The sequence below is a fragment of the Anaerotignum propionicum genome, assembly GCF_024461735.1.
In the GTDB taxonomy this organism is placed as follows: Bacteria; Bacillota; Clostridia; order Lachnospirales; family Anaerotignaceae; genus Chakrabartyella.
In genome coordinates this window covers 57672-115342 of sequence record NZ_JANGAD010000009.1, presented here as the reverse complement: position 1 = coordinate 115342, position 57671 = coordinate 57672, and the positions used below count along the sequence as shown (strand labels likewise).

The 57671-nt window shown below is 37.9% G+C and carries 51 protein-coding genes and 1 riboswitch (2 of these 52 cut by a window edge); of the genes, 9 read left to right on the top strand and 42 right to left on the bottom strand.

All coding sequences use genetic code 11. The annotated features are described in order from the left end of the window. From NE558_RS12310 to abc-f, 3 genes are all read left to right on the top strand, one after another. Positions 1-755, top strand: the 3' portion of a protein-coding gene (locus NE558_RS12310) for an undecaprenyl-diphosphate phosphatase (protein WP_256150408.1). It extends 79 nt beyond the left edge of the window; only the last 755 of its 834 coding nucleotides appear in the window; its start codon lies off the left edge, out of view; the stop codon is at positions 753-755. Between the two features lie 145 nt (positions 756-900). Next, positions 901-1311: a GNAT family N-acetyltransferase gene (locus NE558_RS12305; RefSeq protein WP_256150407.1), complete on the top strand. Its 411-nt coding sequence runs from the start codon at positions 901-903 to the stop codon at positions 1309-1311. A 395-nt stretch (positions 1312-1706) separates the two neighbouring features. Beyond that, a complete protein-coding gene (abc-f, locus tag NE558_RS12300) occupies positions 1707-3173 on the top strand; it encodes a ribosomal protection-like ABC-F family protein (protein ID WP_256150406.1) in 1467 nt (488 codons plus the stop codon). 136 nt (positions 3174-3309) lie between these two features. On the opposite strand, the gene NE558_RS14635 is transcribed toward abc-f, so the two are convergent. The 16 genes from NE558_RS14635 to NE558_RS12220 form a co-directional block, all read right to left on the bottom strand. After that, positions 3310-4758, bottom strand: coding sequence for a sensor domain-containing diguanylate cyclase (locus NE558_RS14635; protein ID WP_256150405.1), 1449 nt, complete (start codon positions 4756-4758; stop codon positions 3310-3312). Between the two features lie 425 nt (positions 4759-5183). Further along, positions 5184-6281, bottom strand: coding sequence for a hypothetical protein (locus tag NE558_RS12290; protein ID WP_256150404.1), 1098 nt, complete (start codon positions 6279-6281; stop codon positions 5184-5186). 10 nt (positions 6282-6291) lie between these two features. Further along, positions 6292-6906, bottom strand: a complete 615-nt coding sequence (locus tag NE558_RS12285) for a TetR/AcrR family transcriptional regulator (RefSeq protein ID WP_256150403.1) — start codon at positions 6904-6906, stop codon at positions 6292-6294. A 244-nt stretch (positions 6907-7150) separates the two neighbouring features. Then, entirely contained in the window at positions 7151-7453 is a 303-nt protein-coding gene (locus NE558_RS12280) for a hypothetical protein (RefSeq protein ID WP_256150402.1), read from the bottom strand. Then, a complete protein-coding gene (locus NE558_RS12275; protein ID WP_256150401.1) occupies positions 7450-8544 on the bottom strand; it encodes an FAD:protein FMN transferase in 1095 nt (364 codons plus the stop codon). The genes NE558_RS12280 and NE558_RS12275 overlap by 4 nt, the downstream gene beginning before the upstream one ends. A 137-nt stretch (positions 8545-8681) precedes the next feature. Further along, positions 8682-10640 (bottom strand): complex I subunit 5 family protein, encoded by a 1959-nt coding sequence (locus tag NE558_RS12270; protein WP_256150400.1) that lies wholly within the window; start codon positions 10638-10640, stop codon positions 8682-8684. An 18-nt stretch (positions 10641-10658) separates the two neighbouring features. Next, positions 10659-12137, bottom strand: coding sequence for a complex I subunit 5 family protein (locus NE558_RS12265; protein ID WP_256150399.1), 1479 nt, complete (start codon positions 12135-12137; stop codon positions 10659-10661). 17 nt (positions 12138-12154) lie between these two features. After that, complete coding sequence (locus NE558_RS12260; protein ID WP_256150398.1) at positions 12155-13621, bottom strand: complex I subunit 5 family protein; 1467 nt, start codon at positions 13619-13621, stop codon at positions 12155-12157. A gap of 31 nt (positions 13622-13652) precedes the next feature. Next, entirely contained in the window at positions 13653-15161 is a 1509-nt protein-coding gene (locus NE558_RS12255) for a complex I subunit 5 family protein (protein WP_256150396.1), read from the bottom strand. Then, positions 15158-15532: a sodium:proton antiporter gene (locus NE558_RS12250; protein WP_256150395.1), complete on the bottom strand. Its 375-nt coding sequence runs from the start codon at positions 15530-15532 to the stop codon at positions 15158-15160. The genes NE558_RS12255 and NE558_RS12250 overlap by 4 nt, the downstream gene beginning before the upstream one ends. Positions 15533-15534: 2 nt before the next feature. Beyond that, positions 15535-16440 (bottom strand): hydrogen gas-evolving membrane-bound hydrogenase subunit E, encoded by a 906-nt coding sequence (gene mbhE / locus NE558_RS12245; RefSeq protein ID WP_256150394.1) that lies wholly within the window; start codon positions 16438-16440, stop codon positions 15535-15537. A gap of 1 nt (position 16441) precedes the next feature. Next, positions 16442-16696, bottom strand: coding sequence for a hydrogenase subunit MbhD domain-containing protein (locus tag NE558_RS12240; RefSeq protein WP_256150393.1), 255 nt, complete (start codon positions 16694-16696; stop codon positions 16442-16444). Further along, positions 16693-16998: a monovalent cation/H(+) antiporter subunit G gene (mnhG, locus tag NE558_RS12235; protein WP_256150392.1), complete on the bottom strand. Its 306-nt coding sequence runs from the start codon at positions 16996-16998 to the stop codon at positions 16693-16695. Before mnhG ends, NE558_RS12240 begins: the two co-directional genes overlap by 4 nt. After that, entirely contained in the window at positions 16995-17315 is a 321-nt protein-coding gene (locus NE558_RS12230; protein ID WP_256150390.1) for a monovalent cation/H+ antiporter complex subunit F, read from the bottom strand. Before NE558_RS12230 ends, mnhG begins: the two co-directional genes overlap by 4 nt. Further along, positions 17312-17776, bottom strand: a complete 465-nt coding sequence (locus NE558_RS12225; protein ID WP_256150389.1) for a Na+/H+ antiporter subunit E — start codon at positions 17774-17776, stop codon at positions 17312-17314. The genes NE558_RS12230 and NE558_RS12225 overlap by 4 nt, the downstream gene beginning before the upstream one ends. Positions 17777-18611: 835 nt before the next feature. After that, positions 18612-19940 carry an APC family permease gene (locus tag NE558_RS12220; RefSeq protein WP_256150388.1) on the bottom strand — a complete coding sequence of 443 codons (1329 nt, stop codon included), beginning with the start codon at positions 19938-19940 and terminating at the stop codon, positions 18612-18614. 163 nt (positions 19941-20103) lie between these two features. Further along, positions 20104-20208: riboswitch (glycine riboswitch) on the bottom strand. Positions 20209-20387: 179 nt separating this feature from the next. On the opposite strand from NE558_RS12220, the gene NE558_RS12215 reads away from it, so the two are divergent. Further along, positions 20388-21923, top strand: coding sequence for a putative polysaccharide biosynthesis protein (locus NE558_RS12215; RefSeq protein ID WP_256150387.1), 1536 nt, complete (start codon positions 20388-20390; stop codon positions 21921-21923). Between the two features lie 252 nt (positions 21924-22175). On the opposite strand, the gene NE558_RS12210 is transcribed toward NE558_RS12215, so the two are convergent. Next, positions 22176-23444, bottom strand: a complete 1269-nt coding sequence (locus tag NE558_RS12210; protein ID WP_420314599.1) for an aminotransferase class I/II-fold pyridoxal phosphate-dependent enzyme — start codon at positions 23442-23444, stop codon at positions 22176-22178. Positions 23445-23459: 15 nt separating this feature from the next. After that, positions 23460-25646: a DNA topoisomerase III gene (locus NE558_RS12205; protein ID WP_256150385.1), complete on the bottom strand. Its 2187-nt coding sequence runs from the start codon at positions 25644-25646 to the stop codon at positions 23460-23462. Positions 25647-25791: 145 nt separating this feature from the next. Between NE558_RS12205 and NE558_RS12200 the strand changes: the two genes are divergently transcribed. Continuing rightward, positions 25792-26676, top strand: coding sequence for a DegV family protein (locus NE558_RS12200; protein ID WP_256150384.1), 885 nt, complete (start codon positions 25792-25794; stop codon positions 26674-26676). Between the two features lie 161 nt (positions 26677-26837). On the opposite strand, the gene NE558_RS12195 is transcribed toward NE558_RS12200, so the two are convergent. From NE558_RS12195 to NE558_RS12160, 8 genes are all read right to left on the bottom strand, one after another. Beyond that, on the bottom strand, positions 26838-28379 hold the full coding sequence (locus NE558_RS12195) for a D-alanyl-D-alanine carboxypeptidase family protein (protein ID WP_256150383.1): 1542 nt from the start codon (positions 28377-28379) through the stop codon (positions 26838-26840). A gap of 16 nt (positions 28380-28395) precedes the next feature. Continuing rightward, positions 28396-29304 (bottom strand): putative ABC transporter permease, encoded by a 909-nt coding sequence (locus tag NE558_RS12190; RefSeq protein WP_256150382.1) that lies wholly within the window; start codon positions 29302-29304, stop codon positions 28396-28398. A gap of 19 nt (positions 29305-29323) precedes the next feature. Then, positions 29324-30268 carry a tRNA (adenosine(37)-N6)-dimethylallyltransferase MiaA gene (gene miaA, locus NE558_RS12185; RefSeq protein ID WP_256150381.1) on the bottom strand — a complete coding sequence of 315 codons (945 nt, stop codon included), beginning with the start codon at positions 30266-30268 and terminating at the stop codon, positions 29324-29326. 11 nt (positions 30269-30279) lie between these two features. Beyond that, entirely contained in the window at positions 30280-32205 is a 1926-nt protein-coding gene (mutL, locus tag NE558_RS12180) for a DNA mismatch repair endonuclease MutL (RefSeq protein ID WP_256150380.1), read from the bottom strand. A 17-nt stretch (positions 32206-32222) separates the two neighbouring features. Further along, entirely contained in the window at positions 32223-34844 is a 2622-nt protein-coding gene (mutS, locus tag NE558_RS12175) for a DNA mismatch repair protein MutS (protein ID WP_256150378.1), read from the bottom strand. A gap of 236 nt (positions 34845-35080) precedes the next feature. After that, the gene (locus tag NE558_RS12170; RefSeq protein ID WP_066049166.1) at positions 35081-35482 is read right to left on the bottom strand and encodes a YlbF family regulator; all 402 of its coding nucleotides are present in this window, start codon (positions 35480-35482) and stop codon (positions 35081-35083) included. A gap of 2 nt (positions 35483-35484) precedes the next feature. Next, complete coding sequence (gene miaB, locus NE558_RS12165; protein WP_256150377.1) at positions 35485-36924, bottom strand: tRNA (N6-isopentenyl adenosine(37)-C2)-methylthiotransferase MiaB; 1440 nt, start codon at positions 36922-36924, stop codon at positions 35485-35487. A gap of 236 nt (positions 36925-37160) precedes the next feature. Beyond that, positions 37161-37655, bottom strand: a complete 495-nt coding sequence (locus tag NE558_RS12160) for a prolyl-tRNA synthetase associated domain-containing protein (protein ID WP_256150376.1) — start codon at positions 37653-37655, stop codon at positions 37161-37163. A 430-nt stretch (positions 37656-38085) separates the two neighbouring features. Here NE558_RS12160 and NE558_RS12155 point away from each other — a divergent pair, with 430 nt between their 5' ends. Beyond that, complete coding sequence (locus NE558_RS12155; protein WP_256150375.1) at positions 38086-39333, top strand: glycerate kinase type-2 family protein; 1248 nt, start codon at positions 38086-38088, stop codon at positions 39331-39333. Positions 39334-39379: 46 nt separating this feature from the next. Here the strand turns inward: NE558_RS12155 and NE558_RS12150 are convergent, their stop codons facing one another. The 10 genes from NE558_RS12150 to NE558_RS12105 form a co-directional block, all read right to left on the bottom strand. After that, the gene (locus NE558_RS12150) at positions 39380-40885 is read right to left on the bottom strand and encodes a glutamate synthase-related protein (protein ID WP_256150374.1); all 1506 of its coding nucleotides are present in this window, start codon (positions 40883-40885) and stop codon (positions 39380-39382) included. Between the two features lie 405 nt (positions 40886-41290). Continuing rightward, positions 41291-42175: an SPL family radical SAM protein gene (locus NE558_RS12145; RefSeq protein ID WP_256150373.1), complete on the bottom strand. Its 885-nt coding sequence runs from the start codon at positions 42173-42175 to the stop codon at positions 41291-41293. Between the two features lie 219 nt (positions 42176-42394). After that, complete coding sequence (locus NE558_RS12140; RefSeq protein ID WP_256150372.1) at positions 42395-42853, bottom strand: GyrI-like domain-containing protein; 459 nt, start codon at positions 42851-42853, stop codon at positions 42395-42397. Between the two features lie 68 nt (positions 42854-42921). After that, positions 42922-43821, bottom strand: a complete 900-nt coding sequence (locus tag NE558_RS12135; protein ID WP_256150371.1) for a helix-turn-helix transcriptional regulator — start codon at positions 43819-43821, stop codon at positions 42922-42924. Positions 43822-43965: 144 nt separating this feature from the next. Continuing rightward, on the bottom strand, positions 43966-44397 hold the full coding sequence (locus NE558_RS12130; protein ID WP_256150370.1) for a hypothetical protein: 432 nt from the start codon (positions 44395-44397) through the stop codon (positions 43966-43968). Positions 44398-44475: 78 nt separating this feature from the next. After that, entirely contained in the window at positions 44476-44901 is a 426-nt protein-coding gene (locus NE558_RS12125) for a DUF2000 domain-containing protein (RefSeq protein WP_256150369.1), read from the bottom strand. Continuing rightward, positions 44888-45808, bottom strand: a complete 921-nt coding sequence (locus NE558_RS12120; RefSeq protein ID WP_256150367.1) for a DMT family transporter — start codon at positions 45806-45808, stop codon at positions 44888-44890. Before NE558_RS12120 ends, NE558_RS12125 begins: the two co-directional genes overlap by 14 nt. A gap of 26 nt (positions 45809-45834) precedes the next feature. Next, positions 45835-46653 carry an AraC family ligand binding domain-containing protein gene (locus tag NE558_RS12115; RefSeq protein WP_256150366.1) on the bottom strand — a complete coding sequence of 273 codons (819 nt, stop codon included), beginning with the start codon at positions 46651-46653 and terminating at the stop codon, positions 45835-45837. 188 nt (positions 46654-46841) lie between these two features. Continuing rightward, positions 46842-47462 carry a VOC family protein gene (locus tag NE558_RS12110; protein WP_256150365.1) on the bottom strand — a complete coding sequence of 207 codons (621 nt, stop codon included), beginning with the start codon at positions 47460-47462 and terminating at the stop codon, positions 46842-46844. A gap of 289 nt (positions 47463-47751) precedes the next feature. Beyond that, positions 47752-48405, bottom strand: a complete 654-nt coding sequence (locus NE558_RS12105) for a YigZ family protein (RefSeq protein ID WP_256150364.1) — start codon at positions 48403-48405, stop codon at positions 47752-47754. A 205-nt stretch (positions 48406-48610) separates the two neighbouring features. On the opposite strand from NE558_RS12105, the gene NE558_RS12100 reads away from it, so the two are divergent. Next, positions 48611-48787, top strand: coding sequence for a hypothetical protein (locus NE558_RS12100; RefSeq protein WP_256150363.1), 177 nt, complete (start codon positions 48611-48613; stop codon positions 48785-48787). Between the two features lies 1 nt (position 48788). Next, the gene (locus NE558_RS12095) at positions 48789-48968 is read left to right on the top strand and encodes a hypothetical protein (protein ID WP_256150362.1); all 180 of its coding nucleotides are present in this window, start codon (positions 48789-48791) and stop codon (positions 48966-48968) included. A gap of 107 nt (positions 48969-49075) precedes the next feature. On the opposite strand, the gene NE558_RS12090 is transcribed toward NE558_RS12095, so the two are convergent. Together NE558_RS12090 and clpB are read right to left on the bottom strand one after the other, a co-directional pair. Next, positions 49076-50170, bottom strand: a complete 1095-nt coding sequence (locus NE558_RS12090; RefSeq protein WP_256150361.1) for a GGDEF domain-containing protein — start codon at positions 50168-50170, stop codon at positions 49076-49078. 329 nt (positions 50171-50499) lie between these two features. Further along, on the bottom strand, positions 50500-53082 hold the full coding sequence (gene clpB, locus NE558_RS12085) for an ATP-dependent chaperone ClpB (RefSeq protein ID WP_256150360.1): 2583 nt from the start codon (positions 53080-53082) through the stop codon (positions 50500-50502). Positions 53083-54165: 1083 nt separating this feature from the next. Here clpB and NE558_RS12080 point away from each other — a divergent pair. Further along, positions 54166-54687: a hydrolase gene (locus tag NE558_RS12080; protein WP_200777668.1), complete on the top strand. Its 522-nt coding sequence runs from the start codon at positions 54166-54168 to the stop codon at positions 54685-54687. Positions 54688-55155: 468 nt separating this feature from the next. On the opposite strand, the gene NE558_RS12075 is transcribed toward NE558_RS12080, so the two are convergent. From NE558_RS12075 to NE558_RS12060, 4 genes are all read right to left on the bottom strand, one after another. Then, entirely contained in the window at positions 55156-55356 is a 201-nt protein-coding gene (locus NE558_RS12075; RefSeq protein ID WP_066049121.1) for a cold-shock protein, read from the bottom strand. A gap of 106 nt (positions 55357-55462) precedes the next feature. Then, positions 55463-55930 carry a ribonuclease HI gene (gene rnhA, locus NE558_RS12070; protein WP_256150358.1) on the bottom strand — a complete coding sequence of 156 codons (468 nt, stop codon included), beginning with the start codon at positions 55928-55930 and terminating at the stop codon, positions 55463-55465. Further along, a complete protein-coding gene (gene ispD, locus NE558_RS12065) occupies positions 55927-56628 on the bottom strand; it encodes a 2-C-methyl-D-erythritol 4-phosphate cytidylyltransferase (protein WP_256150357.1) in 702 nt (233 codons plus the stop codon). The genes rnhA and ispD overlap by 4 nt, the downstream gene beginning before the upstream one ends. 85 nt (positions 56629-56713) lie before the next feature. Beyond that, a protein-coding gene (locus NE558_RS12060; RefSeq protein ID WP_256150356.1) for a PIN/TRAM domain-containing protein crosses the window boundary here: on the bottom strand, positions 56714-57671 show its 3' portion. 122 nt of this gene lie beyond the right edge of the window; only the last 958 of its 1080 coding nucleotides appear in the window; its start codon lies off the right edge, out of view; the stop codon is at positions 56714-56716.

Genomic DNA, 57671 nt, shown 5'->3' with positions numbered 1-57671 from the left:
GCAGCACAGGGCATATGCTTCTGGTAGACCAATTTGTTGCCCTGAATATGAGCACTGCCTTTAAAGAAATGTTTTTTGTTGTAATACAGCTTGGAGCAATCCTTGCAGTGGTGGTTATATTCTGGAAAAAAATGTTTCCCTTTCAGTTTGGGAAAAATGCCCAGTCAATTATAAAAAAGGATACCTTTTCTCTTTGGTTTAAAGTAGTTGTGGCATGTATTCCTGGAGCTATTGTTACTATCCTTTTTGATGATTATATTGAAGCCAATTTACACACTCCTTTGGTAATTGCTCTAGCCCTGATTTTTTATGGCATAGCATTTATTTTAATTGAACAATGGAACAAAAAACGCTTGCCAACTACCACAAGATTAGATGATATTACCTATAGAACAGCTTTTATCATTGGTCTATTCCAAGTACTTTCCATTATTCCCGGCACTTCTCGTTCAGGAGCTACCATAATTGGTGCTTTGCTAATTGGTATATCAAGAGTAGTTGCCGCAGAATTCACTTTTTTTCTAGCGGTTCCAGTTATGTTTGGCTTAAGTGCCCTTAAAATACTAAAATTTGGATTTTCATTTACAAGTGCTGAATTACTTATCTTAGGGATCGGTATGGCAGTAGCCTTTGTGGTTTCTGTTTTAGTCATAAAATTTCTTCTTGGATACATTAAAAAGCATGATTTTAAGGCCTTTGGCTGGTATCGGATTGCCCTAGGTATCATTGTGATAGTGTACTTTTCTATCGTTTAGATTTGAGTAAATCTATTCATAAAGCTTTATGCCTTTATGGCTAAATCGGCGGTAAAAATCTGCTGAAAACAATAGATTCTGCTATGGGTATGTGGTATGCTAAAGCATAAATAAAACATAGGTAAATTATTTTGGAGGACAACGGATGAAAATACAACTTGTTTATGAAGTGCCATCAGCACAGGATTATGTGAGCCTACGGATTCGTTCCGGAATGGGAAACAAAGATATCAACAGAAGCCATATTGCCCTTAAAAATTCTTTATTTACTGTGTCCCTTTATGATGAAGAACAACTGATTGGCTTTGGCAGAATTGTTGGCGATGGCGGTATTACCTACGTAGTCAGTGATATTATGGTGGACACCGCATATCAAGGCAAGGGGTACGGCAAGGACATTATGAAAGCCATCAACACGTATTTTGAGGAGAATACCTATGAAGATAGTTACGTTTGTTTAATAGCAAATTATCCCGCAGACCTTTTATATCATAAGTATAAATTCGAATACTTACCAGATAACAGATGTGGCATGTTGCGCAATCAAAAAAAGTAGTTCACTTTTGAAAAGCGTCTCATGGCTTATATTTTGTTAATCTAACTTGTAGTTGTCTGTTTCTATGAGGCAAACCGATTTTTTTATAGGCAGGAGTTTTCAAGCTTCATCTCTATAAACTGAAATTAATTCACTTGTAATTCTATTGAAATCGTAGTAAAATGAAACCATATTATGAAGATTGGAGTTGAAAAAATGATTAACTTTTCTTGCTAATAATTTAGGCATTTAAACATTTATAATGGTTTACCATTGTTTTTGTTGTGCCAATTTGCAAGAAAGTGATTCATTTTTAAAGCTCTTATATAATTTACGGACATTTTTTGTATTGTCACGTTTTATTTAGGCTGTAAGAATAACTTTCTTGCAGTCTATTTTTTTAAGGAGGACAATGCATGTCACAAATAAACATTAAAAACCTAACCTTTTCATATGATGGAAGTTATGATAACGTATTTGAAAATGTAAGCTTTCAAATAGATACTGATTGGAAACTAGGTTTTACCGGTAGAAACGGCAGAGGTAAAACTACGTTTTTAAACCTTTTACTAGGTAAATATGAATATGAAGGCAGCATATCAAAATCAGTAGAGATGGCATATTTTCCCTATCCCGTTGAAGATTCATCTCAACTCACCATAACTGTGATAGGAGACATTTACCCAAATTACCTACAATGGGAATTATTAAAAGAATTAAACCTATTAAACCTCTCTGATGAAGTTTTATATCGCCCCTTTGATACCCTTTCAAAAGGAGAGCAAACCAAGATTTTACTTGCTGTTTTATTTCTAAAAGAAAACACATTTTTGCTGATTGACGAACCCACCAATCATCTTGATGCTGAGGGCAGGCAAATTGTAAGTAAATATCTTAATCAAAAGAAAGGATTTATTTTAGTTTCCCATGATAGAGATTTTTTGGATTCCAGTATTGATCACATTCTTTCTATTAATAAAACCAACATTGAAATACAGAAAGGAAACTTCTCTTCTTGGTACCAAAACAAACAGTTACAAGATTCATATGAAATTGCGAAAAATGAAAATCTGAAAAATGAAATAACCAGATTAAATAAAACTGCAAAAGAGAAACGGTCGTGGTCGGATAAGACAGAAGCGAGTAAGTTTGGAGAAGGCCCCTGCGACAGAGGCTACATTGGCCATAAGGCAGCCAAAACCATGAAAAGAGCTAAATCTATTCAAAAACGTATGGAAAGCAACATTGAAGAGAAACAGAAATTACTGAAAAATATTGAAATCACGGAAGAACTAAAAATAGAACAATCCATGCATCATAGCAAGACATTAATTACATTTGATAATGTTTCTGCTTGTTATGACGGTAATATTGTGTTTCAAAATATTTCTTTTTCCATTAATACAGGTGATATTATTTCTTTGCGAGGCAAAAACGGTTCTGGCAAATCAACCATTTTGAAATTGATTTGTGGGGAGGATATTTCCCATACAGGTTCCATTTATATTGCACCGGAACTTAAAATCTCTTATATCTCACAAGATACCTCTACCCTTTACGGCAATTTATCGGAGTTTGCAAAGCAATGTGATATTGACGAAAGCTTGTTCAAATCAATTTTACGAAAACTGGATTTTTCTAGGGTACAGTTTGAAAAAGATATATCTGTTTTCAGCGGCGGTCAAAAAAAGAAAGTACTCATAGCTAAAAGCCTTTGTCAAAAGGCCCATATTCATATTTGGGACGAACCCCTCAACTTTGTTGATGTACTTTCACGTATTCAATTAGAAAGAGTAATCCTGGACTTTAAACCCACCCTCTTGTTTGTTGAACATGACAAGGCTTTTTGCGAAAATGTTGCAACAAAAACAATCTCTCTCTAAATTTCTACCTCATTGGGATAAACGGTTATGATAAATTAAATGCTATCTATTTCACAAAAAAGACCCTTTTATGATTTGAATATCATAGAGGGTCTTTTTTTATTGACTCCATTTTCTAATAAGATTGAAATGGAGCTTATTTATAAAGTGTGATTTGATTCCTGCCATTTTGCTTGGAGATATAAACAGCTTCATCCACCTTTTGTATCAATTGTTCCTCATTGAAGGGTTTATGAATCTCCGTAATACCTACGCTGACAGTCACAATATATCCCATCTCTTTCTCCAGTTTACGCAAATCCTCCATAAACCCCTTCAATATGCCTTCTGCCTCTTGAGGGCTAGCATCAAGAGCACCAACGAATTCATCTCCACCCCATCGGGCGGCTATTCCATGACCCTCAACTGTCTTTTTCAGAATATTTCCCACCTTAGCAAGGATTTCATTGCCATATAAATGTCCCTGAGTATCATTTATATGTTTAAAATTATCTATATCAAACATAAAAATGGTTTTTCTACGCTCATGATGCCTTCTCATAAAAGAGTAATACTGCCTGTAAAAAAGCTTGCTATTGGGCAATCCCGTTAATTCATCTGTATTCTCCATTTCAATGGTACGGTGATTAAAATTCAGAAAAACAGCAGTTGTTACCATAATGCATGCGGCTAGGGAAATAAGCATAAAAATGACGTTATCCATAATTCCTTTTTGGAAGGAACGGTTGATTGAAATAGTATCTTTCTCTAAAATCAAATACCACCCAAGGGTTTCATCATATTTCGTTATAATACATTTCCTTTCATTTGGAGATGTAAACCATCTCATAAAAGGCTCAGTTGAGAAATCAGTTAATATCTTCTTCTGTATTCCTGTTCGTCTTGCCAATTCCTCTTCGCCCACAAAAACATCCGTATCTTTTCCAAAGGAGTTTTCGGAGCCTCTCACATTCACAATATAAACGGATAAGTTATAATTGTCCTCATAAGAACGCACAATGCCCTCTATGTCAGAAATTTCAAGGCCCACTCCAATGACGCCAAGAAGCTCTCCGTCTTCACTCTCCATACGAAAATTTACAAAGGATGTAATGATGTTAGCATCCGCTTCATTGGTATCAATTTGAAGATCGTATTCGTTACCTGATTCGATAAAATTATAATACCAAACATCATGTTCATCATTTTTTGATAGCTTCTTATTCAAGCCATCTTGATAATAATAATTACCCGTTTGTGCTGATACACAAAAAACCGTTGTGTAGCCATACTTTTCTTTATATGCATTGAGATAGCTGTATAATTCATTCATATACCCATCCCTATTTTGATTGTTCTGTTCATTGGCAAACCATTTTTTCAAAAACTCATCATTTGCCATTGTCTTTGAAACCATAACAGGTTTTGTCATAGCATTTTCAATTTGCTTTGTAATATCTACCTCTGCAATACTGAGGATATTTGCCAAATACTCTTCAGCCAATTCTTGATAAGATTTGGTCTGTTTATACACCACCCCAATAAAACCGGCTATTAAAGAGAAAATAATAATTAAGTTACTAATCAGCAAGATATGTTTTTTCACATTCGGCTCCCCAATTTTAGTTATTAAAGCTCGCTACAGCTTTTATATTCGTCAAAAATTAAAATCAAATCATAATTTCCATACCGGACTCATTAAGTAAATATTTGTATGAAATTCTTAAGTACAAAAAGTTTGAATATCACAGCTTATCTATCATGATATATCCTTGTATATAGATTCTCAGTTATTTTACTATAAAAATTGTCGAAAATCTATATATTTTTATGTCCCACGCTTATATTCAAATCAAGCTAAAACACAATTCTATTAAAAAATAAATCCAGTAAATTTCATATTTTTATTGATGAAATCCATTTTAATTTAACCATTCAAACATAATTATTTTTCTAAAAATCTATCCTTAACCTCCATAAAAAAAGAGCAAACCTTATGTTTGCCCTAATCTCTTGTCTTATAAATAATGATTATTTCATGATGATGTCCATAACTTGGTGCCGCACAGAATCGTGATAGCCTGTTCCTCTTTCGGTAAAGCCAATGATTAGCATGACCTCCCCTTGAATACCAAGCGTTTCTTTCATTTCATTACAAATCTCATTCATCCCTTCTAATGGTTCTATCAGCTGAACCGCCGGCTTTATGGTGAACCCTTCTGCATGAAGTCCTAGCACAGAAAGGGCTTCACCTACTCTAATGTAGTCAGATGGTTTGGGGTTCTCAAGGGAAATAATCATATAGGCCTTTTCATTTTCTAATCTTTGTACAAATGTAGTGATTGAATTTTTTCCAAAAGAATCCCATTGTTGGCTTGCTCCCACCAGAGGTTCCACAAACATTCGTAATGGGGGTGACATGGTATTTAGTGATAAACCGTATCTATAGTGATTTTTTGACCACTTTGTAAATCGAAAAATGTGCAGAAGTTCTTCCATGGCTTTTTGATTATTCGCTTCAATTTTAGTGCCTTTTAATAAATAATCCTGAAAAAGTGATTTCTGCTCCTCCTTTACCCATTGAATTTGATAGCCTTTCAAAGTGGTTTCCATTAAATCGGATATTTTTTGCTTCTCAAGCTTAGGAGCTTCCTTTTTTACCCCTTGGGTTGCAGATGTCATAGCATCAATCTGATTTTTTTCTGCCCCAACAATTTGAAATGTTGCAATCATATTTAGCTTTTCACTGGTATCAATGGGTGCATACTGCACATCCAATACCAGTCCCTTCTTTTTCGCCGTTTCCTGAACAGAACCAATAAAAGTACCCAAACTCATAAGAAGCTGTTTATTATCGGGATCAATCACGGGCAAAGTTTTATCCATATCCCCATATAATAAGAATGTATTTTCATCCAAAATTTTTATCTTCCATGGCTGCATATTATGGCTGCTTGAAGATGCAATGCCCCCACGAATTAATTGAAATTCCCCTTCAGACATGATGTTTTTTTCAATATCATATCTATCTTCTGCAATATTATATTTCGTTTTCATGAAAGCCCCATCCCAAGAAGCCATAACAAGAATTATAATTGCTACTGCTGATAAACATATGATCATGAACATTCTTCTTCTCCTATTCACATAACCCTCCAAGCATCCGTCTTGTCAGTTTCATTTGCCCCTGGATGATGTTCTCAATGGAAATACCATAATAGTCCTCCATCCATTCCCCCTTGCTATGAAGCAACTGAGCAATGCCTTGAATGTGTGCCCACAAATAGATCGCCATAGTACCATCAAAAACCTGGGGATCCAACTGCAATTCTTGAAATAAATGCTTCAATTCAAATCGATTTGCAATCAAATGAATTTCATTTACTTGTTTCTCATACTGTTTTTGATATTTTTTTTCATCAAAACCAAGAATGAGTGCTCCTTCTCTGGGGTTCTCTAACATAAATTTTATATAGGTCTCCCCCAAACAAAGGATATAGTCTAAATTGTAACCTCTTTTGTCCTTCATGGCTTCTTGCATTACAATATTCATTCGTTCGAAGCTTCTTTTTACCAATTCTAAATACATTTCATCTTGACTGCGATAATAGGCATATAAAGTCCGTTTACTCACACCTGCCTTCTCACATATTTCATTACTAGACAAGCTTTCCCAGTTTTTTTCTAATAGTAAAGCAAAAATCCCGTCAATGATTGCGTTTTGAATATATTCCTTTTTCTTATTACGTTCCATAAAGCCTCCATAAAGTATACTATCGGTTTACTTTTTCAATATATATTGTAATTTTTGTTTTGTCAAGATAAAAAATGTTGCTTGCAACGATAGATTTACTAAAATCTTCATACAAAAAAGCCGATATCATCAATCGGCTTTCCTTCTTTAATATTTGATTTCGTTGAATTCTCAGTTGCAAGAAGACGGATTGCTGAAAAAAAGGCTGTACGGGAGAAATCTCTATCCTTACAACCTTCTTTTTTTATTCTTCTGCCGCACTAATTTTCATGACCAATCCGCTTTCCTCATCGTCATCGTCATCAAAGTCAAAGTCTTCTTCCTCTTGACAAAATGGACATGTAACACCAAATAATCCACACAACAAAAGGATTGTCGATACAACAAACACCGCACCACTTGCAGCCAATATGGCTTTTTTATTCTTTCTGGGTAAAGAAATACCAATCATTATCCCAAAGGCAGTGAGACATAGCTTAAAAATAGTGATGTCTTTCCAATCAAATTCTACAATAAAGCTTTCCAAAAAATCTTTTATTCTTCTCATTGTACCCCTCCTCGTCTTTTCACAATTTCATATTTAAAATCATTATCTCTACCTTCAAAGCTAAAAAAGCTCGCCGCGCCCTCTGTTGCAATCACGCGCCCATCCTCTGTAATAAAAACCGCTTCAAAGTCATTGCTGCTTCGCCATAGCTGTACAGCTTGATCTAAGCCCATAACAAACAATGCAGTTGATAATCCATCGGCTTTTGCACCATCCTTGCTAATGATCGTAACAGATAAAAGACCTTTATCAGCAGGATACCCAGTATTGGAATCAATTATGTGATGATAACGTTTTCCGTTTTCTTCAAAATATCGTTGATACCCTCCGGAAGTTATGACAAAACAATCTTGAATCGAAAGTAATCCTACGTAATCATTTGCATTCAAAGGATTCTCAATAGCTACGTTCCAATTTTCACCGTTGGGCTTCGTCCCAATAGCCCCAATGTTTCCGCCCAAAGAAAACAGCCCGCTGGTTACACCTTTTTCTTTCAATAAAGACGCAATTTTATCAGAGGCATATCCCTTTGCAATTCCACCTAAATCAACCGCCATGCCCTTTTTTGTTAACTTAGCCATTGACGCATTCTCATCAATCACTAAATCCTCAATGCTTGTTAATGGCAGAAGGTTCTCCAAGGTTTCTTGGGTTGGAACATGCTTTTCACCGTCAGTAGTAAATCCCCATGCTTTTACCACAGGTGATATGGCAATATCAAATGCTTGATTGGTTAATTCACCTATTTCCTTGCCACGCTTTAGCACCTCTTCTGTATCACCAGAAAGCTTAACTGAATCTAAACCCGAATGTGCATTTAATTTAGAAATCTCACTATCTTCAATGGTTACAGAAAAAAGACTTTCCAGTCTGCGTATTTCCTGCTCTGCATCCGTTAAAATTTCTTCGCCATCTTCATGGTATAGAGTAAATAGCATCACTGTGTCCATGGCAAAGGTTGTCATCTCATGCAAGTTTGCATCGGCATATTTGTTTAGCAGGTTCTGGGCTTCTTCTCGCTTTTCCGCACACCCAACAACAACACTAAAGGTGAAGCAAAGTAACATTGCCATTATTATTTTTCTTTTCATTTATCAGTTCTCCTTGCACCCTACTTGTCCTTATTATATTCTAACCAATTTCATCCTACCTGTCAAATTAAGAAAGGTCGCATCATTTTTTGATACGACCTAAAGTATGTTCATTTATTTCAAATAAAAGTAGAATTCTAAAATAAGATATATAACATTGCTACAGCAAGACCAACGCCAATCATAAGTAAGCTTTTTGCAAAGCCTTCACCATAAACAATTTTATCCGTTTCTTCATCTGTATACGCAGAGAAATACCGATCCTCAGGGGGAACAACTCTACCACTGTCATCATTGAAAATGGCCATTCGCAAAATAGAGACAAAGCCATCTGTCAAAGACCCTGCAATACGGGCAAAAAAGGCACCAATGAAAGGAAGAATTATTAATAAAACGGGACGATAAATTCTATCTTCCAAATTAAGTCCCTTTGGCCAGCGGTCAATATAAACCAAATTTCCGTTATGATCCCTCTCCATAAGTACTTTTCGAATAAAAAGCAAATAAACCAAACCACCAATGGCAATAGAGACTACTGCTCCCTTTACATTTACCCAAGCAAAATATTGCACTGCATGCTCCGGCGCATGGGCACCCATAAAATGATAACTGGCATCGGCAATCTTATCTGCTGTTAAATAAGGAAAAATGCCAACAATGGGTAAAGCAACTGCACATAGGGTCAAAATAACTGCGGATACTTTGCTTATATAATCCCCTTTTCTAGATGGATAACAAGTGTTGGCATAAGGATTTGTTTCAACAAATATGGCAACAAAGATTTTTGTCATATATGCCAACGTTAATCCGCCTGAAAATAGGAAAATCCATTCAACGGATTGCATATAAATCGTAGACTGTCCTGCTTCATGCAACAGCTCAATATACTCCACGATGCTTTCGTGAATTAAGGTTTTACTGATATATCCATTCCAAAAAGGAATGCCCGTAATCCCTAACACGCCCATAAGAAAAATAAACTTCAAAAGAGGTTTATCCTTTCCCCATCCTCTGATTTCATTGAGGTTAAGCTTACCTAAATTCAAGTAGATAACACCAGCAGAGAGAAATAATACCAACTTCAATAAAGAATGGTTCACAATATGAAGAATGGTTCCTCCTGCGGCCAAAGCATTATGAGAACCCAGTAGACCTTGCATGCCAATGGCTATTGTCACAAAACCAATTTGAGACATAGAAGAACAAGCTAATGTTCTCTTTAAATTGACAGAGAAAACCGCCAAAATAGCCCCTGTAACCATTGTAATCACACCAAGGATCAAAATAAAATTGCCCCAGCCTGCATCAAAGAGAAAAATTTTGCAGCTTAATACCAATACGCCAAAAATACCAGCCTTTGACAAAATACATGATAGCAAAGTGGTAGCAGGTGTGGGTGCCGCTGGATATGCCTCAGGCAACCATGTGTGTAGTGGAAAAAGACCTGCCTTGGCGGCAAATCCAAATAAAATCAAACCGCCTACAATATAAAATTTGCTTTTGTCCTCTTGCGTAGCCATAAACTTTGCCAGAGCCTCAATATTTAATGTCCCTGCCATATGATACATCATAAACAGACCCATAAGCGTCACTAAACCGCCGATAATGGCAATCCCTAAATAGGTTTGTGCCGCCCTGATTACTTCATCACTTTCTTGATGAATCACCAAAACAAAAGAAGTAAAGGACATCATTTCAAAGAAAATAAACGTAGTATATAAATCTGCGGAAAGGAAAATGCCCAATGTCGCTCCTAGTGTCATCAGCATAAAGAAATAATATCTGTTTCTGTTATGATAGTGAGCAAAGTATTCCTTGGTAAAAACCGTGGTAATAAACCAGATGGACGATGTCAGCACTGCTAAAACAACCCGTAATCCATCCCCTTCAAAGCTTAGACCCAGCCCACAAAATTCAGGCAAAGAATAGCGGGCATGCTTTCCAATTAACAGCAATGTACCACCCATTACCAGAAAAGTAGTAAAACAAGCCCAATTATTTCTTGCTTCCTTGTTTTTCCTACCAACTGCATAACCCAAAATTGCTGCCACCATCGGGAAGAAAACCAATAAAGGCAAAAGTATATTCTGATGCATATCCGTTTTCCTCCTTTCTTAAATAATTCCTGTCGCAACCTTCTCTAATACAGAAAGAAGGTTCGAGGGAAACAATCCAATTAAAACCGTAATAATTGTCAGCATAATGAGGGGAACCGTCATATATGCATTGGGGTCAGAAACATGGTCATAATATCCCGCCGGATATTCCCGTTTTCTTGGAAAATACGCACGCACAAGGACATAAAGGATATACAGCGCCGTTAGAACCTCAGAAATAATCAGCGCCACAATACCAAAATAAGCCATTGGGTTTTCCGATTGTACTGCCGCAGTTGCCAAGGCCCACTTACTGTGAAACCCTGCAAAAGGCGGCACACCCACCAAACTAATCCCTGTCAGTGCCATACTCAAAAAGGTGATAGGCATCAACCTGCCGAATCCTTCTATTTCATACAAATACTCCCTATGGGTCTTGTATAGGATTGCACCAGCAGTAAAGAATAGGGTTATTTTAATTACAGCATGATAAATCATATGCAAAAGCCCTGCTGTCAGTCCTGCCGGCGTCATCAATGCCGCACCAAAAACAATGTAAGAAAGATTAGAAATGGTAGAATAGGCAAAACGCCTTTTAATATGAGGCATTCTTAAGGCAAGGGTGGAACCAAATACAATGGTAATCGCTGTAGCAATTAAGATAACATTTTGTGCCCAGCTTCCAATCAGATAATCTGTGCCAAAGCTAAAATATATCAAACGCACAATTGCAAAGATACCTGATTTTACAACGGCAACGGCATGGAGCAAAGCTGTAACCGGCGTAGGTGCAACAGAGGCCTTGGGAAGCCAACGATAAAATGGTAGAATAGACGCCTTAACTCCAAAACCAAAAAATGCCGCTAGGAATACAATTTGCAAAGTTTGTTCGTTCCCCTGAATCATCTCGGGTATTAGCACCCCGCCATATGTAAATTCCAGTCCGTCACCATAGCAATATAAAAATACGAAGCCAATAAATGCCAGCGCCGCACCAAACATCATATAAAAAATGTATGTTTTCCCTGCATGTCTAGCTTTATTATCCATGGCATGCATAACCAGCGGAAGGGTTGCTAAGGTTAAAAATTCATAAAATAGATACATGGTAAGGAAATTGCCTGAAAAAGCAACACCCAAAACGACACCATAGGTCATAGTGAAAAAGGCAAAGAATTGATCCTCTCGCCCTTCATGGGTCATATACTCAAAGGCGTACACAGTGGTAATAACCCATAAAATAGAAACCATCGTTCCAAAAACCTTTGACAAACCGTCAATGTGCATTGTTAAAGAAAGCTTTTCACTAAAACGAATTAACGTAACTACATCCCCATCCGCAAAATAAATTGCATAGAGAGCAAAAATTGTATTCAGAATTGTGATTGAGAAAACCCATATTTCTCTTTGCTTTCTGCTATTAAACTTTACCGGCAGCAGCGCAACACCTGCTATGATCGGAAAGATCACCGGTAAGATCGTTGCAAATTCATCCATAACGTTCCCACCCTTTCCTAAAAAATTACGCCGCTAATATTGTTGATGAACATTTCTAAACAGTTTGGAAAAACACCTAAAAAGACAACAGCTATTGATAGTATTAACAAAGGAATTATCATCAAATCATTCGGCTCTCTTTTTTGAACGGCAGAATAGTTAAAATTATTTCCTGGGAAAAAACCATCCAACACTATGGAAAACAAATATCCGGCGGTTAGCAGTGCACTAACCATTAAGATTGTAACGCCAACGATTGCAAGGGTGCCTATTGAAGATCCTAAAGCACCTTGAGCCAAAAACCATTTGCTTACAAAGCCACCCATAGGTGGTATACCCACAAGTGATAGTGAGGCTATTGTGAAGCACCCCATCACAATGGGCATTTCTTTTCCTATCCCCCGCAACTCCTCCACAAGGGTACAACCTTTTTTGTAAATGATTGCTCCGGCACAAAGGAACAGAATGTTTTTTGCCACTGCATGAAAAGCAACCTGAAGCAAAGCTCCTGTAAAGCCCACAGGTGTAAGCAGCATCAAACCAAAAAGTACATATGAGACCTGACTGACCGTAGAATATGCCAGCCTTTTTTTCAGAAGCTTTTCTTTATATGCCAGCATAGAACCCATGAAAATCGTAATTAAGGATAAAACCAGCAACGCCGTTTGTGCCCATGAACCTCTGATAAAATCAGCACCAAACAGATAAAACGTAACACGAATGATACAAATTACACCGCCTTTTGTTATGATACCAGAAAGCACTGCCGATGCAGGTGACGGCGCAACAGGATGGGCAGTGGGCAACCACGCATGAAGGGGAAACATACCTGCCTTGCAACCAAACCCAACTGTCATGAAAAAGAATACCGTAACCAAAAGATTTTCATGCCCATCAATTAGAGCCATGTTTAAGGTTCCCCCGGGTGCAAATTCCGTTGTAAAGCAATACGTATTTAGAAAGAAGAAACCTAAAAGACCAAGGCCTGCACCAAAAATGGAATATCCCAAATATTTCATACCCGCCCGCACTGCCTGGGGTTCTTGTGTATGTATAACCAAAGGGAATGTTAACAGTGTCATGAGCTCGTAAGAAAAATACAGTGTCATCATATTGGCTGAAAAACATAGACTGACCAGAGCACTTAAAGACATTACATAAAACATAAAAAAACGTGCAGGCTTATGCTCATGCTTCATATATTCCATAGAGAAAACAGCAGCCAAAAGCCAAATAACACAAATTAGAACTGCAAAATATCTGGCAATTCCATCTATATGGTAAGCAATAGAAAGCCTATTTGTCATGTTCCATACCGTTAGGGAACTTTCCACCATTGCCACATAAACAACCAATGCCAGTTCCACAGCAATTGTTACAAAAACCATCCTATTTCGTTGCTTTTCATCTTTTATAAAACCGATTATTATTCCTGCGAAAAACGGCAGAATTACCGGAAGCAACAGCATCGTATCTCCAGACATTATATCACCTCATCCTCTCACCGTTTTGCAATTACTGTGCTAACAATTCAATGCTCGTTTGTATAATGTGGGTTATTGGGCGATAGCAAATGCCTAAAATTAAATTTAAAATGATAAACCCAACAATAGAAGTAGCAAAAGCAGGTGAATTTGTAACAGCAGGTTTCTTTTCCTCTCCTTTTACAGGAGTCCAGATTGCAATAACAGATGGCAAGAAATATAACGCATTTAATACCATACTAACACCTAGAACAATTAAAACCGCAGCCATTTTGCCCGACGAGTATACGGACGCAGTGGCAAAATATATCTTTGAAATAAAACCTGCCAAAAGAGGAATACCAATCATAGACAATGCACCAATAGTATACCCAATACCCGCCAAAGGGTTACGCAATGCTACTCCTCTCATATGATATATCTTTTCTTTGCCATCGCTATCCTCAACGAAACTGCCACAGCAGATAAATAATAGGGTTTTTGTTACTGCATGGGCAAGAATATGGAAGCAAGCCGCTGTCATACCAACAGGGGAAGCCATACCAATACCCATATAGATATATCCAATTTGGGCAACAGAGGAATATGCCAGCATACGCTTCATTTTACGTTCTTTCATAGCATAAACAGAGCCCATTACCATTCCTGCTAAACCAAAAGCAAACAGAACCTCAGTAATCTTCAAGGTGTGCATAACTTGGGCTGAGAAAACACAGTAAATTAGTTTTATTCCCAAAATGATATAGCTTTTTAGCACCAATCCTGACAAAATACCGCTGGAGGTAGGAATTGCCGCTTGATATGCCCCTGGCAACATGGAATGGAACGGAAATAGTGCACTTTTTATTGCAATGCCAATAAACATAAATCCGGTTACAACCAAAAGAGGCATTCTGTATGCTTCCGTCTTTATTAATTCTAAAATACCTTCCTGCATTTGTGGAAACAAAAGATGACCTGTAATGCTATACAAAATACAAACACCCAAAAGGAACAAGCCTGATCCCAAAAGGCTGATAACTAAGTAGTGGGTTGTGCCAACCATAGACTGAGGCGTCCCCTTGGCCATAATTAATGCGCAGGAAGCGATTGTATTAATCTCAATAAACACATACGCCGTAAAAATATCGTTTGTATAAACCAGTGCAAGCATGGCTCCAAACAATGCATTTAACATGATAAAATACAACGACTGCTTTTCTTCCACAACATCCTTAAAAATAAATTGAGAACCTCCGCTTACTGTTAGAAGCATAACAACACTAAAAGTAGTGGCCATCAATGCTTCCAGAGGGCCTGCCCGTAATTCATTACCCCAAGGTGCAGGAAAGTGGCCCATCATAAATGTAAACATCTCATTCTTTGCCGATAGACTTACCAGCAAAAGTCCAGACATAATACAAACCACCAGAACCATTCCCATATGTATTTTATAAGCAGTCTTTCCGTTTTTCACCAATGCTGTCAAAATTCCGCTAAGCATAGCCAAAAATATGCTGAAAAAGGGTATATTATGTATCCAATTTATATGCTCCATCATTCCCCTTCCTCCTCTCTGGATAATCTCATGATTTCATCCATATTCAGCGAACCATAATGTTTATAAAGTCGCTGAACCAAAGCCAGAGAAAAGGCAGTAATACTAACAGAAACAACAATACCTGTCAAAACCAAACCTGCCGGAATAGGATTTACATAGTAAGAAGCATCTATAACTCCATCGGTCAAAATAGGTGCAACCCTGCCAAAAATATATCCTTGCGCTGCTAAAAACAAATATACCGCCGTATCCATGATATTTAAGCCAATGAATTTCTTGATCAAGTTATTTTGCAGCAGCAGATTCATAAAGCCAATCCCAAAAAGGATGACGGAAACTGCCTCGTAAAAATTTGTTTCCAGATGATTCATAGTTAGATATCTCCTTTAGTAAACAATGCATAAAATCCATACATAGTACATGCAACAATTAATCCAACACAAATATTTAAAGGCAAAATGAAGCCTGCACTTAAAATATTTCCGGGTATTCCCTTGGGAATTTCATATCCCACGTGGTTAGCCCCTGTAAAGAAGGAATAACTTTTACAGGCACAGTATGTCAGCAATCCACCTGCACATATTTTTGTAAATGTTTTGAATGTGAAAAATGTTTGCATCTTTTTCTGTCCATAAGCAGAGGCATATAGAATCAACCCTGCGCCGATAATGGAGCCGCCCGAAAACCCGCCTCCAGGCGAAAGGTGTCCATTTAAAACAACATAAATTCCATAAAGAATAACCATGGGTGCCAACATTTTTGCACCAATCTGTAAGATGGGACGTTTTTCATTGGTATCGAAAAAATCATCCTCTTGATTTTCCTGCTCTTCTTTGGCGGAATAATTCTTTTTATCTTTTTTTAACAGAAGCACAACACACATAACTGCCAAAAATAACACATTTGCTTCTCCAAAGGTATCAAAGGCACGGTAGTCTAAAATCATACCGGCAACAAAATTCACTGCCCCTGTTTCTTCAATCCCTTTTTCCAGATAACGCACCATTACTTCATTATTTGAAGGATTATAGGGACTCCCAAATTCCGGTAAAGCATCTACAACGGATAGCATAATGCCAATGAAAAGAGCGGTAATCCCCACACTTAATACAGCATAATTTCTTTTATTTTCTTTCACATTTTGCACTGAAAAAAACTTGTGCCAATTCAAACTCTCCTTTGGAGTTCTGGTAGCAATATATTTATCCGCATTCAAGATGACTTCCTCACCATCCACCCATGCCTTTAAATGCTCCCAAAATGATTTCTTGTCTTTCATATCAACCCTCACGCGTACCTTTGAGAATATGAACTTTCTTCAGTGTGAGGAAGAATAAAACACTGTCTACACCTGCGCCGACCGCAGCCTCCGTAATAGCAAGATCAGGAGACTCCAAAAACAACCAGATAACTGCCATAATAGAGCTATAGCCCATAAAAATGATAACTGCTATGAACAGATTTTTTGTAAGAGAAACACCCAAAGCACAGGCAACTAAAAATGCCAGCAAAATAATCTGGATTTCCGTACTCATTTTTCATGCACCCTTTCTTCATAATTCCTATTTGTTAAGACTTCAACCTTGGCAATACTATGGGTCGCAATAGGACTAGAAAGCCAAAAAAACAAGATTATTAAAAACAGCTTTGCAATAGCGAAAAAATTAAGGGTCATAATCATAACGCCAATTACAATTAGAACCAGCCCTAAAGTATCCCCCAATGCTGCCGCATGGATTCTGTTTAGAACATATTTAAAACGAAAAACTCCAATCACAGATAACAAAAATACAATAAGACCTGCAATGATAAAAATCGCAGCCAATATTTCTCTCATTTTTCTTCTGCCTCCGTTTCCATCCTTTTCAAAAACAGCTCTCTACCTTTATGATGCAGGGACACAACATGGCAAATAATTACCACCGCAAGAAAGCTTAATAATGTATAAACCAATGAAACATCAATTAAACAAATCTCTTTTAAATAGACTGAAAGAATGCAGATTATTGCTGTGGTCATAGTACCAATCATATTAATTGCCACAATACGATCTGTAAATCTTGGCCCTATAATCGCCCTGATAAAAATGACACATATGCCAAGTGCTAAAATCGCCAAAGCAATCTCTAGCAACATTTTCATAAATTCACTCATTGCTTCGCCTCCAACTCCCTTATTTGCTTCGCAAAAATAGACTCACCCAAATCCTCGCCAAAAGATTTGTCCAGTGCGTGAATCAAATATTCATCATCCTCCAATTGAATGGTAAATGTTCCTGGTGTTAAGGTTATTGAGTTTGCAAGAATTACTTTTCCTAGGTCTGACTCTAAATCTGTTTTAAATTTTACAAGGGATGGTTCAAATTCTTTTTTTGAAGATAAGACGAGACGAATAACAGCAAAATTGGCTTTTAAGATTTCTAGTGTTAGTATTAAGAAGTACTTTATATAAAGATGAAAATTTTTTAGAATTTTTATTTCATGATCTGCTTGATAACCCAAATGTTTACACATAAACCAATACAACCACGCGCAAATAATAATACCAAACATTAAAATTTCAAGTGTTATTTTTCCATTAAATATGATCCACAACATTAGAAGCAGTAAAAACATATTCTCATCCTCTCCCCCTGTCAAAAAAATGTCTTAGTAAAATGTTTTAATTATCTGTGCATTATCCCCCCAGTAACTATGTTTACAATCATCAAAGATTCCTACAAAGCATCGTTCTACAATTTTCTCTATAATGAGACAAATAATCTAAGAAAGGATACAACCCTCTACAAAACTTTACGAAATCTTAACACCTTACTTGCAACAAATCTAAAAAAATTTATTTTAACTACATTCAACTACTATATTATGGTCTAACTCAGAGTTCTTGTCAAGCACTGCATAATATGTAACAACAATAATTCAACATATTTCTTACTTTCTTTACTTAGGCTATCATAACCACATATAAATCAACTTTAAAACATCATATTTTTGTTTATTTTTAATAGTTTTACAGTAGATTCTATAGGTATATTGTTTTTAAATACGAATTTTTCCCTTTAAAATCAACAAAAAAAATGGTTAATTTGAAACTGTTCTTATCTGACAAGATGTCAGTAAATATGTATTTTATTAGCTTCCTCTATACCATTGTTTGCAATTTTTTTCTTATAAGTTTACATTATTTTTTTTGAAAACTACAATTTTGTGCATTTTGCCATCTATAGATTTTTTGAAATATATATATGCAAATATTCTTTTAACTATCTTTTCTATTATTCTTTCCATTGCATTTATGCAAATTTACTCTTTCTTTCTTCTCGTAACCTTGCTATTAAAAATAAAAAATTCTTCGATATTAGACAAATCCCACTTTGTTTTTTACATAAAAAAGACATATGGGTGGGGACCATATGTCACGTTGGGAAAAATGGAAAGCAGTATAATACGATTAATTTGCTTTCTTTCTTGTTGTCATATTGTAAATTGGCAATCCGATTAAGGTAAGAATGATACTGCCAATTGCCAATAGTCTAGATGTTGATCCAGACATAAGCAACTGATTTAACACTACATAAATACCACTGATAATGGCAATTGCAGGAATTACGGGATACAGAGGCACCTTATAGGTTCTTACTGCATCAGGTTTGGTTTTTCTTAAGCGAATTACCGCAAAGAAAGTTAGTGTATAAAAAATCCAGCAAGAAAATACCGCTAAATCTGTTAATCTATTAAACTGTCCACTGATTGCGAAAAGGCAGCCAATGCCACCTACCAATATAATGGAGTTTGTAGGAACCTGTGCTTTGTTGATTTTTGCAAGGCCATTGCTAAAAGGCAGTGTGCCTTCCTCAGCCAAAGAGTAAGTTACACGGGAGCCGGAAAGGATAAAGCCGTTTGCCGCACCCAAAACTGAAATCATAATACCTACGGAAATTATCTTACCGCCTACATCACCAAAAATTGCAATAGCAACCGCAGATGCAGGTGCAGATAAATTCATCAATTCATTTGCAGGCAAAACCCATAGGTATGCCAAGTTAATTGTAAAATATACTGCCATGATTCCTGAAACACCGCCAACGATTGCTACTGGCAAGTCTTTACCTGGATTTTTCATTTCCCCTGCGATAGCGCCAACGTTGGTCCATCCTTCAAAGGCAAATAAAATGGCAATCATCAACTGGCCTAAAATAACTGCCGGGTTAAGCCCTTCACTTACCATGGGTGTGAAGATTGGATTCGCTCCCGAACCACGAATAAAACCAAAAACCATAAGTAAAATCAAAGGAATTAGTTTACAAACTGTAAATATAATCTGTGCTCCACCGCCAACAGCTGAACCCAAACTATTCAAAAAAATAAGAAAAATAATAGCCCCGATTGCCATAGGCAATTTAAAACCATCACCTACAAAAAGAGTTGCCTGCTCTGCAAAAATTACTGCAAGAGCTGCAATCATTGCAGGATAAAACAAAATAGTTTGCATCCATCCGGCTAAAAAGCCAACTTTTTTACCAAATGCTTCTTCCAAATAAACAACCATACCACCGGTTTTTGGAATCATGATTGCTACCTCTGCGAAAGTCATCGCAGCAGCAATACAAACCAAACCGGTAATAATCCACGCCAGCATACCCAAGCCCGGGGCCCCTCCTGTTGCTGTATAAATGGCCTGCGGCTTAAAGAAAACGCCTGAACCAATTACGCAGCCCACAACTGTAGCCATTGCCGTGGACATTCCAAGATTCTTTTTCAGCTCTTGTTTTTTTTCCATAGTCTTCCCTCCAAATAGATAAAAATCAGAATAAGTGCATGATTCGCCAGTTTTTCGCAAGAAAAAAGGACATACAAGCAGTATCATGCCTATATATCCTCTGTATCTTCACCTGAAAGCATTACTTCGACGGCGGCCACTAAAAGGGCTCTCTCCAGAGTTCCATCAACACAAGGTCCCTTGCACCTGAAAGTTTCTTCAAAAGCGGCTCTTTTGAATTGCTCCATCGGTTCTTACTTCTACTTATAAGATCTCCCTTGCATATCAACTGGCTTTATGTAATTTGTAAAATGAGTATACATTTTTCAATGGAAAATGTCAATAGTTATGCTGTATTTTTTTTAACTCATATTAATATTTCTTATAGACAGCGAAATATGAAAAAGTATTTCTGTTTTGCCGAAATTCTTCATATTATGTAACAATACCCGTACATAAGGTGATGGAATGAGCAGAAAAGCAATTATAACAGGGACGTTGATTTTAACAGCGGCCAACTTAATTACAAAATTCATGGGGTTCTTTTACCGTGTATTTATGTCAAATACAATCGGGGCAGAAGGTATTGGCTTATATCAGTTAATTATGCCAATTTATATATTAACCTGGAGTATTACTTCTGCCGGATTCACAACAACCATTTCCCGCCTGTCAGCGCAAGAAAATGTTCTTGGGCAATCAGGTAACATTGGGCGTATCGTAAAACAATCTATTATGCTTTCCTTAATGGTTAGCATAATTGTTTCCGGTTGTCTATTTTTATTTGCAGACGAAATTGCTTTGTTTGTTTTAAAAGATGGTCGTGCCGCCCTATCCTTACGTTTGCTGTCCTTTGCAATACCCTTTATGGCCACAGGATCCTGCCTTAGGGGCTTTTTTCTTGGTCTCCAAAACGCAATGGTCCCTGCTTTCTCTCAGGTCTTAGAGCAGGCGGTGCGTATTTTAACCATTTATCTTCTTGCAGGAATTTTTGTACCTATGGGGTTAACCTATGCATGTTGTGCTGCTGTAGCCGGTATCGTTTTGGGTGAATTTCTTTCCTTTGCCTTTGTTTTTGTAAGTTACTTACGCTTTAAAAGACGTAAAAAGATGATTAAACGGCCCTCGCTTTCTTCATACGCCGCCTGCAATATGATTTTGGCAATGGCTTTGCCCCTTTCTGCAACCAAAATTGCAGCCTCTTTGCTTTCAACTGCAGAAAATATATTAATTCCACGGCAGTTGCAGCTTTATGGTCAAAATGCAAAGGAAGCACTTATTTCATACGGTGAATTAACAGGTATGGCTCTACCACTGATTCTATTGCCCTCTGCCTGTCTAATGGCGGCATCTGTGTCTTTAGTGCCGGAAATTTCCGAGGCTTGCGCAGTCAAACAAAACCAACGAATTAGCCGTACCGTTTCCGTTACTTTTCTTTTTACATTTATTGTGGGTATCGGAGCGGCTTCTCTATTTGCTGTTTTCCCAAGGGAAATTTGCTATATTGTCTATAATCGCCAGGGATTAGGAGAATTATTATTTCCCCTTGCCTTCCTTTGCCCGTTTTTGTATGCGCAAACAACATTGCATGGTCTTTTGAATGGCATGGGCGAGCAAATGTTTTTATTCAAAAACAACTTAATCAGCTCCGCCATAACCATTTCAGGAATTTGGTTTTTTATGCCTCTATATGGCATTCCAGCATTTTTAATCTCATGGGCGGCAGGAATGGCCTATTCCGTGGGCTCTTGCCTACATAAGCTTTACATACGCACAGGTGTTTTCCCAGACCTCGCCGATTGTTTCCTAAAACCTTTATTGGCTGGGGCAGCATCAGGCTTACTCATTCGTTATATCATCCGTATCTCTACGCCGTCAAAGCTTCTTTTCTTCCTATCCTTAACGGCAATGGGCGTGCTTTATTTTTTCTTTTTGATGATGCTGGGCTGTTTTTCGAAAGAAAATATGACGGCTTTTTTGGGAAAACAGAAGAAAAAAGTTTAATTACCACTAACTTAAAATATAAAAATCGGGACACCTATCGTATAGGTGTCCCGAAAAATAATTAGCTTTTATAAATGTCTTCATCATCTATTAAAAGTTTAATTTGTTCCCGCATTTTTTCTTTTAGAGAATCACTGATTGGATATAACGAAGATATAAATTCTTCAAATTTATTTACGCCTTCAAATAAATAACTTATCATTTTTGATACTTGCATCAAATTCTGTAATTTTATCTAATTGTTCATCAAATTTAATTCAAATCCACTAGATTTTTTTCATACAGCTTTTGCAAGGACATCATAATACCAAATTTTGCATGAAACCAAGTCAAACCGCCTTGAAAATAAACAGAATATGGCGGGCGAATAGGGCCATCGGCGCTCAGTTCTATAGAAGAACCCTGTACAAACGCCCCTGCAGCCATAATAACATCACAGTTATAGCCGGGCATTGCATAAGGCACAGGCTTAACATAGCTATCTACAGGTGCAGCTGCCTGAATGCCCTCACAAAAAGCAATAACGCCCTCTGCCGTGCCCAACTCCACCGCCTGAATGATATCATGGCGAGATTCCGTACTATTTGGGATCACACGAAAACCAAGCTTCTCATAAACATTTGCGGCAAATATAGCACCTTTTAGTGCCCCTGCCACCACATTTGGGGAGAGGAAAAAGCCTTGATACAAAGAACGCATCAAATCTAAGCTGGCACCTACCTCCTGCCCTAATCCAGGTGCGCTCAAACGGTAAGCACAACGGTCAATACAAGCTTGCGTTCCACAAATATATCCCCCTACGGGAGCTAAACCACCACCGGGATTTTTTATCAAGGAGCCGACAATCATATCTGCACCAACGTTGGATGGCTCTATTTTTTCAACAAATTCACCATAACAATTGTCAACCATACAAATTACATCAGGTTTTATTTCCTTTACAAAGGCTATAAGCTTACCGATTTTCTCAACAGAAAATGTTGGGCGCATTTGATATCCCTTGGAGCGTTGAATGGTAATCAGCTTGGTTTTTTCATTGATTGCCTTACGAATATTTTCATAATCAAAGGATCCATCCTCTAACAAATCCACCTGACGATAGCTTACACCATATTCCTTTAAAGAGCAGGGAGACTCACGAATACCTATAACCTCCTCTAAGGTATCATAAGGTTTTCCTGCTGGAGAAAGAAGCTCGTCCCCCGGCAATAAATTTGCCGAAAGGGCAACTGCCAGCGCATGGGTTCCACAAGTGATTTGAGGGCGTACCAAAGCCGTCTCAGTTTGGAAACATGCGGCATACACCCGCTCCAAAGTATCCCTTCCTGCATCATTATATCCATAACCTGTGCTTCCCGCAAAGCAAGAGGCATCCACACGTTCCTTTTGCATTGCCGCAATTACCTTGCACTGATTATACTCCGCTACAGTATCAATGCTCTGAAAACGTTCCTGTAAGTCTTCCAATATCTTTTCACAAAATGCCTCTATCTCAGGTGCAATTCCTAATACTTGGTACATACTGCTCATTTATTTCTACTCTCCTTCGTTTGCTTGGGAAGATTCCTCTCCCTTTATTATTTCAGTCCTTGTAAAATCCATCAATTCAATTCGACCCTTACCATCCGCAGAAAAAAGCATGGTTGACTTCCCTTTTTCACCTGTTTGAGGTAAGGTAACTGCTACATCAGGAATTTTCTCATCTTTTAATAGCTTCTGAATGGTTTTGCTATTTAGCTCAATTCCATAAGGGGTAAGGCTATCCTTCCAAACAGTAAATTTGCAGCCGGATTTCCACTTACCGCAAAAATAAGCTTTACTATTCTCCAGTATGTCGCCTTCCTTACAAATGGGACATTTTCCAAGAGATTTTCCGCCCTTTTTCATCCCTTTTTTTACTTCTTCGGGAAAAACAATATCTGTTTTTCTTTTTATTGCATCCTCCACAAGGAAGGAGACATAGCGCTTTATGCTTGCCATAAATCGATCTTCCTCCATGTTTCCCTTAGCAATGGAGGAAAGGCCTTTTTCCCATTTTCCTGTTGTTTGTGGAGAGCGTAATTCCTCAGGAACGACTTGAATTAATTGCATGCCTTTTTCCGTGGGAATCAAATTCTTTCCCTTTCTCGTGATGTAGCCAACGGAGAGCAACCGCTCAATAATTGCCGCTCTGGTAGCAGGAGTGCCTAAACCACTATCCTTCATCTGTTCTTTCAATGTTTCATCCTCAACGAAGCGACCTGCGTTTTCCATTGCCGAGAGCAAACTGCTTTCTGTATATGCTTTGGGAGGGGTTGTTTTCTTCTTCAACACCTTAGCCTCCATAATCTTATGAAGCTCTCCCGCTGTCAAAGGTGGAAGCTTTTGTTCCTCGCTTCCCCTCTCTTTTTTCCCTTTCACAGGAACGATCCTTCGCTCAACACCCTGCCAGCCTTCTTCCAAAACTACTGTTCCTTTGGATAAAAGACGTTCATCCCCACAAGTAAAATATGCCTTGGTCACCTCATAACGATAATGAGGGTAAAACGCACTGATAAATCTTGCGGCTACCAAAAGAAACACATTTTTCTCTTCTTCCGCTAAGCTATCTAACCGTGGACGCACATCTGTAGGTATGATGGCATGGTGATCCGTCACTTTTGAATTGTCAATAATTCGTTTACTAAATGACAATTTTTCTCCATTGAGTAAAGACGTGGCAAATTCCTCAAAAGGCTGGGTCTCCCCGAGCCGTTTCATTGTATTTTGAACCTTTCCCTTCATATCGTCGCTCAAATAACGGCTGTCCGTTCTAGGATAGGTAATCATTTTTCTTTTTTCGTATAGGTTTTGTGCAATATCTAACGTTTTTTTTGCAGAATACCCGAATTTTCTATTGCATTCACGCTGAAGCTCCGTTAAATCATACAATAGCGGGGCTGGTATTCTTTTCTCTTCCTTTTCCACTTTGCTCACAAGAGCTTCTTGTTCATTTATCTTTTCAGAAATTTCTTTCGCCACAGCTTCATTTTCAATTTTGGTTTGCTCCTCATCATCAATCCAAAAGCCATGAAATCCATCAAAAACCGTCTGTATTTCATAATAATCCTTAGATACAAATGCATTGATTTCTTTTTGCTTGTCCACGATTAATGCCAAAGTAGGTGTTTGCACCCGCCCAATGCTTAAAAGAACTTGATACCGCAAAGTATATGCCCTTGTGGCATTCATGCCAACCAGCCAATCTGCCTCCGAACGGCACTTAGCTGAATGATATAATAAATCATAGGCTGTGCTATCCTTCAAATTTGCAAAGCCTTCTTTGATTGCCTGTTCTGTCATGCTTGATATCCAAAGACGTTGAAATGGCTTTTTGCACTTTGTGATTTCGTATATATAGCGGAAGATCAATTCGCCCTCACGCCCACTATCTGTTGCGCAAATAATTGACGCAATCTCTTTGTCATTCATCCACTTATGCAGTACCTTCAATTGGGAACGGGTATTTTTAATTGCCTTTAATTCCATTTCCTCGGGAATAATGGGCAAGGAAGCAAAGCTCCATTTCTTAAATTTTTCGCCATATTCCTCCGGTTCTGCCAACGTAACCAGATGACCAATTGCCCACGAAACCACATACTTTTCGCCCAGCAAACAACCATCGCCTTTTTGCCCTGCGCCCAGTGTTTTAGCGATATCCCGAGCCACCGACGGCTTCTCCGCTACCACTAATATTCTGCCCATTTATCCACCCCCTTTTTACCTTTCCAAAGTATACCACCCTTCCCTAAGAAAGGCAAATACTCCTTTTCGTTTATTGACATAGAATTGAATATGCTTTAGAATAAGATAACTTAATCAAAGATTTACATATACATGGAGGTACTCTATGAGACCATATCAAATTATTTCCGACAGCTCTTGTGATATTGCGCCGGAATACATAAAGCAAGCCAACCTGGGTGTAGTGCCCTTTTTTGTTTCCTTTGACGGCGAAACATATTATAAAGAAATTTATGAATTGACACCAAATGCATTCTACGACAAAATTAATGAACATGGCATATTTCCAAAAACATCCCAACCAACCATTCAAGATTATCTTGATGTTTTTGAGCCCTATCTAAAAGAAGGGAAGGATATTCTATGTTTATGCTTGACCTCTAATTTTAGCGGCTCCTATCAAAGTGCAATGAATGCGAAAAGCATCTTATCAGAAACTTACCCTGAAGCGCGCATTGAGGTTTTGGATTCCAGAAACGTAACAGGCATTCAAGGCTTACTGGTTTGGGAAGTAATCCGAATGCGAGACGAAGGTTATACTTTAGAGCAGCAATTAGAAAAAATTGACGCCTTAAAAGGTACCACCAAAATCAACTTTACTGTAGACTCCTTGGAACATCTGCAAAAAGGCGGGCGCATCGGGAAAGCCGCGGCTTTAGCGGGAACTATTTTAAACATTAAACCAATTATTGTTGCTCAGCATGGCGAGCTGTTCCCCGAGAGTAAAGTGAGGGGTCATAAAAAGGCTCTGCGCACCATTTTAGAGATGACCCGTGAGGAAATTGGAGATAAAAAAGATCAATATCGTGTACTTCTGATTTATGCTGAAAAAGAACGTAAAGCAGCCACAGAGGAACTGGCAGAGGAATTATTGGCAGAAGGCTTTGAATTAGCTGACCCACCGTTAGCACAAGTTGGCATTACCATAGGGACTCATGCAGGTCCCACCGCAATTGGAATTTGTTACATCAAAAAACATGAACTCATTTGATTATATAATAAAAGTAAGGCTGGTATCTTTTCATTGGATACCAGCCTTTTTCCATGGCACTTTCAGCTGCAAAGCAGTTTACTACATGCAGTTTCTACTAAAAAGTTTAACTGTACGGAATAAATTACAGAAGTACAGATAAATGCATTCGTGCCTAATCTTTAGAATCTTCTTTTTCCTTTTCTATTGCCCCTGCGGGAAATAGGCTGACGGAAGGAATATCCCCTTGCCGATCTTCTTCTGCGTCCACCAATGAACTGAGCACCAAAGAATATTAACGCCCCCACAGCAACAATGATACCTAAACCAATAAGGCCTTTCACAGAGAACACAACGGAGGTAAAGTTTTTAAAGAAATAATGAATACTGCTCCAAATGGTGCCCTTAGATACTTCACGACCTGCATAAACAGGTTCTGTCAGCACTGTTTTACCGCCAATTTGGAAGGAGGCCGTTCCAACTTTGGCATCCTTTTTAATGGGCGCTTTTAATTTCACCACGTCATCCTTACTCTCGGCTAAATATTCCTGCTCATATTCCATGGTCTTTGTTACTTTTGAAGCTTCACCAGTAGGAAGGTAAGCAACAACATCCCGCTGGAAAACAACATCAAGGGTATCACCCTCTAAACGTTTATGCTTCACCAACGGTACAGCCTCAACCACAGTTGCGGCCTTTCCAAGCTCAACCTTTTCATACCCATTATAACCATATTCAAATAAGCTCTTTGCATCCAACCATCTTGCAGGATCAGGAGAATTAAAGATAATGGCAATTAAGGTTACACCATCCTTTTTCGCCGCCGCAGATACGCAGTCACCTGCTTCATTGGTAAAGCCTGTTTTAATACCAGATGCATAGCTATAGTTATATTCATTGCTTGTTATTAAAAGGTTATGACTTTTCCATGAATAATCTTGAGTCTTCTTTTCTTGGTTCTGGGCAAACATATTATCTGCACCATTTCCGGAGAAGCTCTTTTCATTAGCTATTTCCGCAAGGGTACTGTTTTCAAGATACGCTCGTCCAAACAATGCCATATCATAAGCACAGCTATAATGATTTTCATCATGATAACCATGAGCATTGGTAAAATGGGTATTCACTGCCCCCAAAGCCTTAGCTTTGTCATTCATAAGTCCAGCAAAAATATCCTGACATTCCGCAAAAGATATGCTCTGATTATTTTTTACTTTTTTAGCTACTGCAGTGGCTAAAACATTGGCAGAATCATTTCCTGATGGAATGATTAAACCTCGAATTAAGTTTTTCACCGTCAAGGTTTCCCCATTCACATGACCCGCTTTGCTAGAGTCAAGAGAAACCTCATTAATTTCAGTGCCCACGGTAATAAGCTCTTCCGGTTTAAAATAATCCATAACCACTAAGGCAGTTACCATCTTGGTCATACTTGCGGGATACATTTTATCCTTTGCATTTTTCTCAAACAAAATTGTCCCTGTGGATTGCTCCACCAAAATTGCAGTTCCTGCAGTAATTGTAGGTGCATTGTTTGCCTGTAAAAAGGCTGTTTGCAGTGCCGGCGCATCAGGGGTCTCCGCTTTTTCGGTGGACTCTACATTTTGCACTTTATTTTCTGCATTTTCACTTTTTGGCTCCTCCTTTTTACCACAGGAGGCAGTACCCAGACATAAGGTTATCGCCAAAAGCAAGGCGATTTTTTTTGCAAATTGCTTTTTCATTGCCCATTTCCTTTCTTCACTTATTCTTCTTTTTTTTCAAAAGTTCTTCTTTTAATGATGCAAAAGCCTCGTTATAGTTTTTAAAATATAGGCGAGGGAATGCCTTTGCAATACGACGTTCTGTTAACGTATTCTTCTTTAAAATTCTTTCACGCTTTTCTAGCTTCTCTTTCATTTCAGACAGAAAAAATTCAAATCTTAATCGTTCTTCCGTTCTTAACTGCATCAACTGTCCGTTCTGCTCCTCAAGCCTTGTCTTCAAATTATTCATAGCTTCTGCAATTGGCAAGCCTTCCAGATAATCCAACAGTTCTTTTTTTGCTTCTAACAAACTAATTGTTTCCATTTTTTCACGCAAACCAAGCCCAGCTTCCTCAAGCCTTGCAATTTTTTCTTTTAATTGGAAAATCTTCATTACCGTAACACTAGCATCTGCCATGAGATACATCAGTAGCAATACCCCTACAAATTCTCCGCCAGCACGAGGAATCCATGCAACAAAACGCTGAATGGGAGGTTGAATTAAGTGCATCATCACAACGGTAAGTGCTCCCCATTCCAAGGAACGCCTTAAGCAAATTCTTCCTTGCAGTTGAAATCGCATCTGGCTGTAATCCCACCATGTGGCATGGAAAATCTTTTCCAGCAGCAAAGCAATTACATATTCAACAACCGTTGCAATCAACACGCCGCCCAAAAACATCAACAACAGGTTATTTTTAAAAGGTGTTAGAGCCACAATCACCAATGTTGCCCCCGTTCCATAAATGGGGCAAAGGGGACCACTGATAAACCCACGGTTTGTCCAAGTTTTATTGGAGGCAGAAACATAGGCTGACTCTAAGGCCCAACCTAGAAAGCTATATATCATAAAATAGAAATAAAGATCAAAAATTGTAAACCCAAGGATTTCCGTTGTCATCATAGGCATCACTTCTTTTCAATTATTTTTCCAAAATACTTCTTTCCCGTAAATATTCCATGACATCTGTCATAGCCAAATCCAAATCAGCCTTAGATAAATCCACCCATAGTCCATCAATCTGGCGACGGAACCAAGTCAACTGACGTTTTGCAAAATGCCGTGTGCCCTTTTTTAACTGCTCAACAGCATCGTCTAAGCTGCATTCTCCTCGAAAATAAGGCATGAATTCCTTGTACCCCAACCCTTGCATAGAGACCAAATCCGGCGAGTATCCTTTTTCCAATAAGCCCTTTACCTCAGCCAACAACCCTTGCTCCATCATCAAATCAACCCTATCATTAATCCGCTGATAAAGCTTCTCTCTTTCCATGGTTAAAATAATAACTGCGGCTTGATAAGGACTTTCTTTCTCCCTTTGCTCAGCATTATGCTGTGAAAATTTTTCCCCAGTTAGGAAATGGTATTCCAAAGCTCGGGCAACACGCTTCACATTATTTGCATGAATTATCTCAGCATATTCCGGATCAATCTTTTTCAGCCTTTCAAATAAAACTTCAGCCCCTTCATTCCGGGCTTGTTTGTAACATTCTTCACGAAAAGACGTGTCATTTTCCGTCTCTGTAAAATCAGTATCATACAGCAAAGCATTCATATAAAATCCCGTGCCCCCTACTATAATGGGAATTTTACCCTTGGCCCATATTTCTTTCATATAGGCTTTTGCTTTTTGCTGAAAAATCATTACGTTAAATTCCTCATCAGGATTCAGTTCATCTACCAAATAGTGAGGAATGCCTTGTTTTTCTTCCTCTGTTACTTTGGCAGTCCCAATATCCATATAGCGGTAAATCTGCATGGAATCCCCGGAAATCACCTCTCCGTTGATTCGTTTTGCTAATTCTATGGACATAGCCGTTTTTCCGCAGGCGGTAGGGCCTCCAATCATTACCAAAGGTTTTTTCATTTTATCACCCTTTAATTCTGGATTCGCTTAAATTTTTTCTCCAGCTCATACTTTGTCATTTCAATAATTGTTGGTCGTCCATGGGGGCAGGTAAAGGGATTCTCCAGCTTTAACAGCCTTCCAATCATAGCCTCTGCTTCCTGAAAGCTTAGTCGGTCATGTCCTTTTACCGCAGCTTTACAAGCCATTGTTGCCACAGCCAATAATTTCATATCATATACGGAACGAATTTTTTGCTCCGAAAGACTATCCAAAATCTCTGTAAAAAAACCTGCACCGCTGGGTTCCTTTAGCAAATAAGGGACAGCCTTCAGTGCATATTGATTTTGTCCAAAGGTTTCAAATTCAAACCCAAACCCTTCCAAAAGGGATTGATTTTCCTTCAAAATTTCAATTTCAGATGAAGATAAATTCAGCATTTGTGGAAGTAAAAGCTTTTGTGAAGCCATATCTTCCTCTTTGAAGCGAGTCATAAATTCTTCAAACAAAATACGTTCATGGGCGGCATGCTGGTCTATCAAATAAAGACACTCCCCTTGCTCAATCATCCAATAGGTCTGAAAAATCTGGCCAATCAATTTATATTGCTTAAAAAACGGCTCTACCTTGGGTTCCACTACCCTGCCCTCATTCCGATCAATTTGGGAATTAGAAACTTCATTCACCTGAGGGTTTTGTGGAACAATCTCATCTTTTTCAACCGCAACCACCGGGTCAATCAAAAAAGACTCCGCCCTTTGCAGCACTTGATTTTGAGTACCTTGTTGTCTATTCAGTAGTTGGTCAACGCTTTTACCCATGCCTCCAGAGGATGCTCTTTCTTGGGTAAAAGAGCTGGGTATGCTCTTGTACACAGGTATGTCTTCAATTTTTTGCTGTTCTATCTCAATATTTTTTTCCGTCGTTTTTACAGCAGGGGTTTTATCCCAACCAACTTGTGGGATCAAAACCTGCTGGTCTAAGGTTTTAGAAACAGCATCATAAAAAAATTCGTATATTTGGTCATCATTCTTAAAACGAACCTCTAGCTTTGCGGGGTGCACGTTGACATCAACCTGACTAGGGTTAATTTGTAAATTCAACACAAAAATTGGAAATTTGCCAATTAATAACCTTGTCTTGTAGGCATCCTCAACTGCCGTTGCAACCATCTTGTTCTTTATGAATCGCCCATTAATAAATAGATTTTCGTAATTTCGGTTTCCCCTTGAAAGCTCAGGCTTACCAATTAATCCTGTAAGGTCATACTCTCCTTTTTTGTATTCCAAGGGAACCATGCTGTTAGCGGCTTCTTTGCCATATACATAAAAAACAGAAGCCTTAAGCTCTCCATTTCCCGCTGTATGCAGCATAGTTGTATCGTTATTGATAAACCGAAATGACACCTCCGGATGCCCTAAAGCCAGTTTATTCATCAGGTCTGAAACAAATCCGCTTTCTGTTGCAGGCTTCTTCAAGAATTTTCGTCTGGCAGGAACATTGTAAAATAAATTCTTTACCGTTATGGTAGTCCCTTCTGTGCAGGAGGTATCTTGTATATTCTTAATTTCCCCTCCGCTGATTTCAATAAACGTACCTGTCTCTTCATCTCTGGTTTTTGTCAGCATTTCAACCTGTGCCACACCGGCAATGCTGGCCAAGGCCTCTCCACGAAAACCCAATGTGAAAATATGCTCTAAATCTTCAATTTCACTCATTTTACTTGTGGCATGACGTAAAAAAGCCGTTTTCACCTGCTCCTTTGGTATGCCGCATCCATTATCCATAATACGAATATAAGAAATCCCGCCTTCTTTGACTTCCACAGTTACAGCGGTTGCCCCCGCATCAATGGCATTTTCAACCAATTCCTTTACAACAGACTTAGGCCCTTCCACAACTTCACCGGCGGCAATTTTATTGATGGTTTTTGTATCTAAAATTCTGATTGATTGCAAGGATATCCTCCTTTCGTTTACAAACCCTTTGCCTTTTTCTGCAATTCAAAAAGGGTCTGCAATGCTTCAATGGGTGTCATTGCCATAACATCCAACTTGGAAATTTCGTCTATCATTTGATTTTCCTTTACAGAAAACATGTCTATTTGTTTTGCCAAATCTTCAGCCTGTTCTTGAGCTTCAACTGCAATTTTCTTTGCCTTTTTTGTTATATCCGCAGCATTCAGCTGTTTTAAAATCTGCCCGCTGCGACGGATCACCTTTGTCGGAAGACCTGCCAGCCTTGCAACCTGTACACCATAGCTATGGTCCGCCCCGCCGCGCTTGATTTTGCGAAGGAAGATAATATCTTCGCCCATTTCCTGCACAGCTATGCAATAATTCTTCACACCTGGAAGCTTGCCCTCCAGTTCCGAAAGCTCATGATAATGGGTGGCAAATAGGGTTTTTGCGCCAATTTGTTTTTCATCAGCAATGTATTCTAAAACTGCCCATGCAATGCTTAATCCATCAAAGGTGCTGGTTCCTCGCCCAATTTCGTCTAAAATCAAAAGGCTTTTTGCCGTTGCATTATTTAAAATATTTGCAACCTCGGACATTTCCACCATAAAGGTGCTTTGTCCTGCGCTTAAATCATCGGACGCGCCAACTCTAGTGAAAATACGGTCTACGATGCCGATATTGGCAGAATCCGCAGGAACAAAACTGCCAATCTGCGCCATTAAAACAATTAACGCTGTTTGACGCATATATGTTGACTTCCCTGCCATATTAGGCCCTGTAATAATAGCCAATCTAGTTTCTTCTTGATCCAAATAGATGTCATTGGGAATAAATTGTCCCTTAGTCATCTTTTCCACAACAGGGTGGCGCCCACCAGTAACAGTGATGACATCTCCCTCGTCCACAACTGGCTTTATATAATTCATGCTCTGGGCAACTTCAGCAAAGGATTGGAGGGCATCCACCACAGATACCATATAAGCGCAATATTGTATACGCTCAACCTCTGCCGCCACCGCATTTCTGATTTCCGTAAAAATCTGATATTCCAAGGCAGTAATTTTTTCTTCTGCACCTAAAATCAATTCAGCCAATTCGTTCAGCTCCGGCGTTATATAGCGTTCGCAGTTTGCAAGGGTTTGCTTGCGTATATAATGAGGGGGAACCTCTTTCATGTTTGACCTTGTAACTTCTATATAATAACCAAAAACCTTATTGAATCGAATTTTCAGGTTTTTAATGCCTGTTTTTTCTTTCTCTTCTTCTTCCATTTGGTGAATCCAAGTGGTTCCTTTTTCCTTGGCTTGGGCAAAGGTATCCAGCTCACTATGAAAGCCCTGCTTAATCATGCCACCTTCTCTTACAGAAAAAGGAGGGTCTTCCACAATCGCCTGCTCGATTAAGGTATGTATATTTTCCAAAGGGTCCAGCTTCTCACAAATCTCCGCCAAATAGGGGCTTTTGCACCTTGATAATATATTTTTTAATAGCGGCAGATTTTCAATGGAATTCTTTAATGCCGCCAAATCTCTGGCGTTTGCATTTTGAAAAATCACCCGGCTCATAATGCGCTCAAAATCATACATAGAGTGCAAAATATCCTTGATTTCTTCCCTTAGAAATAAGTCTCCAAAAAGCTCTTCCACGCCATCCAGTCTTTTATGAATTTCTTCTGAGGATAGCAAGGGCTGTTCAATCCATTTACGAAGCAATCTTGCACCCATGGCGGTCTGAGTTTTGTCCAAAACCCATAATAAAGAACCCTTACGGCTTTTTTCCCGCATGGTTTCTGTTAGTTCTAAATTCCGACGGCTGGAAACATCCAAAAGCATAAAATCGCCTGTGGTATAATATTTTACCGTAGAAATATGGCTTAATTCATTCTTCTGGGTCTCTAAGAGATACCAGAGCAATCCCCCTGCCGCCGCAACAGCTGAAGGTTTTTTACTCAAGCCATATCCATCCAAGGTTTTCACTTGAAAATGCTTCAAAATGGTGTCTTTTGCCGTAGCAAAATCAAACATTCGATTATCAATATCATTCAAAAAATAATAAAACCGATCCTTGATTTCATTACACAAAGGATTATTCAAAAAGGACTCATTGCAGATAACCTCCGCAGGGGCAAAACGCGCAATTTCATCCAAAATTTTATTCGCCGCCTGTATGCTTGTAAACTCTGTTGTTTGAAATTCTCCTGTGCTCACATCACAGGCAGCAATACCATAACCCGCACCACTGCTATACACTGCAAGAATATAGTTATTTTTTCTTTCATCCAAAACAGCATTGTCTAAAACAGTTCCAGGGGTAATTACCCGCACAACATCTCTTTTCACTAAGCCTTTTGCCAATTTCGGGTCTTCTACTTGTTCACAAATGGCTACCTTGTAGCCCTTCTCCACCAATCTGGCTATATATCCATCGGCAGAATGGAATGGAACACCACACATGGGTGCCCGTTCTTCCTGCCCCCAGTCCTTCCCTGTAAGGGTAATTTCCAGTTCCTTAGAGGCGATCACCGCATCCTCGAAAAACATTTCATAAAAATCACCTAAGCGAAAAAATAGCAAGCAATGCTTATAATTTTCTTTTATCTCAAAGTATTGCTGCATCATAGGCGTGATTTTTGCCATGATCGCTCCTCCTTTTTCATTCAAAATATATATACAATCATTGTATTTGGTGACAATTGCTTCTCAAAATATATCACCAAATGGCAACTTTCAATTTTCTAAGTTAGTTGTTTCTCCATCAAATCTTTTTATGTTACTAGCAATGATATTGCTGTTTAGTTAATTCAAACTATGTAAAAACCCGAACCCCGCAAGGGAGCTCGGGCATCTATCCAACGCTTTATCCGTTTGAGTGCTTAGTGGCAGCCGCCGCCGCAAGAAGCGCAGGAGCTAGGGCTGCATCCGCTCTGTGCAGGATCTTCGCCTGTCAAAGTAGAAGTCACAATTGTGAAAATTGAGTTCATAAAGTTATTAAAGTTCATTTCAGCTGCAAATAATTCAGATGCAATTTTATTGTTTCTGATTTCTTCGCCTCTTTTTGCCATATCTTCGGAAAAAGCCTTTTGCTCTTCTGCGGAAATACCGCCAGCCTGCATTTTCGCTTCAAATTCCTGATGCAGTTTTGTATATTCCTCTACTGCTGTTGCGATTTCAGGGCTTTCCTCATACGCCTTTTTTGCTGCAAGCAAAGTTTCAACCTGAGGAGTTTTCTTTAATTCTTCGCCCAAGTTTCTCGCTAATTCATAAACAGATGTCATTTTTATTCACCATTAACCCTTTCTGCAATAAAATAGAATGTTTTATTTTCAATGATCCGAACGGGAACAATTTGCCCGATTAAATCTTTACTGCCTTCAAAATGAACCAGAGCATAATTATCCGCTCTGCCCGTTAATACATCTTTGTTGGACTTACTAGGTTCTTCCACCAGCACATTAACGATTTTCCCCACCAATTTTTCATTTAATTCATGAATCATCGGGTTTAAAACATTTAACATACGGTCAAAACGATCCTTAATTACGTCCTCTGCCACCTGATTGTCCATGGTTGCCGCAGGCGTTCCTGTTCGCTTGGAGTAAATGAAGGTATACGCTGTGGTGTAACCCACCTTGCGAATAACATCCAATGTTTCTTGGAAATCTTCTTCTGTTTCCCCGGGGAAACCTACAATAATATCAGTGCTTAAAGTAATATCAGGCATCGCCTCTTTTATTTTTCTCACTGTTTCTAAATAGGATTCCTTAGTATAGTTACGGTTCATACGACGCAAAATCTCACTACTGCCCGCCTGTACAGGCAAATGCAGGCTTTTGCAAACCTTAGGGCAATCTTTCATGGCCTCAATAAGCTCATCAGATAAATCCTTAGGATGAGAGGTCATAAAACGAATTCTCTCTATTCCTTCCACATCGTTTACCATGCGCAGAAGTTTTGCAAAGCTAACAGGCTTACTCAAATTCTTTCCGTATGAGTTTACATTTTGACCCAAAAGCATAATTTCTTTCACGCCATCTGCCGCAAGCTTTTTAACCTCAGCGATAATATCCTCTGCCTCACGGCTTCGCTCTCTTCCCCGTACATAAGGCACGATGCAATAGGTACAAAAGTTATTACATCCAAACATGATGTTTACAGCTGCTTTGTATGGAAAATGTCTGATACTAGGCAAATCCTCCACAATCTCCTCTTGCTCTTGCCAAATATCATAAATGGTGTCGCCGCTTTCCATGCGGGTATTCATCAACTCAGGCAATTTATAAAGATTGTATGTTCCAAAAACAATATCAACATGACGATACTTTTGTCTTAATGTCTTTATCACGCTGTCTTGCTGCATCATGCAACCGCATAACGCAATCACAGTATCAGGCTTGTCCTTTTTATAATGCTTCAACCAGCCCAATTTACCATACACCTTTTGCTCTGCATTTTCACGCACACAGCATGTATTATAAATAATAAAATCTGCATCTGTTTCTTCGTCTGTTTGCTCATAACCCATTTTATCAAGCATACCTTCCAGCTTTTCCGAATCATGAGCATTCATCTGACATCCCATAGCCAGACTAAAAAATTTCTTCTTTTTTCCTGTTTCCGTTTCATAGGCATCGTTAATCTTACGTATGCCCTGCATATAATCCAGCTGTCGTAGCAATTCTGTTTCATCAACAGCTATTTGTTTTCTTGTATCCTTCATAGCTCTTCCCTTTCAATGCTATTTTTGGCAAAACCGCTATATTTTAGTATAACATAGAAGTTTCCTAGGCTCAACGAATTTTTTCTTAAACATACAATTCCTTAAAACTTACAATCTTAAAAAGATATTTAGGAGCAAAAAACAAATCACCCATTATTAACCTTCTCATTCAAGCCTCTACAACCTAGAATAAAGAAGACAATCTATAAAACATCATCCCTTAACCCAGACTTTATTTATTGAGGAATCCCAACTACCTTTAACTGATTTCCATGCTCTTGAATCATCTCCAAAAGGTCTTGGATCAGTAAATATACCGTTGCTGTATTATCATTGGGATGAACACCAATTTTCTTCATTTCCAAAAAATCCTGGTCAAAGAATACCTCTACTTGTTTTTCTGTGTCATTCAAAACACCTAGGGGGGTTACTGCGCCCTTTTTCAAACCCAAAAACTTCATCAAACGCTCTTCCGATGCAAAAGAGAGCTTAGACAAGCCAAATGCCTGTCCAAATTCTTTCAAATTTACCTTTTTATCAGAACGTACCACAATCAAATAGTGGTTTTCCCCTTTACCATCTCGCAAAAAAAGATTTTTCGCCACATCGAGCTCTTTATCAAAACCCATACGAACCATATCTTCAATGGTAAAAGCAGCTTCATGGTCTACCCATTCATAAGCAAGACCTTTTTCATCCAATAACCTTTTTATTTCCTTTTTATCATACACGGCTTTTTACCCCTCTTTCTTTTTAATCCCTACTAAGTTATTCCTTATTATAGCATAAATTTACTCTAAGAAAAATTTTTATGATAAAAAATCAATGAAAAAAGAGCCATATAGGCTCTTTTAAAAGGGGAGGGTATGTATTACTATGTTATTTGCTTTATCCTTGCTTCTTTTAAGGATGATTCTATGATAAAATAGCTTTATGAATTGGGTATGTAGGGAATATGAACATTTTGTAAACATTTTAAAACACTAGGAATATTCAGGTTTTCTGAGTATTCTATTCTCAGAAAAATAGATGTTTTATACTTTCCTGTATTTTTTGAAGTATGAATTCAAAGATTACAAATACTTTAAAAATTCTAAAATAACAATTCTTTTTTAATCCCAATTTAAAATGGTAATAAAAAAATATCAAAGAGGTGAAATGATGGCAACAATAAAAGAGGATGCACAAAAAATCATTCAAAGCTCAATAAAACGAGTTTTACCCGATTCTGCAGTCAAACGTGCTTTGGCAGGGCAAACCTTTCAAGGTGAAGTTATTGTAATTGCCATTGGGAAAGCTGCATGGAATATGGCAAATGCCGCCGCCGAAATTCTCGGAGAACGTATAAAAAAAGGAATCGTGCTTACCAAATATAAACACAGTCAAGGGGATATTAAGGGTTTCTCTATTTTAGAAGCCGCCCATCCTCTACCTGATGATAACACAATAATGGGAACAGCAAAAATTATTGAAGCTGTATCAAATCTTTCCCCTACGGATACTGTTATATTCCTAGTTTCCGGTGGCGGCTCGGCTCTGTTTGAGAAACCTGCCGGCAATTTAGAATTATCAGACTTTTTGCAGATTACAGACCAATTACTGAAATGCGGTGCAGATATAGTGGAAATTAATACCATTCGTAAGCATCTTTCTGCTGTAAAAGGAGGGAAATTTGCTGCGCTGTGTGCTCCAGCTCATGTTTACACCATTGCATTGAGCGATATTTTGGGTGACAGACCGGATTCCATTGCCTCCGGCCCCACATGTGCTGATTCTTCAACCAGCGAAGATGCTTTTGCAATCGTGGAAAAATACGGCCTAAAACTGACTGATGATATGAAAAAAGAGCTTTCTATGGAAACGCCAAAAGAAGTTCCAAACAATACAATGCTAATTACAGGAAGTGTAAAAGAGCTTTGCCTTGCGGCGGCTGAGGAAGCTGAGCGTCTAGGTTACACTCCCCTCATTCTTTCTACCTTTGTGGATTGCGAAGCAAAAGAGGCAGGCCGCCTGTTGGCTTCCATGGGCAAAACGATTCAGAAAGATGGATTACCTTTAAAACCACCATGCGCCATTATCTGCGGAGGCGAAACCGTTGTGCGCATTACAGGAAAAGGGAAAGGCGGGAGAAATCAAGAGCTTGCATTATCTGCCGCCGCTTCCATTCCAGGAATGACTAATATTGCAGTGTGTGCTGTTGGTTCAGACGGTACCGACGGGCCTACCGATGCGGCAGGAGGTCTAGTGGATGGTCACACAAAAAAAATCTTAGACCAGAAAGGTATCTCCATCGATGCAATCTTAGCAGAAAATGATTCTAATAAGGCCTTGGCCCTCGCCGACGCATTAGTCATTACAGGCCCCACTGGAACAAATGTGAACGATTTATATTTCCTTTTATGCAAATAGCTTTTTCTTATATAAAAAAGAGGCTCGATTGAGCCTCTTTTAAAATTTACTGTAACAGCTTTTCACTTTCACCAGTCAATGGAATTAGATCATCACAATTGAGAAGAGATACGTCAAACTTTCGGTTCAAGGCTGCAAAGTGCTGGATACCAAAGGCAATTTTATTCAGATATGAAAATACTCCAATGGCACCTGTTGAAAAGGTCTCCGCTTCTTTTCCGTAAATTGCCCGCAAATCAGGCAAATCGCTATAAATTTCCTCTACGGTTTTCCCGAAAGCTTTGAATAATTCAGGAATTTTACCGGCTTTGATTTCCTCACCAATTTTACGCCCAGTCATAGCGGCGGCCATGGCTGATCTGCATAGCCCTACAGATGTGATAAACCCTTCACCAAGAGCCAGTGCCTTAAACACCTGATCCTCACTGGCAAAACCACCGGTTATTGTAATTGCTGGCAAATTAAAACCTTCTTTTTTCAGTCTTTTACAAATTTCCACCACCTTTTTTTCAAGGACAATGGTAGGATAAGACCACTCATTCATCATTTTAGAAGGACTGTATCCTGAGCCACCGCCGGCACCATCGAAAGTAACCATATCCACCTCATTTGCACAAGCCATTCTAAGGACACGTTCCAAATCTGCTTGGTCATATCCTGCCATTTTAAAATAAATATTTTCTGCTCCTAATTCTCTTAATTTTTCGATATGTAATTTTATATTCTCCTCAGTCCATGCGGGAAATCTTCCGCAACTATAAAAACTGGGACAGACACCCTTTTCATAAGCTTCTTTTATTTCAGGGTCTAAGGGATTAGGATGCACCATGCACCCACTTGCTTGTTTCTCCATGGCCATTTTATAATTAGTTAATCGCTTCAGTGGCTGAACACCCTTTGCCCCTTGTCCAAACTTAATTTCAATTGCCTTATAGCCGTATTTTTTAATAGCAATTTCAGGCACACCCATAAGGTTATCATCAGCATTACATTGTAAAATTAATTGTCCCAATCCACGATAAAAGGGCAAATAGCAATCCATAATTTCTTGCAAAAGAGGAAACTCTTTTACTTTGCCATCCTCAATAACCAAGGCAGAATCGTTATTTCTGGCATCCTCACCAATAACACAGCTCACACCTGCCATTGCCGCACCGCCGAAGTAATCTTTCCAATTTAGCTTTATTAGTGCAGGCAGAATAATTGGAAGATTCATATTTATTTTATTCTTTGTGCCATATGTAGTTTTCAAATTCACGTCAAAAACGGATAATTCAGATTCAGTTTTATCTGTTCCCTCTGCGCCAAAAACCCGGCCATTAATATTAAAATGAGAATAGTCCACAGGGTAATCTTTTTCGCTGGCAATTTGATTATTGCCTGTGGTAATGGGATAAACCGTTCTGGCACCTAATACAGCCGCCAATGCAATTTCACAAGTTCCATTACAATCCTCAGTGCAAAAGGAGCACATTCCAGATTGAGGTGATACAAATCTACCGGAATTTCTTCCTGCTGTAAAACCAGAGGATAGCGTTGGAGAATAAGACATAATAAACACCCTTTCTTGAAATATATCAGTAAACTGTAACGCTTGCTTTATAGTAAAATTTTACCATTCTTTGTTTGAATTGTAAAGGTAAATAAGGAAATAATTCACAAATAACTTATTCTAATCCACAGCGTTTCTGTATGAAATATATAAATCCAGTCAAAGGTACAACTTAATTTGTAATACTATTCGATTGAATACCCCATTGAAATCTATCTATATTGAATTTACATCTTCTTACATTCATTTCACACTATTTTTCAACATTGTGTATTACTGATTAAAGCACTCGTTAAAGACTATATTTATTATAAATAAAAAAGGCTTACTTTATCTCTTTGAATTCAGTAAGCCTTACTTATTTTTAGCGTTATCCTTAAGAGCCCATCTTTTTCTGTAAGAAAACTAAAACCATGAAAGCTGAACCGGTTGCCCGTAGCTTTTATACGCTCTAACAATCTCATCCATTTTATATAAAATTCCGTATCGTTTACACTCTTCACCAAAAATCCGCCACAATTCTTTTCCATGTAGAGATTTGCATTCGTAAGAATTCCCATAGGTTTTAATATATTTTTCTTTCAGTGAGGGAAACAATTTATCCAGCTTATCATAATACCATTCCCGCTGATTCTGCCTTAATGTTACACCAAATGCGGGATAGATAAACTTTGCACCGTTATCATGAGCCTGCGCTACAATCTCTTTAATATTGTTTTCGTTATCTTCTATAAAGGGTAGTATGGGCATGCATAAAATTCCCGCGAAAATCCCAGCCTGAGACAGATTCTTGATGGTAGCAAAGCGCTGCGAGGATAGGGAAGCATTGGGCTCTATTTTTTTGCACAGGGCATCATCAGCCGTAGTGATTGTTAGTTTTATCAAAACAGGAGAGTGAGAAGATATTTCTTGGAGCAAATCAATGTCTCGCTCAACCAAATTGCTTTTTGTTGCAACGGCAACTCCATAACCAAACCGATTGATCTGCTCCAACGCTCCCCGCGTAAGCTCATATTTCTTTTCAAAGGGGTTATAGGGATCACTCATTGCTCCCGTGCCAACAACCCCCCTTTTTCGTTTACTTCTCAGCTCTCGCTCCAAAATAGAAAGAGAATTTTCCTTGGCGCGGACTTTATCAAAGGATTCTACGCCATAGCAATCACTTCTGCTATCACAATAAATGCAACCATGGTTACAACCTTTATAGAGGTTCATATTATAGTTCGTTCCAAACCACAAGTTATTTTCACTGTATCCGGAAAGGATTGTTTTTGCAGGTATCCATTCCATTTTAATCCCTTCTTTTCCAGATATTTTTCATGCTTTTTCCCGTCAAAATCTCGTTTATAATAAATGTCATTCATCAAAAAGACGTTGGTTTTAATTGGCGTGGTGTCGTTTTGTGCCTACCCAGCGCTTTTAAATTAGCCTTACCGTTCCATTAATTGTATAGTAAACTATCTCCGAATCAAGTGCAACTGTCAACAGAAATCAGTTCCAACTAGCTCCTTAATTCAATGAAATATACACATGTATTTCAGCTTGTTTCAAATCTTCTCCACCTTGATATTCTTCAAAGTCACAGCTATACTTTCTATCTAAGTCCATCTTCCAAAATTCAATCCAAAATGCTTGTACAGCTTCTTTTACGTCGCCGTGAATCACAAACTTGGCGTATTTGCCTTTTGGAATGATTTCTGTTGAAACATCCACAGACAGTTTTGCCTCTGCCTCAACCTCACAGCATACCAGAACATCATAGGCACCGTTTACGTCTTTCTCATAATTTGTATAAACACCCAGAGTCTTGCCATTTATTTTTCCTGGTATGGAAGCATAGATTCCTCCTTCAAAAAACTTTTGCCACGCCGAGCCAATTTCCGCACTCATATTTGCATCGCTATTGCTTGTTCTCCTTCTGATTCCCGCAACCTTCTTTTCACGCAGTTCAACTACTTCATAATTCATATACAAAACCTCTTTTTCTCTATTATGAAAGAAGCATACCACATGAAAACTGACACCATCATGTCATATTAAATGTATTTCATTAAGCTTTTCTCCAAAATCCCTCGAATAGTACTCTGAAGATGCATAGGCTGAAGCACTTGAGCAGAGGCGCCAAAAGACAAAATATATCCGTACAACCAATCATTTTCAGGCAATGTCTTTGTTACTGTAAAACTGCCATCCTCATTCTTTACAATCTTTCCGTGTTCAAATTCATCATAAACACGAAATGCCATGGGAGGGTCAATTTTTAACACCATAGTAATTGGAATTCCTGTTTCTGTTTGATAAATTTGGCTTTCCTCTACCAAACATCTTTCAAAACTCTCAGCAATAACATTGAGGTTTTTCATTCGGGTTACCCGAAACATGCGATAATCATCTCTAACCATACAAAATCCGTAAATATACCAAGCCTGTCCTTTGAAAATTAATTGCAGTGGTTCAATGACCCTTTCTGATTTCTCACCATTGGTACTATAATAATCAAATTGAATTCGTTTTTTATGAATTATGGCGTTTTTAAGCTTCTTAAATTTCTCCTTTTCATCTTCTCCACTACCCCAATGAGCAAAATCAACATCAATCCATTTAGAGTCGTTACGCTGAAACAAAACACCCAGTTTTTTAAGAACCGGCTCAACTCCCGGTACATTTAAAGACTCCATGCCTTGTAAAGAAGAAATTATTTCCAACTGGTCCTTTTCCGAAACCATAGATTTTTTCATCACATAATTGTCCAATAGACGAATACCCCCACCCTTACCCTTACTGGTGTAAATTGGTATCCCCGCTGCGCTCAACGTTTCCAAATCTCTATATATGGTTCTCTGAGATACTTCAAAATAATTGGAAAGTTCCTTCGCTGTCACTGTTTTTTTCTCAAAAAGCACATAAACCATTTCAAGTAATCGATCGATCTTCATTTTTAATCACCGATATTATTTTAACACAATTACACATTCTCTGCATGCAATATCAGTTATTCTAATCTTCTTTCCAATAAAAAAAGCAAAGAATTCGGAGGTTTAATCTACCTAGAATGCTTTGCAGTAATTCTCCAGATGGATCTAGCTATTTTGAACAACATATTTCATATTTCCAAAATGATAAATGTCAATCGTACACTCCTTTATTTTGTTCCCCTCATAAAAATACCCCGAAAACTTGGATTGATTGTATCCATAGGTCTCATCTATGATTTCAAAATCCATATGGGGAAATCTATTGATAAAAGCATCAAGCCTGTATTTTTCACCTGAAAGCTTTCCGTTATTTCCCACTGAATCAAACAAATAGACAGCACAAAAATCTAAGTCCCAACCTTCAATACTGATTAGGCTCTTTCCCTTAACTGCTAAATAGTCATCATTTCTGAGTTCATAAAAACCTTGACTAAAATATAAGATGATTTTCTCCTCTTCCATTGTGATTTTACTTACTCTGGCATCATGAAGACTATATGGTAAATCTAAAATGTTTTTACGGATTACTTCTTTCATGGCTTCCCCCATCACTTTATTAGAAATGCAGACTATTGCTCTTTATTTTATCAAAAGAATGTAAAGAAGGCTATAAAATTATCCTCTCAAAAGCGGCATTGCACCCGTCAATTTATTTATCTTTTTCTTTTCACCATAAATACCGATTCCTAAATAAGTATGCTCTTGGGTAGTAAGGGAGGCCAGCTTAACCACATAATCATTGTAAACCTGCGAGGTCTGCGCTGCATCTGTAAAGTCAACAACCACTAGGTCATTAAATTCAGGTGCATATAACCGTTGTCTTAAATCTCTTAATCCAACCTTGCTTCCTTTCAACATTGTAATAGGAACTGTCACAATCCCCAAATGTGTTTCATTCAAGGCATCAGTAGCATTCCCCCCCACCAAATGGGGTACCTGTTCGCCTAAAGTCACACCCAATATTGCAGAAGTATTTGCTACAATCCCCATTGGTAAATCAGAATCTATAATCATTACGCATTTCATGTCAGCAGCATTCATTCTTCACCTCATTCTTTCTTCCCCCCGAAAATTTATTCTCTGAGATAAATAGCCCCGCTAATGTAAGTCCTACGCCAACAACACCCATCCCTGTTATTTTTTCATGTAAAATCAAAATGGAGGTGATTATTGTTACCACGGGAACCAAATAAATGTATACACTGGTCTTTACCGCTCCCAGTATTTTTACAGCCCAATTCCATGTAGCAAAACATGCCGCAGAAGCACCCAGCCCTAAAAATACCATATTGAAAAGATTTATTGGTTTTATAAGTATAGAAACACTGGGGTGAAATTGGAAAATAAACAAAGGAGGTATCATAAATAATAGCCCATAGTAGAAAATTCTCCGGGTTGCCTGCACCGTATTATATTGAAAGCCACTGATCTTTTTTGTCAAAATGGAATAAACAGCCCATACAAATGCAGCTAAAACTGCTAACAAATCCCCCATAGGGTTCAATTTCAAAACACTGGCTCCTTGATAGCTCATTAGGAAAATACCCACCAAAGCAATTAAAAAACCAACAAAAAACTGAGGTTTCAATTTCTCTTCTTTCAAAAAGAAATGGGCACATAATGCAGTGAAAAACGGCGCCACGGAAATAATCACACCTACATTAGAGGCAAACGTGTAAGTCAAAGCGATATTCTCCAGCAAAAAATATAGGGTAATTCCGCAAAGGCCTGCCCCGGCAAAATAAAATTCCTGCTTTGGGTTTTCAATTTTTAATCTTCGCGGGTTTACAAGGAATAATGCAATCCAACCTATCACAAATCTGATAAATAATATTTCTATGGGAGTCATGGTTTTTAATAAAATCTTTGTAGAAATGAAGGTGGTTCCCCATATGATAATTGTGATGATTGCCAATATGTGCCCTGCTATTTCATTTTTTCTATCCATAATAGTCCTTTCTTACGCAAAACAAATCAAAGTTGGGTTTTATAAATGCCCTGATATTGTTTTGGCGTCAACCCAATAAACTTTTTGAAGAAATTTGAAAAATGGCTCTGATCGCTAAAGCCAGTTTGTAAGGCGGCATCAATGGGCAATACGCCCTGCTCTAAAAGTTTCTTTGCCTTGTCAACTCGTATTGTTTCCAAATATCTATACGGAGAGATTCCCATTTGTTTTGTAAAGGAACGTAATAAATAATATTTACTCAACCCTGCAATATCACTCAATTGATCCAATGTAATACTTTCCCTATAGTTTCTTTCTAAAAAACTACAAACAGTCATAACCTGGGAACTTTGTTCTAATTTAGCAGAAGGAACCTCGGCAGTATGTTCTGCCATCAACTGCTCTAAAAGCAGCAAAAACAACTCCTCTTTTCTAAAATCTCGTTCTTCCTCCATAATGATAGAATGAAGCTCTTTAATTTGTGATGAAAACTCACTGCGAAAAACCACAGTGGTCGTAAAATAAGGTAGTTTCTCTTTTCCTGTTATCTCCAAAACTGCCTTAGCCATAACCTCTGGCTGTATATTGATACAGCGATAGTCTAACGTTTTACCATCTACTTGTTCACAGGTATGGTTATCCCCCGGATTAAATAAAACCAAATCCCCCGGAACAACAGTATATTTTCTGTTTTTACAAGATAAAAAACGATTTCCTTCTTCAATAAATCCTAATACGTAATATTCATGAAAATGGTTGGGGAATTTTTGCATAATGCCTTGAAAATGATAGGCTTCTACCCTCAGCTCTGTATCATATTTTACTATCCTGATTTCCTTTGTCATTAGGTACATCCTCACCCCTCGCCACCTGTTTGATTACACTATATCACAAACCCACTGGGCATTCTTGGACAATATTGCTCTTTTCTGATTTTTATTCTCTCAGACAATATTTATCTCCCACGGAATTCCTTCGCCGTCAATGAAAACGTTCACTTTTGCAGATACTCGAGAGACCCACGTCGGGAAAGTTATGCAAACACCACTTCTTTTACAACACCCGCCTCTCCTGTAACCATGATTTCAACAATAGGATCGTCCAGAAGTTCCCGAATAATTTTTGATGATTCTGCCGTTGTGGCAAACGTTATTTTCGCAACTCTTTCATATCCATTGGGATGTACAAAATTTCTAGGCTTAGGATCAATATTGAAATAGCTCATTAAAAATGGCAAACTCAATTCCGCAGGAAAAAAGCACTTAAATTTCAGCTCATTTCCATAGGTGTCCTTTCTTTTTGCATTTTTCATATAAAATCCTCTCTCTTTATATTTCCCTAAGCTATTTATTTCCTCCTTTAAATCTCCGTGCTCTTTTTCAATGCAAAAACCGCACCATCGCTCTGCACCATAATCCCACGAGTCAAAACGTTTCACAACGCCCTTGTATCCCATATAGTTTAGCAGCACTTTAAAGAATTTGGGCATCCCAGTTGCCGCCAACAATTCAATATAAGGCCCATTACTAAAATAAATAATTGCATTATAAGGATTTTTCGCTCTCCCATATTCAACGGCAAACCCCTTGTCCCGCCATTCTTTCACACTTTTGTCCAAATTCTCTACTTTGTAAATCAAATGTCCTGCTCTCATCCTATTCCTCCTATCCTTTCTTGTTTTATCATAATCTTAAACCCTATGTTTAAGTAAGTTAAAGCTAACTAAATTACAAATCTATTTGTTCCTCTTTTAAAGATAAGTAGTGAAATATCTACCTATTTGTAAAGCAAGTATCTTTAATGTTTGCGGCAATTAAACTCTGATTTCATGAATTGAATAGAATATCTATTAAAAATAAAACTTAAAGACACTTAAAGTCTCTATATTTCCTAGAGGCTCTATTTTTCTAAGATTTCAACCGCCCTAATTCTTATTGCAAGTTTCATTCCAGTATGGATAGTTCCCCATCTTGCCACACCCCATATTGCTCCCCCAGCTTTTGGAAAGGGCAATTACCTTTAAAAATATCTATCATTTTTTTCTCAAAAGCCTCTGTTTCTTCAACTTTGGCAAATACTATAAAAACAACCTTATCAGAATATTGTGTATCAAAAAGAATATGACCCTCTTGCAGAATTTCGTATTGCACTTTTCCTGAATCCGTATACTCCGCTGTGATTTCATATTTTGCGTACAAAATTAGTTCAGCTATGCCTGCTGCCAGCAATCCTTCTTTTGCAGCTTTGCCATAAGCACGAACCAATCCACCTGTGCCCAAAAGTGTCCCTCCAAAATATCTGGTAACTACAATTGCGGCATTTTTAATATCCTCACCCTTAAGCACGTTTAAAACGGGCATGCCTGCTGTTCCCTGTGGCTCACCATCATCACTGAATCGCTGAATCTCATTACGTTCCCCTAGTTGAAATGCAAAAACATTATGGGTAGCATTCCAATATTTCTTTTTCATCTCTTCTATAAAAAGTCTGGCTTCTTCTTCGGATTTTACAGGGCGTACCGTAGCAATAAAACGTGATTTTTTTTCTATTATTTCAGCTTCTGCTTCTGTCAAAATTGTTTTAAATTCATTCAGCATCTCTTCCACCAACCAATTCTTTTTTTACCTGCAGTATAAACAAAAAAATGATTATTACTATAACCAACAAATTTCATAAATTAATAATTTTATCAACAATTGAATTATTATATCACACAAATTACCAGCCATAAAAGTATTTACATACTTTTTAAATAAGAATGAAACTCTTTTTTTTGCACAAGATAACGTTGAGGTGATAAAAATGGCTCAAGAATACACAAATCTTGACGACTTGTTAAACCGCAATCCAAAAGCAAAGGATTTTTTTGATTCTCTGCCGGAAGATCGTCAATTAAACGTTCGTCAGTACGAAAACAACATCCACTATGACTTAGACCTTCGGCGCTATGCCGAGCATCTTTTGAGAGGAGGTTATTAAAATGTTTGGAAAAGAATATAGAGACTTAGCCGACTTACTTTTAAACAATGCAAGAGCACAGAACTTTTACAAGGGGTTACCTGATGAAATTCAACAGACCATTTCCCACAGCAGCTCTGAGATCACAACAATGAAATCTTTACGTCACTTTGCTAAAGCTGCACAAAAAACAGGACGTTAATCTTCTCTGATTATAGTACAAAAGCGATACTTTAGACTTTAGTATCGCTTTTGTATCATGGATTTCTTTTTATTCATGAAATTTCCTTCTGAGCCATTTTTAAGTACTTACTTTTTTATTACGCAACAGCCCTTGCCGGAATTTTTTGCCACATAAAGGCACTGATCACTTTCACGATAGAGACGATTAAAATCCACCTCTTCTTTGTCATTGATGGCACAACCAATACTAAAACTTACGCAGATGCCTTTATCGTGCCCTATGGCAGAAGAGCGCAATGAGTCCAGTAAATCTTCCAACTCTTTTCTGCACTCGTCCATCTCAATAAGGTTAATAGAGTAAACAATGAACTCGTCCCCACCCATACGTAAAACAATATCTTCCTCTGAAAAATACCCTTTGATTAATTGGCTGATTTCCTTGATTACCGAATCACCATACATATGTCCAAAGTGGTCGTTAATTTTTTTAAAATCATCAATATCCAGAATTATAAATGAGCCCTTAATTCGGTTATAAATTAAGTGCTTTATTTTGTGCAACCCAACTTCTCTGTTATACACGCCTGTCATTAAGTCTATTTCTGACTTACTTTTATATTTTACAAAGCTTTCCACATTTTCTATGCGCTCATTTAAGGTCAATAAATTAATCCCTAGTGCCAAACAGTAGAACGCAAGCAAATGCATCATATCAGAAATAAACAGTTCTTTGGGTTTGGCATAATAACATAAAACAGCATAAAGCATTGCAGAACATGAAATATAAAAAAAAATTCTCCATGGTTTATCAATCATAAACAAAGTCAATACACATAAAAATACCATAATTGTAATTGAGGGAACTTGACTATCTAGAAAAGTACCCATTAGTATTCCCATAAACATGACCGGGGATAGTGCAAAATAGAAAATTAGCGTGATATACTTCTTTTTTTTATGAAGATAAAACTTGGCTATTAAATATAAAATAATACAAAAACCTAATAATACAAACACCTGTTTATTAAATGTAAAATATTCGGATAAAGGTAAGCCCACTAATAAAATTCCGCAAGTAATAATAATACCTACGGTTGTTAATCCCAGAAAATTGTTATAGTTTCTATTACATATTTCCTCTTTATATAAATCAACCTTCTCGGCAAGCAAGCTCTCTCTCCAATGGCCTAACCTTCTCAAGAATTTAGATAAATGATCCATTTATATTCCTTCCCCAACTTTATTATTAAACTCCAAATTAGGAGTTTACATTTGTTCCTGCTATAAAATATCACTCTAAAAGAATTGTTTCTTTGGCCAATGCATAAAGTTTCATTTTCTTTTACTAATTTATAATATTATAACAGAACTAAATTACAAAAACAATCTTGGGCAAAAACTCTCTTGCAAAAATTTGTATTTTTACTAAATACTGAAAGAAGCTTTTAAACATCAAAATTAAAAAAGAAAAAGCCCCTTGCAATAGGTAGATTCTTTATACCCTACCCAGCAAAGAGACTTTTTTATTAGTAATTTAAAATGATAGTTTCTTAAACTATTTTGTATTCACCATTTTCCACATCAACCGTCAAAGTGGTTTCCGGAGCAACCTCATCTGCAATTATTTTTTTTGCAAGCAGTGTTTCTATATTCCTTTGAACCATTCTCTTAAGGGGCCTTGCACCAAATGCAGGGTCATACCCTTCATCCACAATGAATTCTTTTGCTCTTATCGTCAATTTACACTGAAGCTGTTTATCAGCCAGTCGTTTATTCAAATCAGCAATAATCAAGTCGACAATATGAGTGATGTTATCTTTTGTTAATGGTTTATAGAATACAATTTCATCTAAACGGTTTAAAAATTCCGGCCTGAAAGAACGACGTAACAATTCTTCCACCGCTAGACGAGCATCCTCTTTTATTTCTCCCGTATCCTCCATTCCTTCTAATAAATAGGAAGAACCTAAGTTGGAAGTAAGAATAATGACTGTATTTTTAAAATCCACCGTTCTGCCTTGGGAATCTGTAATACGACCATCGTCCAAAACCTGAAGTAAAATATTGAATACATCGGGATGTGCCTTTTCAATTTCATCAAAAAGAATCACTGAATAGGGCTTTCTGCGTACCGCCTCGGTAAGCTGGCCGCCTTCTTCATAGCCTATATAACCAGGAGGGGCACCAATTAAGCGGGAAACACTGAATTTTTCCATATACTCTGACATATCAATGCGAATCAGATTCTTTTCATCGTCAAATAAGCATTCTGCCAAAGTTTTAGCCAGCTCTGTTTTTCCCACACCTGTTGGTCCCAGGAATAGGAATGAGCCAATGGGTCTGTTTGGACTTTGAATACCAGCACGACTTCTTAAAATCGCTTCCGATACCTTGGTTACTGCCTCATCCTGACCCACCACTCTTTCGTGCAAAATCTCCTCCAAATGAAGAAGCTTTTCTCTTTCACCTTCCATAAGCCTAGCCCCTGGAATCCCTGTCCAACGCTCTATAATCCGTGCAATCTCTTCTTCTGTTACTTTATCCCGAAGGAGTGTATTCTTTCCGCTGTTCTCCTCGGCAAGGTGCTCTTTTTCCTCAAGCTCCTTTTGCAATTGGGGCAGTCTTCCATATTTCAACTCCGCAGCACGGTTCAAATCATATTTTCTCTCCGCCGCCTCAATCTCTGCATTTACATCTTCTATTTCCTCTCTAAGCTTTTGCACAACACCGATAGAGTCCTTTTCATTCTCCCATTTTGCTTTCAAAGCGGCAAACTTATCCCGCATTTCTGCCAGTTCCTTTTGGGTTTCAGCTAATCTTTCCATAGAAAGCTTATCACTTTCTTTTTTAAGCGCTGCTTCTTCTATTTCATGCTGTATAATTTTTCGTTGAATAATATCCAGCTCCGTTGGCATGGAATCCATTTCCGTACGAATCATAGCACAAGCCTCATCCACCAAATCAATTGCCTTATCAGGTAGAAAACGGTCGCTAATATATCTGTTTGACAATGTTGCTGCTGCAATAATTGCCTGATCCTGAATTTTAACGCCATGATAAACTTCATAACGTTCTTTCAGCCCACGCAAAATAGAAATAGTATCTTCCACCGTTGGCTCATTCACTAAAACAGGCTGGAATCTTCTTTCCAAAGCAGCATCTTTTTCGATATACTGTCTATATTCATTTAGGGTGGTTGCACCAATACAATGCAGTTCACCTCTTGCCAGCATTGGTTTTAACAAGTTACCTGCATCCATGGCGCCATCAGTCTTGCCTGCTCCAACAATGGTATGCAGTTCATCAATAAAGAGAATTATTTTACCTTCGCTTTTACGGACTTCATTTAAAACCGCTTTCAATCGTTCTTCAAATTCGCCACGGAACTTTGCACCTGCAATCAACGCTCCCATATCTAATGAAAAAATAATTTTATCCTTTAGACTATTGGGAACATCCTCTTTGACAATACGCTGGGCTAAGCCCTCGGCAATTGCCGTTTTACCAACACCGGGTTCACCAATTAAAACTGGGTTGTTTTTTGTTTTACGTGATAAAATTCGTATTACGTTTCTAATTTCATCATCCCGACCAATAACGGGATCAAGTTTTTTACTCCTGGCTCTTTCAACCAAATCAGTACCATATTTTTTCAAGGCATCATAAGTAGCTTCCGGAGAATCACTAGTCACACGGGTATTTCCCCGCACAGAAACCAAAATCTTCATAAATGCATCTTTACTCACGTTGTATTGCTTGAACACTGGCTTTAGCACCTCATTTGGTGCATTCAGCATCGCCAAAAAAATATGTTCTACAGAAACATATTCATCTGTCATATTTTCAGCAAGCTTTTCTGCGGCGACTAAAGTTTTTTCTAATCCTCCGCTGACATAGGTCTGTCCTCCTGACACACGAGGAAGTTTTTTTATTTCAGCTTCTACTGCCTGAAGCAAGCCATTCACATTTACATCCATCTTTTGTAATAACTGAGGAATCAAACCATCTTCCTGAGTTAATAGCATTGCCAACAAATGCTGTTGGTCAATTTGTGGATTTCCGTACTCCACAGCAACGGACTGGGCATTTTGAATGGCTTCCAAAGACTTTTGGGTAAATTTTTGCAAGTTCATAACCATTCCACCTTCCTATATTAAACGAATTTTAAACTAAATAAATTATAACTTGAATATGGGTATATTATACATTGTTAGCACTCACTTGTAAAGAGTGCTAACAAAATATCTCTCACAAAAAATTTTCTTTTTTCCAACTTTTAATCATCATTTTTACCGAAAGTCATTGAAAATGAGAGGAGATTTATTTTTTTTATTTTTGAGTAAGTGGCATACTTTTTAACAAATGAGTGAAATCTATGAATCACCATGATATATATGTTCTTCTTACAAGTACAATTAAGCCAAACGAAAAGTACCAAACCATTTCAACAATTCTTGTGCAATTTGTCAAGATCTCTTGAAGATAGACTTTAATGTATTCACAATGAATTGTGTAATATTTACTTTCATAGAAATAGTTGGATTGCTTCTTCAAATATGTTCTTATTATTAACTGTCAATTCATTAAAACGAATAAATATATAAGAATTTGTGAAAACATCTACATCTACTTTCTATAAGATGATTCAAATAAATTTTTCTTAATATTTGTACACTTCAAAAAAGTTACTAATCCTTGAATATATTTATCTCAATGCATACATTCTAAGTCATGGCCCCTCTAAAAAACTTTGTACCACTGTTAGAACCATATTTTTTATGATTTTATTTAAAACCTTCCCATGTTTTATGTTAATTAACATGTTAAATAACTGACGATTTTGAATACAAAAAAGCCATGATATTTTAAGCTAAAACTATACTGATTTTCTTATAATATCAAGAAGAATAGCTCACATTCTTACACAATTTATTGTTGATTTTTGAAAGAATTTGTTGGAGACATGATGATCAATGGTCACAAACAATAGGGAATGATTTACTTGAAATTTGCTTGTTTTGTTCCTTGTGCGTTATTTATTCATATGCTATAATAGAAAAATCGAAGCAAAGGAACTTGAAGTCGGGGTCATTTGATCATGCTGAAGAAAAACCCAGTCGTGATTGGGAAAAAAAGTTCTTTTTCCTGATTTCCCCCGTCTTTTTTCTTTGCCATTGTGGTATACTTATGTAAATCTGAAAAAGGACGTGATGCCAGTGCACAAGGCAATTGGTTCCAAAAAAGATTTTGGCAACTTAAGTGAGGATGAATTATTAGCAGAGTATAATGAATGCGTACAGGATCTTCTTGATCATGAAATGGTTAGAAAAATGGATTCCTTCGTACAGCATTGCAATACAAGCAGATTACAGCATAGCATTAATGTATCCTATTACAGCTTTTTGGTTTGCTATCGCATGGGCTGGGACTACCGTTCCGCAGCCAGAGCCGGACTTCTTCATGACTTGTTCTTCTACGATTGGAGAACAAAGAAGGGGCTTCGCACCCACCATGCATCTTGGCATCCCAGAGTTGCTCTGGATAATGCAAGAAAAATTACAGAGCTGAATAAAGTTGAAAAGGACGCCATTTCTAAGCATATGTGGCCATGCACTCTGGTTCCTCCCAGATATATTGAATCCTACGTTATTACCTTTGTAGATAAGGTTTGTGCTGTTTGTGAGGTTGCAGAGCGCAAATATAAAGGAATCCGTGTGGGAAAGGTTGCTGTTTCTTAAAGGAACAAAACAAATTGTATCGGTTCATAATTCTGAAGTTTAATGGCGATAACCCAATTGTCTTTTGGTTATCGCCATTTGTTTTTTCATTAGCAATTCTTTCTCTATTTGAATCTTTCATCTGCGGCTTATTGTTTGTCTGAGAATGCTTTTTTCATTTGTTTCAATTATATTATCAAAATTACAAATTTTCTGACTATTTTTCTTCGTTTTCTTAGAGAAAATCTTTATCAAAAATTAAATAAAGTCTATTTCTAAATCATTTAAATCATTGCACATTTTTGGCACTCTGTTGTTACTATGTAAACATATTTTTGCATAATAAAAAGGCACAGGTATTAACCTATGCCTTCCATGGAAGTCTAGCTTCCTAACTTTGTCCAACGGTATAAAGCGTTGCTTCTTGCATAACCAAAAAATAATTTATATTATCAATGCCTAAGCATCTTCAATACAGAATCAAATCGATTAAGCACGTTTTACGTTAGCAGCCTGAGGGCCTTTTGCACCCTGAACAACTTCAAATTCAACTTCCTGACCTTCTTCAAGTGTCTTGTAACCTTCGGACTGAATAGCAGAGAAGTGTACAAACACGTCGTCTTCACCGGGAACGGAAATAAAACCGAAACCTTTTTCTGCGTTGAACCATTTAACTGTACCCTTTTTCATTGAATAAATCCTCCTACATAGATAGATAAAAAACTTTTACAAGACAATACTACCATATATTTCATAAAGTGTCAACGCAAATTTCCTACTAAGTCACTGTTCTCATTTACATTGTTTCATAATTTTCGTCATTTTCTAACGTATTTTTCTGTATTGCAGCCCTTGCTAATTGGTCACATCGCTCATTTTCGGGATTATCAGCATGTCCCTTTACCCAAATAAAGGAAACCTGATGAATTTCAAGCAAAGCTAACAATCGCTCCCATAAATCTACATTTGAGGCCTTTTCCTTGTTATTGCGCATCCAGCCTTGACTACGCCATTTTTTTGCCCAGCCTTTTTCAATGGCATCCACTACATATTTTGAGTCACTATACAGCTTAACGGCACAAGGCTCCTTTAATGCTTCCAGTCCTTTAATCACAGCTAAAACTTCCATACGATTATTGGTTGTTTTACGATAACCTCCTGACAATTCCTTTCGGGCCGTGCCATAAAGCATTACAACGCCATATCCCCCCGCCCCTGGATTTCCGGAGCATGCACCATCTGTATATATTACAATTGACTTCATTCCCTCTCCTCCTCCAAAAAGCAAGCTCCCACTAAAAGGTCTTCTTTTGTGGTAATCTTGATATTTTGATAGCTGCCCTGAATAACCATTATCTTTGCACCATAAAACTCCGCCACAGAAGCATCGTCTGTACCTAAAAATCCATTTTTTTGTGCCTTCTCATAAGCCTTTACAATCAAATCTCTGCGGAAGGTCTGGGGCGTTTGTATGTGCCATAATGTACTGCGATCAGGCGTTTCCAAAACCATCCCATCTTTGTCACAAATCTTAATGGTATCCTTTGCCGGTACTCCAAGTACACATCCATCAAAATCTTGTGCTGCATCTATGGAACGGTTTATCATCTCTTCAGTAATAAAAGGGCGCACACCATCATGTATTAAAACGATTTCTGTGGTTAAAGAAAGTGCCTGAAGTCCACATTTTACAGAATCCTGACGTTCCTTTCCTCCACAAACTACAGCACGGATTTTCTTCCACCCGTAATTTCTTACCATCGCCTTTACACACGCTATGTCATCTTCACCTGTCACCAAAACGATTTCCTTTATCTTAGAAAACTGTTCAAAACGCTCTACGGTATGGGCTAAAATTTCTTTTCCTTCCAACATCAAGAACTGCTTTCGGGTTTCTCCACCCATGCGCTTGCCCTGTCCCGCGGCAACAATAATTGCAGCAGAAATTCGTTCACCCTCCACACTTCTTCTCTCCCTCTATCAATAAAAGCCCCATGCAACCCTTTTGACAGGGATCGTTTGCTTTGGGGCTTTCATTCTCTTCATTTTATGAAGCAGCAGCAACCATTTTTGTAAAAATCATTCGTCCTGCCGCTGTTTGTAACACACTGGTTACTACAACATTTTTCGTTTCACCGATAAACTTATTGCCACCATCCACAACAATCATGGTGCCATCATTCAAATAAGCAATGCCCTGTCCCATTTCTTTGCCAGCTTTGATAATTGTAACTTGCATTTCTTCTCCCGGAAGTACTACAGGTTTTATGGCATTTGCCAGTTCATTGATATTTAAAACACGAACGCCCTGAAACTCAGCAACTTTATTCAAGTTATAGTCGTTGGTAACAACAAAGGCATCTATACTTTCTGCCATCTTCAGCAGCATGGAATCAACCTCCATCGACTGCTTTGTGGAAAACTCTTTGATTTCAACGGGCACTGCCAGTTGCTTTTGAATTTCATTTAAAATATCCAAACCCCGACGCCCGCGGTTTCTCTTTAAACCATCAGCTGAGTCTGCAATATGCCGTAATTCTTCCAGAACGAAATTCGGAATAATAATTTTGCCTTCGATAAACCCAGTTTGCAGCAAATCCAGAATTCTACCGTCAATAATTACACTTGTATCTAATATCTTAGGTTGTCCATAAACGGAAATTTTCTCTTGTGGTGCCAAAGCAGGAATAATCATTTTTTGTAAGCTTCTTACATTAAATTCGTCCTTCTTTCTTCTTGCCACACGAATTCCCAAAAACCCAAACAATAAGTTTAACAAAACCACAATGAAAGTGCCGATTGCGCCAAAGCCGTTAAAGGCAATGCCGATGAGGTTTGCGATGATCAAACCAACAACACAACCAAGGATTGTCAATGCCAATTCCTTTACATTCATTTTGGTTAATCTTTCTTCTGTTTGAGAAAGCCTTTTTAACATCATTTCCGTTAAGGGCGATGATAAGATAAGATAAAATATAAGTCCGGTGAATACTGCTAACCCCATT

Excerpts from the sequence above, each read along its gene's own strand:
- NE558_RS12305 (WP_256150407.1), top strand. The coding sequence starts at position 901 with ATGAAAATACAACTTGTTTATGAAGTGCCATCAGCACAGGATTATGTG.
- abc-f (WP_256150406.1), top strand. The coding sequence starts at position 1,707 with ATGTCACAAATAAACATTAAAAACCTAACCTTTTCATATGATGGAAGT.
- NE558_RS12290 (WP_256150404.1), bottom strand. The coding sequence starts at position 6,281 with ATGTTCATGATCATATGTTTATCAGCAGTAGCAATTATAATTCTTGTT.
- NE558_RS12285 (WP_256150403.1), bottom strand. The coding sequence starts at position 6,906 with ATGGAACGTAATAAGAAAAAGGAATATATTCAAAACGCAATCATTGAC.
- NE558_RS12280 (WP_256150402.1), bottom strand. The coding sequence starts at position 7,453 with ATGAGAAGAATAAAAGATTTTTTGGAAAGCTTTATTGTAGAATTTGAT.
- NE558_RS12275 (WP_256150401.1), bottom strand. The coding sequence starts at position 8,544 with ATGAAAAGAAAAATAATAATGGCAATGTTACTTTGCTTCACCTTTAGT.
- NE558_RS12270 (WP_256150400.1), bottom strand. The coding sequence starts at position 10,640 with ATGCATCAGAATATACTTTTGCCTTTATTGGTTTTCTTCCCGATGGTG.
- NE558_RS12265 (WP_256150399.1), bottom strand. The coding sequence starts at position 12,137 with ATGGATGAATTTGCAACGATCTTACCGGTGATCTTTCCGATCATAGCA.
- NE558_RS12260 (WP_256150398.1), bottom strand. The coding sequence starts at position 13,621 with ATGTCTGGAGATACGATGCTGTTGCTTCCGGTAATTCTGCCGTTTTTC.
- NE558_RS12255 (WP_256150396.1), bottom strand. The coding sequence starts at position 15,161 with ATGATGGAGCATATAAATTGGATACATAATATACCCTTTTTCAGCATA.
- NE558_RS12250 (WP_256150395.1), bottom strand. The coding sequence starts at position 15,532 with ATGAATCATCTGGAAACAAATTTTTACGAGGCAGTTTCCGTCATCCTT.
- mbhE (WP_256150394.1), bottom strand. The coding sequence starts at position 16,440 with ATGAAAGACAAGAAATCATTTTGGGAGCATTTAAAGGCATGGGTGGAT.
- NE558_RS12240 (WP_256150393.1), bottom strand. The coding sequence starts at position 16,696 with ATGAGTACGGAAATCCAGATTATTTTGCTGGCATTTTTAGTTGCCTGT.
- mnhG (WP_256150392.1), bottom strand. The coding sequence starts at position 16,998 with ATGAGAGAAATATTGGCTGCGATTTTTATCATTGCAGGTCTTATTGTA.
- NE558_RS12230 (WP_256150390.1), bottom strand. The coding sequence starts at position 17,315 with ATGAGTGAATTTATGAAAATGTTGCTAGAGATTGCTTTGGCGATTTTA.
- NE558_RS12225 (WP_256150389.1), bottom strand. The coding sequence starts at position 17,776 with ATGTTTTTACTGCTTCTAATGTTGTGGATCATATTTAATGGAAAAATA.
- NE558_RS12220 (WP_256150388.1), bottom strand. The coding sequence starts at position 19,940 with ATGGAAAAAAAACAAGAGCTGAAAAAGAATCTTGGAATGTCCACGGCA.
- NE558_RS12215 (WP_256150387.1), top strand. The coding sequence starts at position 20,388 with ATGAGCAGAAAAGCAATTATAACAGGGACGTTGATTTTAACAGCGGCC.
- NE558_RS12210 (WP_420314599.1), bottom strand. The coding sequence starts at position 23,444 with ATGTACCAAGTATTAGGAATTGCACCTGAGATAGAGGCATTTTGTGAA.
- NE558_RS12205 (WP_256150385.1), bottom strand. The coding sequence starts at position 25,646 with ATGGGCAGAATATTAGTGGTAGCGGAGAAGCCGTCGGTGGCTCGGGAT.
- NE558_RS12200 (WP_256150384.1), top strand. The coding sequence starts at position 25,792 with ATGAGACCATATCAAATTATTTCCGACAGCTCTTGTGATATTGCGCCG.
- NE558_RS12195 (WP_256150383.1), bottom strand. The coding sequence starts at position 28,379 with ATGAAAAAGCAATTTGCAAAAAAAATCGCCTTGCTTTTGGCGATAACC.
- NE558_RS12190 (WP_256150382.1), bottom strand. The coding sequence starts at position 29,304 with ATGATGACAACGGAAATCCTTGGGTTTACAATTTTTGATCTTTATTTC.
- miaA (WP_256150381.1), bottom strand. The coding sequence starts at position 30,268 with ATGAAAAAACCTTTGGTAATGATTGGAGGCCCTACCGCCTGCGGAAAA.
- mutS (WP_256150378.1), bottom strand. The coding sequence starts at position 34,844 with ATGGCAAAAATCACGCCTATGATGCAGCAATACTTTGAGATAAAAGAA.
- NE558_RS12170 (WP_066049166.1), bottom strand. The coding sequence starts at position 35,482 with ATGACATCTGTTTATGAATTAGCGAGAAACTTGGGCGAAGAATTAAAG.
- miaB (WP_256150377.1), bottom strand. The coding sequence starts at position 36,924 with ATGAAGGATACAAGAAAACAAATAGCTGTTGATGAAACAGAATTGCTA.
- NE558_RS12155 (WP_256150375.1), top strand. The coding sequence starts at position 38,086 with ATGGCAACAATAAAAGAGGATGCACAAAAAATCATTCAAAGCTCAATA.
- NE558_RS12150 (WP_256150374.1), bottom strand. The coding sequence starts at position 40,885 with ATGTCTTATTCTCCAACGCTATCCTCTGGTTTTACAGCAGGAAGAAAT.
- NE558_RS12145 (WP_256150373.1), bottom strand. The coding sequence starts at position 42,175 with ATGGAATGGATACCTGCAAAAACAATCCTTTCCGGATACAGTGAAAAT.
- NE558_RS12140 (WP_256150372.1), bottom strand. The coding sequence starts at position 42,853 with ATGAATTATGAAGTAGTTGAACTGCGTGAAAAGAAGGTTGCGGGAATC.
- NE558_RS12135 (WP_256150371.1), bottom strand. The coding sequence starts at position 43,821 with ATGAAGATCGATCGATTACTTGAAATGGTTTATGTGCTTTTTGAGAAA.
- NE558_RS12130 (WP_256150370.1), bottom strand. The coding sequence starts at position 44,397 with ATGAAAGAAGTAATCCGTAAAAACATTTTAGATTTACCATATAGTCTT.
- NE558_RS12125 (WP_256150369.1), bottom strand. The coding sequence starts at position 44,901 with ATGAATGCTGCTGACATGAAATGCGTAATGATTATAGATTCTGATTTA.
- NE558_RS12120 (WP_256150367.1), bottom strand. The coding sequence starts at position 45,808 with ATGGATAGAAAAAATGAAATAGCAGGGCACATATTGGCAATCATCACA.
- NE558_RS12115 (WP_256150366.1), bottom strand. The coding sequence starts at position 46,653 with ATGACAAAGGAAATCAGGATAGTAAAATATGATACAGAGCTGAGGGTA.
- NE558_RS12110 (WP_256150365.1), bottom strand. The coding sequence starts at position 47,462 with ATGAGAGCAGGACATTTGATTTACAAAGTAGAGAATTTGGACAAAAGT.
- NE558_RS12105 (WP_256150364.1), bottom strand. The coding sequence starts at position 48,405 with ATGCTGAATGAATTTAAAACAATTTTGACAGAAGCAGAAGCTGAAATA.
- NE558_RS12100 (WP_256150363.1), top strand. The coding sequence starts at position 48,611 with ATGGCTCAAGAATACACAAATCTTGACGACTTGTTAAACCGCAATCCA.
- NE558_RS12095 (WP_256150362.1), top strand. The coding sequence starts at position 48,789 with ATGTTTGGAAAAGAATATAGAGACTTAGCCGACTTACTTTTAAACAAT.
- NE558_RS12090 (WP_256150361.1), bottom strand. The coding sequence starts at position 50,170 with ATGGATCATTTATCTAAATTCTTGAGAAGGTTAGGCCATTGGAGAGAG.
- clpB (WP_256150360.1), bottom strand. The coding sequence starts at position 53,082 with ATGAACTTGCAAAAATTTACCCAAAAGTCTTTGGAAGCCATTCAAAAT.
- NE558_RS12075 (WP_066049121.1), bottom strand. The coding sequence starts at position 55,356 with ATGAAAAAGGGTACAGTTAAATGGTTCAACGCAGAAAAAGGTTTCGGT.
- rnhA (WP_256150358.1), bottom strand. The coding sequence starts at position 55,930 with ATGAAGTCAATTGTAATATATACAGATGGTGCATGCTCCGGAAATCCA.